The organism is Chryseolinea serpens, from assembly GCF_900129725.1.
GTDB classification, from domain to species: domain Bacteria; phylum Bacteroidota; class Bacteroidia; order Cytophagales; family Cyclobacteriaceae; genus Chryseolinea; species Chryseolinea serpens.
The window spans coordinates 458,898-516,568 of record NZ_FQWQ01000005.1; the positions used below are offsets into that span (position 1 = coordinate 458,898).

Annotated in this window: 50 protein-coding genes and 1 tRNA gene (1 of these 51 only partly in view); 36 read left to right on the top strand and 15 right to left on the bottom strand. The window is 49.3% G+C overall.

Going from position 1 to position 57,671, the window contains the following annotated elements:
• The first annotated feature begins 77 nt into the window (after window positions 1-77).
• From BUB30_RS29980 to BUB30_RS30035, 12 genes are all read left to right on the top strand, one after another.
• Complete coding sequence (locus BUB30_RS29980; RefSeq protein ID WP_073141998.1) at window positions 78-887, top strand: SDR family NAD(P)-dependent oxidoreductase; 810 nt, start codon at window positions 78-80, stop codon at window positions 885-887.
• Between the two features lie 205 nt (window positions 888-1,092).
• Complete coding sequence (locus tag BUB30_RS29985; RefSeq protein ID WP_221408819.1) at window positions 1,093-3,705, top strand: ABC transporter permease; 2,613 nt, start codon at window positions 1,093-1,095, stop codon at window positions 3,703-3,705.
• A 332-nt stretch (window positions 3,706-4,037) separates the two neighbouring features.
• A complete protein-coding gene (locus BUB30_RS29990; RefSeq protein ID WP_073142000.1) occupies window positions 4,038-6,584 on the top strand; it encodes a tetratricopeptide repeat protein in 2,547 nt (848 codons plus the stop codon).
• Window positions 6,585-6,943: 359 nt separating this feature from the next.
• The gene (locus tag BUB30_RS29995; protein WP_073142002.1) at window positions 6,944-8,566 is read left to right on the top strand and encodes an aminotransferase class V-fold PLP-dependent enzyme; all 1,623 of its coding nucleotides are present in this window, start codon (window positions 6,944-6,946) and stop codon (window positions 8,564-8,566) included.
• 30 nt (window positions 8,567-8,596) lie between these two features.
• Window positions 8,597-9,859, top strand: a complete 1,263-nt coding sequence (locus BUB30_RS30000) for an amidohydrolase/deacetylase family metallohydrolase (RefSeq protein ID WP_073142004.1) — start codon at window positions 8,597-8,599, stop codon at window positions 9,857-9,859.
• Window positions 9,860-9,872: 13 nt separating this feature from the next.
• Window positions 9,873-11,105, top strand: coding sequence for an amidohydrolase/deacetylase family metallohydrolase (locus BUB30_RS30005; protein ID WP_245804201.1), 1,233 nt, complete (start codon window positions 9,873-9,875; stop codon window positions 11,103-11,105).
• A gap of 53 nt (window positions 11,106-11,158) precedes the next feature.
• Window positions 11,159-12,286 carry a lactonase family protein gene (locus BUB30_RS30010; protein ID WP_073142008.1) on the top strand — a complete coding sequence of 376 codons (1,128 nt, stop codon included), beginning with the start codon at window positions 11,159-11,161 and terminating at the stop codon, window positions 12,284-12,286.
• Window positions 12,287-12,805: 519 nt separating this feature from the next.
• Entirely contained in the window at window positions 12,806-13,249 is a 444-nt protein-coding gene (locus BUB30_RS30015; protein WP_073142010.1) for a DinB family protein, read from the top strand.
• A gap of 83 nt (window positions 13,250-13,332) precedes the next feature.
• Complete coding sequence (locus tag BUB30_RS30020) at window positions 13,333-13,668, top strand: PadR family transcriptional regulator (protein WP_073142012.1); 336 nt, start codon at window positions 13,333-13,335, stop codon at window positions 13,666-13,668.
• Window positions 13,665-16,313, top strand: a complete 2,649-nt coding sequence (locus BUB30_RS30025) for an ABC transporter permease (RefSeq protein ID WP_084138473.1) — start codon at window positions 13,665-13,667, stop codon at window positions 16,311-16,313. Before BUB30_RS30020 ends, BUB30_RS30025 begins: the two co-directional genes overlap by 4 nt.
• A 144-nt stretch (window positions 16,314-16,457) precedes the next feature.
• Window positions 16,458-18,842, top strand: coding sequence for an ABC transporter permease (locus BUB30_RS30030; protein ID WP_073142014.1), 2,385 nt, complete (start codon window positions 16,458-16,460; stop codon window positions 18,840-18,842).
• Between the two features lie 234 nt (window positions 18,843-19,076).
• Window positions 19,077-21,848, top strand: a complete 2,772-nt coding sequence (locus BUB30_RS30035; protein WP_073142016.1) for a TonB-dependent receptor — start codon at window positions 19,077-19,079, stop codon at window positions 21,846-21,848.
• A 110-nt stretch (window positions 21,849-21,958) separates the two neighbouring features.
• Here BUB30_RS30035 and BUB30_RS30040 read toward each other — a convergent pair whose 3' ends face one another.
• On the bottom strand, window positions 21,959-22,465 hold the full coding sequence (locus tag BUB30_RS30040) for a DUF2911 domain-containing protein (RefSeq protein WP_073142018.1): 507 nt from the start codon (window positions 22,463-22,465) through the stop codon (window positions 21,959-21,961).
• Window positions 22,466-22,585: 120 nt separating this feature from the next.
• Here BUB30_RS30040 and BUB30_RS30045 point away from each other — a divergent pair, with 120 nt between their 5' ends.
• The 7 genes from BUB30_RS30045 to BUB30_RS34965 all read left to right on the top strand — a co-directional run bounded on the left by BUB30_RS30045 (window position 22,586) and on the right by BUB30_RS34965 (window position 27,713).
• Window positions 22,586-23,833: a hypothetical protein gene (locus BUB30_RS30045; protein WP_073142019.1), complete on the top strand. Its 1,248-nt coding sequence runs from the start codon at window positions 22,586-22,588 to the stop codon at window positions 23,831-23,833.
• A 186-nt stretch (window positions 23,834-24,019) separates the two neighbouring features.
• Window positions 24,020-24,586, top strand: a complete 567-nt coding sequence (locus BUB30_RS30050) for a dihydrofolate reductase family protein (RefSeq protein WP_073142021.1) — start codon at window positions 24,020-24,022, stop codon at window positions 24,584-24,586.
• Window positions 24,587-24,625: 39 nt separating this feature from the next.
• A complete protein-coding gene (locus BUB30_RS30055) occupies window positions 24,626-25,090 on the top strand; it encodes a YybH family protein (RefSeq protein ID WP_084138474.1) in 465 nt (154 codons plus the stop codon).
• A 108-nt stretch (window positions 25,091-25,198) separates the two neighbouring features.
• Entirely contained in the window at window positions 25,199-25,582 is a 384-nt protein-coding gene (locus tag BUB30_RS30060; protein ID WP_084138475.1) for a YciI family protein, read from the top strand.
• A 31-nt stretch (window positions 25,583-25,613) separates the two neighbouring features.
• On the top strand, window positions 25,614-25,955 hold the full coding sequence (locus BUB30_RS30065; RefSeq protein WP_073142023.1) for a YciI family protein: 342 nt from the start codon (window positions 25,614-25,616) through the stop codon (window positions 25,953-25,955).
• A 58-nt stretch (window positions 25,956-26,013) separates the two neighbouring features.
• Window positions 26,014-27,279: an RNA polymerase sigma factor gene (locus tag BUB30_RS30070; protein ID WP_073142024.1), complete on the top strand. Its 1,266-nt coding sequence runs from the start codon at window positions 26,014-26,016 to the stop codon at window positions 27,277-27,279.
• 23 nt (window positions 27,280-27,302) lie between these two features.
• On the top strand, window positions 27,303-27,713 hold the full coding sequence (locus BUB30_RS34965; RefSeq protein ID WP_143165146.1) for a hypothetical protein: 411 nt from the start codon (window positions 27,303-27,305) through the stop codon (window positions 27,711-27,713).
• Between the two features lie 252 nt (window positions 27,714-27,965).
• Here BUB30_RS34965 and BUB30_RS30080 read toward each other — a convergent pair whose 3' ends face one another.
• The 4 genes from BUB30_RS30080 to BUB30_RS30095 form a co-directional block, all read right to left on the bottom strand.
• Window positions 27,966-28,802 carry an SDR family oxidoreductase gene (locus BUB30_RS30080; protein WP_073142027.1) on the bottom strand — a complete coding sequence of 279 codons (837 nt, stop codon included), beginning with the start codon at window positions 28,800-28,802 and terminating at the stop codon, window positions 27,966-27,968.
• A 120-nt stretch (window positions 28,803-28,922) separates the two neighbouring features.
• A complete protein-coding gene (locus BUB30_RS30085) occupies window positions 28,923-29,261 on the bottom strand; it encodes a hypothetical protein (protein ID WP_073142029.1) in 339 nt (112 codons plus the stop codon).
• Between the two features lie 21 nt (window positions 29,262-29,282).
• Window positions 29,283-30,188: a helix-turn-helix domain-containing protein gene (locus tag BUB30_RS30090; RefSeq protein ID WP_317044236.1), complete on the bottom strand. Its 906-nt coding sequence runs from the start codon at window positions 30,186-30,188 to the stop codon at window positions 29,283-29,285.
• Between the two features lie 23 nt (window positions 30,189-30,211).
• The gene (locus BUB30_RS30095) at window positions 30,212-30,466 is read right to left on the bottom strand and encodes an Atu4866 domain-containing protein (RefSeq protein ID WP_221408820.1); all 255 of its coding nucleotides are present in this window, start codon (window positions 30,464-30,466) and stop codon (window positions 30,212-30,214) included.
• Window positions 30,467-30,703: 237 nt separating this feature from the next.
• On the opposite strand from BUB30_RS30095, the gene BUB30_RS30100 reads away from it, so the two are divergent.
• Window positions 30,704-31,216: a hypothetical protein gene (locus tag BUB30_RS30100; protein WP_073142031.1), complete on the top strand. Its 513-nt coding sequence runs from the start codon at window positions 30,704-30,706 to the stop codon at window positions 31,214-31,216.
• 68 nt (window positions 31,217-31,284) lie between these two features.
• Here the strand turns inward: BUB30_RS30100 and BUB30_RS30105 are convergent, their stop codons facing one another.
• The gene (locus tag BUB30_RS30105; RefSeq protein ID WP_073142033.1) at window positions 31,285-32,067 is read right to left on the bottom strand and encodes a glycerophosphodiester phosphodiesterase; all 783 of its coding nucleotides are present in this window, start codon (window positions 32,065-32,067) and stop codon (window positions 31,285-31,287) included.
• A gap of 217 nt (window positions 32,068-32,284) precedes the next feature.
• On the opposite strand from BUB30_RS30105, the gene BUB30_RS30110 reads away from it, so the two are divergent.
• Complete coding sequence (locus BUB30_RS30110; protein ID WP_073142035.1) at window positions 32,285-33,304, top strand: sensor histidine kinase; 1,020 nt, start codon at window positions 32,285-32,287, stop codon at window positions 33,302-33,304.
• Window positions 33,305-33,334: 30 nt separating this feature from the next.
• A complete protein-coding gene (locus tag BUB30_RS30115; protein WP_073142036.1) occupies window positions 33,335-34,057 on the top strand; it encodes a LytR/AlgR family response regulator transcription factor in 723 nt (240 codons plus the stop codon).
• A gap of 54 nt (window positions 34,058-34,111) precedes the next feature.
• Here the strand turns inward: BUB30_RS30115 and BUB30_RS30120 are convergent, their stop codons facing one another.
• Complete coding sequence (locus BUB30_RS30120) at window positions 34,112-34,585, bottom strand: hypothetical protein (RefSeq protein WP_073142038.1); 474 nt, start codon at window positions 34,583-34,585, stop codon at window positions 34,112-34,114.
• 273 nt (window positions 34,586-34,858) lie between these two features.
• Between BUB30_RS30120 and BUB30_RS30125 the strand changes: the two genes are divergently transcribed.
• The 4 genes from BUB30_RS30125 (at window position 34,859) to BUB30_RS30140 (ending at window position 36,801) form a co-directional block, all read left to right on the top strand.
• Window positions 34,859-35,545, top strand: coding sequence for an SIMPL domain-containing protein (locus BUB30_RS30125; RefSeq protein WP_073142040.1), 687 nt, complete (start codon window positions 34,859-34,861; stop codon window positions 35,543-35,545).
• A 96-nt stretch (window positions 35,546-35,641) separates the two neighbouring features.
• A tRNA-Pro gene (locus BUB30_RS30130) sits at window positions 35,642-35,715 on the top strand.
• 144 nt (window positions 35,716-35,859) lie between these two features.
• Window positions 35,860-36,096, top strand: a complete 237-nt coding sequence (locus BUB30_RS36040; protein ID WP_073142042.1) for a GIY-YIG nuclease family protein — start codon at window positions 35,860-35,862, stop codon at window positions 36,094-36,096.
• Window positions 36,097-36,417: 321 nt separating this feature from the next.
• Entirely contained in the window at window positions 36,418-36,801 is a 384-nt protein-coding gene (locus tag BUB30_RS30140; protein ID WP_073142044.1) for a nuclear transport factor 2 family protein, read from the top strand.
• A gap of 250 nt (window positions 36,802-37,051) precedes the next feature.
• Here the strand turns inward: BUB30_RS30140 and BUB30_RS30145 are convergent, their stop codons facing one another.
• Window positions 37,052-39,469: an ABC transporter permease gene (locus BUB30_RS30145; protein WP_073142045.1), complete on the bottom strand. Its 2,418-nt coding sequence runs from the start codon at window positions 39,467-39,469 to the stop codon at window positions 37,052-37,054.
• Window positions 39,470-39,908: 439 nt separating this feature from the next.
• Here BUB30_RS30145 and BUB30_RS30150 point away from each other — a divergent pair, with 439 nt between their 5' ends.
• Genes BUB30_RS30150 through BUB30_RS30180 form a run of 7 tightly spaced genes read left to right on the top strand, consistent with a single transcriptional unit; the run spans window position 39,909 to window position 45,759 of the window.
• Entirely contained in the window at window positions 39,909-40,379 is a 471-nt protein-coding gene (locus BUB30_RS30150; RefSeq protein WP_073142047.1) for a hypothetical protein, read from the top strand.
• A 25-nt stretch (window positions 40,380-40,404) separates the two neighbouring features.
• Entirely contained in the window at window positions 40,405-41,202 is a 798-nt protein-coding gene (locus BUB30_RS30155) for a COG1470 family protein (RefSeq protein ID WP_073142048.1), read from the top strand.
• Entirely contained in the window at window positions 41,192-41,845 is a 654-nt protein-coding gene (locus tag BUB30_RS30160; RefSeq protein WP_143165147.1) for a hypothetical protein, read from the top strand. Before BUB30_RS30155 ends, BUB30_RS30160 begins: the two co-directional genes overlap by 11 nt.
• Window positions 41,846-41,857: 12 nt before the next feature.
• Window positions 41,858-42,517 (top strand): COG1470 family protein, encoded by a 660-nt coding sequence (locus tag BUB30_RS30165; protein ID WP_073142052.1) that lies wholly within the window; start codon window positions 41,858-41,860, stop codon window positions 42,515-42,517.
• Window positions 42,480-43,202 carry a COG1470 family protein gene (locus BUB30_RS30170; protein ID WP_073142053.1) on the top strand — a complete coding sequence of 241 codons (723 nt, stop codon included), beginning with the start codon at window positions 42,480-42,482 and terminating at the stop codon, window positions 43,200-43,202. The genes BUB30_RS30165 and BUB30_RS30170 overlap by 38 nt, the downstream gene beginning before the upstream one ends.
• A gap of 51 nt (window positions 43,203-43,253) precedes the next feature.
• Window positions 43,254-44,282, top strand: a complete 1,029-nt coding sequence (locus BUB30_RS30175) for a polyprenyl synthetase family protein (protein ID WP_073142055.1) — start codon at window positions 43,254-43,256, stop codon at window positions 44,280-44,282.
• A gap of 4 nt (window positions 44,283-44,286) precedes the next feature.
• Window positions 44,287-45,759 (top strand): geranylgeranyl reductase family protein, encoded by a 1,473-nt coding sequence (locus BUB30_RS30180; RefSeq protein ID WP_073142057.1) that lies wholly within the window; start codon window positions 44,287-44,289, stop codon window positions 45,757-45,759.
• A 44-nt stretch (window positions 45,760-45,803) separates the two neighbouring features.
• On the opposite strand, the gene BUB30_RS30185 is transcribed toward BUB30_RS30180, so the two are convergent.
• Together BUB30_RS30185 and BUB30_RS30195 are read right to left on the bottom strand one after the other, a co-directional pair.
• On the bottom strand, window positions 45,804-48,161 hold the full coding sequence (locus BUB30_RS30185) for an ABC transporter permease (protein ID WP_073142058.1): 2,358 nt from the start codon (window positions 48,159-48,161) through the stop codon (window positions 45,804-45,806).
• A 1,114-nt stretch (window positions 48,162-49,275) separates the two neighbouring features.
• Window positions 49,276-52,911, bottom strand: coding sequence for a hypothetical protein (locus BUB30_RS30195; protein ID WP_073142062.1), 3,636 nt, complete (start codon window positions 52,909-52,911; stop codon window positions 49,276-49,278).
• A 426-nt stretch (window positions 52,912-53,337) separates the two neighbouring features.
• Here BUB30_RS30195 and BUB30_RS30200 point away from each other — a divergent pair, with 426 nt between their 5' ends.
• From BUB30_RS30200 to BUB30_RS30210, 3 genes are read left to right on the top strand one after another with little or no spacing between them, the layout of a single operon-like run.
• Complete coding sequence (locus BUB30_RS30200) at window positions 53,338-53,766, top strand: MarR family winged helix-turn-helix transcriptional regulator (RefSeq protein ID WP_073142064.1); 429 nt, start codon at window positions 53,338-53,340, stop codon at window positions 53,764-53,766.
• A 7-nt stretch (window positions 53,767-53,773) separates the two neighbouring features.
• Complete coding sequence (locus tag BUB30_RS30205) at window positions 53,774-54,283, top strand: GNAT family N-acetyltransferase (protein WP_073142065.1); 510 nt, start codon at window positions 53,774-53,776, stop codon at window positions 54,281-54,283.
• 50 nt (window positions 54,284-54,333) lie between these two features.
• Complete coding sequence (locus tag BUB30_RS30210) at window positions 54,334-54,645, top strand: hypothetical protein (protein WP_143165148.1); 312 nt, start codon at window positions 54,334-54,336, stop codon at window positions 54,643-54,645.
• Between the two features lie 15 nt (window positions 54,646-54,660).
• On the opposite strand, the gene BUB30_RS30215 is transcribed toward BUB30_RS30210, so the two are convergent.
• From BUB30_RS30215 to BUB30_RS30235, 5 genes are all read right to left on the bottom strand, one after another.
• Complete coding sequence (locus BUB30_RS30215) at window positions 54,661-55,032, bottom strand: hypothetical protein (protein ID WP_073142068.1); 372 nt, start codon at window positions 55,030-55,032, stop codon at window positions 54,661-54,663.
• 24 nt (window positions 55,033-55,056) lie between these two features.
• The gene (locus tag BUB30_RS30220) at window positions 55,057-55,419 is read right to left on the bottom strand and encodes a hypothetical protein (protein ID WP_073142070.1); all 363 of its coding nucleotides are present in this window, start codon (window positions 55,417-55,419) and stop codon (window positions 55,057-55,059) included.
• 92 nt (window positions 55,420-55,511) lie between these two features.
• The gene (locus BUB30_RS30225) at window positions 55,512-56,417 is read right to left on the bottom strand and encodes a helix-turn-helix domain-containing protein (RefSeq protein ID WP_073142072.1); all 906 of its coding nucleotides are present in this window, start codon (window positions 56,415-56,417) and stop codon (window positions 55,512-55,514) included.
• Between the two features lie 59 nt (window positions 56,418-56,476).
• Complete coding sequence (locus BUB30_RS30230) at window positions 56,477-57,079, bottom strand: short chain dehydrogenase (protein ID WP_073142073.1); 603 nt, start codon at window positions 57,077-57,079, stop codon at window positions 56,477-56,479.
• A 27-nt stretch (window positions 57,080-57,106) separates the two neighbouring features.
• A protein-coding gene (locus tag BUB30_RS30235) for an SDR family NAD(P)-dependent oxidoreductase (RefSeq protein WP_073142075.1) crosses the window boundary here: on the bottom strand, window positions 57,107-57,671 show its 3' portion. The gene runs 206 nt beyond the window's last position; 565 of the gene's 771 nt are visible here — the last part of the coding sequence; its start codon lies beyond the right edge, outside the window; the stop codon is at window positions 57,107-57,109.

Sequence of the window (57,671 nt, forward strand, 5' to 3'; positions counted from 1 at the left end):
GTCGCTGTCAACCCCGTCAGCGAAATCATTTAAATGCTACGTTTGCAAGCAAACATCACCCGAAACCATAACTCCACATGCTCCAAAATAAAAATGCCATTCTCTACGGCGCTGGCGGTTCACTCGGCGGCGCTGTTGCCAAAGCCCTCGCCGCTTCCGGTGCCAAAGTCTTCTTAACCGGTCGTTCCATCACCTCCGTCCAAAAACTTGCCGACGAAATTCGCGCGTCCGGCGGCAGCGCAGACGTTGCTCAAGTGGACGCGCAGGATGAAAAAGCAATCAACAACCACATCCATTACGTTGTCCAGCAAGCCGGCACACTAGACATATCCTTCAACGCCACCGGCGACAAGGTGGTCCAAAACATCCCGCTGGTATCCATGACGGCCGGCGATTTCATGGACCCGATAAAGTTCATGCTGCAAACTCAATTCCTGACGACCACTGCTGCAGCCAAGGTGATGATCAAGCAAGGGTCGGGAGTGATCTTAACCCTCACGGCTACCCCCGGTGGCATCGGCTATCCCTATACCGGTGGTTTCGCCCCCGCCTGTTGCGGCGTGGAAGCGCTCGCCAGCAACCTGGCCGGAGAGATCGGCGCTTATGGCGTGCGCGTGGTAAACATGCGGTCCGGCGGTTCGCCCGATTCGCGCATCTTCAAAGAAGCCATCGACAAATATCCCGAGATGAAAACCGTCCTCGGCAACATGGAAGCAGACACGATGCTAAAAAAACTCCCGCTCATGGCCGACATCGCGAATCTTGCCGTGTTCTTGTCGTCATCCATGGCTGGCAAAATAACGGGCGTCACCGTGGACGTCACCAGTGGCACCACCGCCGGACTAAATTACCGGGCGCCCGGGGCATTCAAGAACCTGATCCAATGATGCGCGCCGCATCCAAAGGCTGCGTGGAAATTTCAAAAAGGCTGACGCCGGGTTTGTTCACGAGCGCTCAACTTTGTTCAAAACCGAGCAGCGGAATTCAGAAACCAGCCTAAATCAAGGAGCAATGCCTCGGGGTCAAGTATGGCATGATTGTTATTCCTACATTTAGGAAATAAGCTTTCGCTGTGAAGAAATAATCCAAGGCATGACGACTCCCCCGCGGCAAACACCTCCTAAACTCGCGCTCCGTTTTTTCCGGTGGTACTGCCATCCCCGGTTGCTCAGTCGTATTGAGGGAGATCTGATAGAAGTGTATCACGACGACCTGAAGAAATCCGGTAAGCGAAAAGCCGACTTCAAATTTATCGTGGATGTGTTCCTGCTTTTTCGGCCGGGCATCATCAAACCCGCAGAAGGTTATAGAAATATAAATCAATACGCCATGTATAAGAGTTACTTCAAAATCGGCTGGAGAAACCTGGTCCGCGACAAAGGTTATTCCCTCATCAATATCGGGGGACTTGCCCTGGGTGTGGCCGTAGCCATGTTGATCGGTTTGTGGGTAAACGATGAGTTGTCGCATAACAAACACCACGAACATTATAAGAGCATCGCCGCGGTGCTTCAGAATAATACGATCGACGGTAAAGTCGAAACGTATTCCAATCAGTCGTATCAGCTGGGTGCTGAACTGCGCAACAGCTATGGAAATTACTTCAAGCGCGTAGTGATGTCTTATCCAAGCAGCTCCATCTTATCGAGCGGGGAGAAAAAATTTACCGTAAAGGGTAGTTTTATGGAAGCGGAAGCTCCTGAATTGCTGTCGTTGCAAATGGTGCACGGAACGCGTACGGGCTTGCAAGACGTCACCTCCATTTTGCTTTCGGCTTCCGTGGCGCGCACGTTTTTTGGTGCTGAAGATCCCATTGGAGAAGTATTGCAACTGGACAATAGCGTTGATCTGAAAGTCACGGGTGTTTACCAGGACATGCCCGGTAATTCTGATCTTAAGGATGAACTATTTTTTATTGCGCCGCTCGACATCGAAGTGAAGCGTGGCAACCGGTTTTTAGGATGGGGCAACAACTGGCTGCAGGTGTTCGTGCAGGTGGCGGAAAATGTTGACATGGCGCAGGCCGCCACGGGCATCAAAGATGCCAAGATCAAAAACGTAACCGAATACGACAAACGGTTCAAGCCTGAATTGTTCCTTCACCCCATGGACAAATGGCACTTGTATTCGAATTTTGAAAATGGGGTGAACACAGGCGGACGCATTGAATTTGTCAGACTGTTTGGTGCCATCGGGGCTTTTGTATTGTTGCTGGCGTGTATCAACTTTATGAACCTGAGCACGGCGCGTTCACAAAAACGCGGCAAGGAAGTGGGTGTTCGAAAGGTGGTCGGGTCTGCACGCGGGCAACTCATTCGCCAGTTCTTCACCGAATCGTTCCTGGTGGTGGCCCTGGCGTTTGCGTTCTCTGTTTTGCTGGTTCAACTTTGCCTGCCCTGGTTCAATGAGATCGCTAGTAAGAACATCCACGTCGACTGGGCAAACCCCAGGCTCTGGATGGTGGTGGTTTCCTTTGTCTTTCTGACTGCGTTCGTTGCAGGCAGTTACCCGGCTTTTTATTTGTCGGCGTTCAATCCCATTAAAGTGCTGAAGGGCGCCGTGAAGCTTGGACGGTATGCTTCGCTTCCGCGCAAAACATTGGTGGTGGTTCAATTCACCGTTTCCGTCACGCTGATCATTGGAACGATCGTCGTCCATCAACAGATCGAGTATGCGAAAAACCGGCCGGTGGGGTATGACCTGAGTGGATTGATCACGCTTCCCATAAAAACGCAGGAGGTCAAGAAAAACTATAGTGTGCTGAGAAATGATTTGCTCGCGAGTGGTCTGATCTCGGAAGTGTCGACCTCCGAGACGACGGTGACGAACCTGTGGTGGTCGGACTGGGGCTTTCAATGGAAAGGCAAAGACCCCAACTTGCAGGACATGCTCTATAGGGGAGCCGTTGATTATGAATTTGGCAAAACCGTTGGCTGGAAAATAAAGGAAGGCCGCGATTTCTCCAGGGCATTTCCCTCCGATTCCTCCGCGATGATCCTGAATGAAACAGCGGTAGAATATATGGGCTTTAAAAATCCCCTTGGTGAAACGATCAAAGCTTACGGAAGAGAATATACGGTGATTGGCGTCGTTGAGGATATGTTGACGCAGTCGCTCTATCGGCCGAGCAAACAAACCATTTTTATCCTCGATCCTTTTGATCGCGCGAGTTTTATTAACGTAAAGATCAACCCACAATCCAGTGCGAGTGAAGCGTTGGATGCCGTTAGTAAGATCTTTGTAAAGAATAATCCGAACACGCCTTTCGAATACCGTTTTGCCGATGACGAGTTTGCCGACAAATTTTCGTTTGAGGCGCGCGTTGGAAAGCTGGTGGGGATTTTTGCGGTACTGGCCATCTTCATCAGTTGCCTGGGTTTATTTGGTCTGGCTTCTTTCGTGGCGGAACAACGCACAAAGGAGATCGGTATCCGTAAAGTGATGGGCGCGTCCGTATCGGGACTTTGGCAGATGTTGTCAAAAGACTTTGTTGTTCTGGTCATAATCTCCTGCCTGATCGCTATCCCTGTGGGTTATTATTTAATGAACGACTGGCTGAAGGGCTATGACTATCGAACCGAAATTTCGGGATGGGTATTTTTAGCAACAAGCTTCGGTGCGTTGGTGGTGACGCTTTTGACCGTGAGCTTCCAGGCGCTTCGGGCCGCATGGATGAACCCCGTGAAGAGCCTTCGCTCGGAATGAGGCTGCGTTAAAGACCGCTTGGGAAAAAATAAGCGCCCCAGGGAGCAAGAACAGCCAACACTTGATTTAAAAAAGATGAACGAAGTGTTGACAAAGGCGCGTTTAAGTTGCAATTTCATTCTGATTGATCCAGGAGGCCAGAACTTCATGTATTCCCGTTGAATTGGACTGGAAGTTCGGGATCCCGGGGAAATAGGATTGAAAAAGGTGTTCGACAGCCTATCCGTTGTTGAGCTTTCCCCCCACCTCAATATGTGCAGGCGTTGTAAGATTTCGGAGCCCGGACGGTCGCTGCACGTCAATTCTAAATACGAAGCTAAACAGGCAAGACCATGATAAAACGAATGGCGTTCCTTTTGTTTTTCTACTGGGGGTGTGTCCATTCCCTTGCGGCACAGACCGCAAAAAATCATTATAATGAAGGTGACGAGCAATTTGAAAGGAAGGATTATAAAGGGGCTATTCTGTGTTTCGATAGAGCCATACAACTTGATCCGGAGTTTATGGGCGCCTATTTATACCGTGGAGATGCAAGGGCCGCCCTGCAGGACCACCGTGGAGCGATTCAAGATTATACCCAGGCAATCGAGATTATACCGAATTATGCCGCGTATTTCAATCGGGCACATGAGAAGCTTGCTCTCAAAGACTATCCCGGGGTGCTTGCAGACATCGAGCAGGCTATTCGTTTTGCCAAGAAACAAGAAGACGCTTACAATCTGCGCGGGGTTGTAAAGTTAAGGCTTGACGATATGGAGGGCGCCATCGAAGATTTTACGAAGGTTATCGGGATCAATCCGAAATATGCATTGGCCTATAGCAATAGGGGAAATGCAAAAATCGGAATCAAAGACGAACCGGGCGCCATTCAAGACTTCAATAAGGCCATCGAACTCGATCCAAAGAGTGCAGACGCCTATGATGGTTTGGGATTGGTGAAGATCAAGCGCGGTAATTGCGCAGGAGCGCTCGATGACTTCGGCAAAGCCATTGAAATCGACTCAACGGATGCCATTGCCTATAAGAACCGGGGCTATGCAATGATCAAACTCAAGGACTATGTTGGCGCCCTTCAAGACTACAACAAAGTCGTTGCGATTAGCCCGGACGCCCCCGATGCTTATCAGGCTCGCGGATATGTAAAGTACCTGTTGAAAGATTATACCGGAGCGCTGAAGGATCTCACGACGGCCATTCATCTCAATCTGCAGAAATCGGAAGTTTATTTTCTGAGGGGAATAGCAAAGGCTAACCTGAAAGACCATGCCGGAGCCATCGATGACTTCGATAATGCCATAAGGCTTGATAAAGGGAACGCAGAGGCCTATAACAATCGAGGATGTGCTAAAACTGAAGTTAGAGACTTTGAGGGAGCCCTTCGGGATCTCAATACAGCCATTAAACTTGACCCCAAACTTGCCAGTGCTTATGGTAATCGCGGGGTAATGAAATTCCGACTTAAAGATTACAGTGGAGCTTTACAAGACCAAAGTAAGGCCATTGAACTTGACCCGGAAGATGAAGGGCATCACTTCCATCGGGGAAAAGTGAAGTATGAACTGAACGACTGGCCCGGCGCGCTGCAAGATCTCAATAGGGCAATAGCACTCAGGCCAGACCATTCAGACGCTTTGAGCGCCCGCGGTGCAACGCTGTCCAGGCTTAAGGACTATGCTGGGGCTTTGCAGAACTTTGATGAAGCAATCGAAATTGATCCGAAGAATGCCGAGGCATATTCCAATCGAGGTGTGACAAAATTCGAGCTCAAAGACTTTGCGGGGGCTACCCGGGATCTCAACAAAGCCATTGCGCTCGATGCGAATGATGTGAATGGCTATAACAATTGGGGGATCGTGAAGACTGACCTTAAAGACTATTCCGGTGCGATCCAGGATTTTGACAAAGTCATCGCCCTGGATACGAACCGTGTGGATGGCTATACCAATCGGGGGAGGGCGAAGACTTACCTTAAAGACTATTCCGGGGCTATACGGGATTTTAACAAGGCCATTGAGCTCGATCCCTTGCATGTCGATGCGTATCGCAACCGTGCGTATGCAAAGGAACAATGCGACGACGATCTGGGAGCGCTACGCGACTACGATACCGCTTTGGAATTAAAACCTGATGATGAAGACGCGTATAGCCGTCGGGGTTCTCTAAAATACAGATTGGCAGACTATGTTGGATCGCTTCAGGACTACACGAAGGCTGTAGAACTCAGTCCAAAAAACGCGAATGCCTATGGCGACCGGGGATACACGAAAGTAAAATTGGAAGACTATGCAGGGGCCCTTCAAGACTACGCCATGGCCTTGGAACTCGATCCATCGTGTGTGGCGGCCTACAGCGGACGGGGATTTGTAAAATTGGAAAAGAATGACATCGATGGGGCGATACTGGATTTTCATAAGGCGCTGGATCTCAATCGAACGTCCGACCAAACGTATAATGACCTGGCCTATGCAAAGCTAAAGCTCAAGGACTATACTGGAGCCCTTCAGGATTGCAACAAGGCCATCGAACTAAACCCCAAGAATGCAGATGCCTATAGTAATCGCGCCGATGCAAAATGTGAGCTGGGAGACTACACGGGAGCCCTTCGCGATTGTTCCACGTCGTTGGAACTCAATGCCAAAAACGAATGCGCTTACCATGTTTTGGGTAAAATAAGATCAAAGCGCAAGCAATATAAAGAGGCCATTAAGGCTTTCGACAAAGCCATCGAGCTGAATCCAAAATTTGCAGAAGCTTATAAAAATCGAGGATTGGAAAAAATTTTAAAGGGCGATCGAACTCAGGGCTGCTCAGACTTGAGCAAGGCCATGGAGTTAAACGATTCCACTGCTTATGTTTTGATAAAGCAATATTGCAAGTGAATAGGTAACGGCTAAATGTTGCCATTTGGTTGATGTTGATTGCCTGAATATCCTCCTCGAATCAATCATGGCACAGCGTGATGATCTAAAACGATTGAACAGGTATCAAGAGGGAAATCAATGTTTATGGTCACTCGCTGAATGATCCCAAAACCAATCCGGCCAACCCCTTAATCTCCCAACAAAAAAAGCACATCGTGCACACACCTGTGTGTTTCTCGCGCACACACTTCAGGCCACTTTTACTTTTGTTAACGTCATCAAGTTTATCGCGCACATCCTATAATGAACCTTGCTCAACAAAAGAATTACCATTACTTTACCCGTAGATCAATAAAGCCCTAACCATTCTAACGCGCATGAAACGAAGAGACTTAGTTAAAAAATTAACTGCCCTGCCTTTTGCCGGAGGTTTTTTACCACTCGCCGCATCGGGAAATCCGGCAGACAATGTCCAGCCCGCATCCGGCCCATTGGTACCCGGTCCATCGATCTACGAATCGATCGGTGTGGAACCCATCATCAATTGCAGGGGAACGTTCACCATCATCGGTGGTTCGGTGGAGCGGCCCGAGGTCGTCGCCGCCATGAAGGCAGCATCGGGGCACTTCGTTCAATATGATGAACTGGCCTATGGCGTAGGACGCCGGCTGGCGGAAGTTACCGGTGCAGAATGGGGAATGGTGTCGTCGGGATGTGCTGCAGGAATGAAACACATCACCGCCGCTTGTGTTACGGGTGGCAACCCGGAGAAACTCATTCGCATTCCCGATCTGAAAGGCTTTGAGAAGGATGAAGTGATCATCCCTGAGTATTCCAGGAACGTATACGACCACGCCCTCCGAAACATCGGCGTCAAGATCGTTACCGTGAAGACCGCCGAAGAACTGGAACGTGCTATCAACCCGCGAACCGCACTCATCTATATCATGACCGGCGAGGAGTCCGAGCCGGGTCAGCCCCTGTCGCTGGAAGTGATCGCCTCGAAAGCGAAGCCTAAAAACATTCCCGTGATGGCGGACGCGGCGGCAGAAATTCTGACCATCCCCAATGTCCATTTGAAACAAGGAGCAACCGTCGTGGTCTATAGCGGAGGCAAAGCCATTTGTGGTCCCCAATGTGCCGGCCTGGTCCTCGGCAGCAAGGACTTGCTCATGTCGGCATGGCAGGCCAGCTCACCCCACCACGGCCCGGGCCGCGACAACAAAGTGGGCAAGGAAGAAATGTTGGGCATGCTCGCCGCAGTGGAAGCGTGGGTGACGCGCGATCACCAGGCAGAATGGAAAACCTGGCTCACCTATACGGACTATATTGCCAAACAGGTTTCAAAAATCGAAGGCATCAAAACATCCGTGGAAGAACCCACCGGCCTTTCTAACCGGTCGCCCGTATTGAATATTTCATGGGATCCCGACAAGCTCAACATCACGGGCGAAGAAGTGGCCGAGATCTTTGCCAGGAACAAACCGAGAATTGCCATTGGAGGCAGAAGTGAAAAAGACAAGACGTCCATCAACATCACCACTGGCCAAATGCAACCCGGCAACGACAAAGTGGTAGCCGAACGCATCGTGAACCTGCTCTCGCAAAAGCGGCCACCGCGGGTCACCACGATGGCGGCGCCCAGCGCGAAGATCAACGGGCACTGGGATGTTACGGTGGAATTTTATTCCAGCAAGAGCACGCACAAACTCTACATCGAGCAAGACGGCAACTGGATCCAGGGCACGCACACGTCCGACTTCTCCGTTCAGGAAGTGATGGGTATGGTGGAAGGCGACCAGGTGAAACTTCGCAGCAATCTCCGGATGCCCGGCGATGGCATCACCTACATGTTCTCCGGAACCATTGCGGGCGATGCATTTTCAGGGTCCATCTATCTCGGCGAATATCAAACCGCAAAATTCACCGCCAAACGCTCCACCTACAAGGTAGAACGCAGACGCGTTGTGATCCCCGGCGGCCCGCCGTTGGCCACTTAGGCCAGTGGTCTTGACTTGACATAATCGAAAATGAAAACGCTTTATCGAAAGAGCATCCTCTGTGGCATTCCCACCAGTCTGCTCGTGTTGCTAAGCCTGGTGTTGCCTGCGCAGGAGATTGACCTGCTGGTGAAAGGCGGCCACGTCATCGATCCAAAAAACAAGATCGACGCGGTCATGGATGTCGCCATCACCAACGGCAAGATCGCGCAGGTGGCGGCAGACATCCCGGCCAGGAGCGCCAAAAAGGTGATCAATGCCACGGGCCTGTTGGTAACGCCGGGCTTGATCGACATGCACGTGCACGTCTACAACGGCAACGACGACGCCTACATCGCTAACGGACCTACGAGTGTCGCTCCCGACGGCTTCACGTTCCGGGCGGGTGTCACCACCGTTGTGGACGCCGGCTCGTCGGGGTGGAAAAATTTTCGACAGTTCAAAGCACAGACCATCGACAAGGCACAAACCCGCGTGCTGGCCTTTCTGAATATCGTGGGCACCGGAATGGTGGGCCGCCTGGAAGAGCAGGATGTCAACGACATGAACCCCGTCATGACGGCGAACATGATCCGCCAACTTTTTCCGCAGTTGATCGTGGGAATAAAGTCAGCGCACTATTGGGGCGATTTCACACAAGTAGATAAAGCCGTTGAGGCGGGCAAGCTGGCCAGCGTGCCGGTGATGGTAGACTTTGGTGAGCATGAGCCTCCCAATTCCATCGAAGCCCTTTTCATGAAACATTTAAGACCCGGCGATATTTTCACGCACACCTATTCTTATGGACCCGACAAGCGCGAAACCGTGGTGGATGAACAGGGCAAAGTGAAACCCTTCGTCTTCGAAGCACAAAAGCGGGGGATCCTGTTTGATGTCGGTCATGGTGGCGGCGCGTTCTCCTGGCGACAGGCTGTGCCGGCGATGCAACAAGGTTTTAAACCCGACATCATCAGCACGGACCTGCACACGCAAAGCATGAACGGGGGGATGAAAGACCTGGCCAATGTGCTGTCAAAATTTATCAGCATGGGCATGACTGTCCCGGACGCCATCTACAGGGCCACGTGGTCGCCGGCCAATGTGATTAACCGGAAAGACCTGGGGCATCTCTCGGTCGGAAGCGATGCGGATGTCGCGATCTTTACGTTGAGAAAAGGAGATTTCGGCTTCCTGGATGTGCGGGGCACAAAATTAAAAGGGACACAAAAACTGGAAGCCGAGTTGACCATTCGCGCCGGAAAGATCGTGTGGGACCTCAACGGACTCAGCGCACCGCTGTGGGATGCTAAATAGACAAAATACCAAATTGAAGACCGCGTTCACATTTGCAAAGCTCCTGTTCTTCCTTCTCTGTGCAACCGTAGCACGGGGTCAGGCGATCGATCTTTTGTTAAGAAATGGTCATGTGTTCGATCCAAAGAATAATATCGATGCCGTGATGGACGTCGCCATCGTGGATGGAAAAATTTCCCGGGTGGCCACCAACATTCCAGCGGCAAATGCCAAGCAGGTGATCGACGTGACCGGCTTTTATGTTTGCCCGGGTTTGATCGACATTCACGAACACGTTTTTGTTGGCAGCAACCCGGAAACGTTTGCCGACGGAAGCCTGAGCATCTCACCCGATGATTTCGCACTCAAATCGGGCGTGACCACGGTAGTGGATGCCGGCACATCGGGATGGCGCAATTTTTCGGTGTTCAAGGATCACGTCATCGACAGATCTAAAACCCGGATCCTGGCTTTTCTGAATATTGCCGGGACCGGGATGAGTGGGAAGCCAACACAAGAAGATCTCAACGACATGGATCCCGATAAGACCGTGGAGACGATCCAGAAATTTCCAGACATCATTGTCGGTGTGAAGATCGGTCACTACGAAGGGAAAGAGTGGTCGCCATTTGATCGCGCCCTCACCGCAAGCGAAAATGCAAATGTTCCACTCTTAGTGGAATGCCACTTGCCTCAATATTCCCTGGAAGACCAGCTCACGCACATGCGACCGGGCGACATCATCACGCATTCCTATGAGAAAGTGTCCGAACGAATGTCGGTGGTGGATGACCAAGGCAAGGTGAGGCCCTTTGTAATGGAAGCGCAAAAGCGCGGCATTTTATTTGACCTGGGCCACGGCGGTGCAGGGTTCTGGTTTAGCGAAGCAGTGCCGGCGTTGCAACAAGGCCTCGCGCCGAATTCTTTTGGCACAGACTTTCATCGCTTCAGCATGAACGCGGGAATGAAAGATCTGCTGAACGTCATGTCCAAATACATGGCCATGGGAATGACAAAAGAAGACGCCCTGCGACGTGCCACCTGGGCACCGGCCAAAGCGATCAAACGCGAAGACCTGGGTAACTTGAGCGTGGGCGCCGTTGCCGATGTAGCGGTGTTGAGCCTGCGTGAAGGTAACTTTGGATTTACGGATGCGGGAGGAAATAAAATCGAAGGCCATCAGAAGTTTGAGGCGGAATTGACCGTGCGCGCCGGAAAGATCGTGTGGGACCTCAATGGAATCTCCGCGAAGAAATTTGTAAAGTAGCCGGCGTCGGTCAGCGCATATAAATGAATAGAAACCTATTGAATACTTAAAATATGAAAACTACGATCAGCCTGCTGTTAATGATGTGCTTCTTCCTCACGGGAAATGCGCAAACCCCAAAAACGTTCAATCTTGTTGTTGGAACCTACACCAATCCCGGCAAAAGCAAGGGCATGTATGTCTATAGCTTCAACAGCGGGACCGGTGAACTAACGTATAGGACGGAATCTGAACCGATAAAAAACCCGACGTACCTCACGGTGTCGACCGACCGCAAGCACATTTATGCCGTGAGCGAAGTGGGCGATGGCAAGGAAAGCGTGAATGCCTATTCGTTTGATCCCGCCAGCGGAAAGATCACCTTCATCAACAGCGCCAGCACCGGTGGCGGCGGCCCATGTTATGTGGCTGTCGACAGCAAAAATAAAATGGCCTTTGTGGGTAACTATGGCGGCGGCAGCCTCGCGGCTGTAGCCATCAATGCAGATGGTTCATTGGGCGACAAACCCCAATTTATAAAGCACTCGGGCAGCAGCGTAAAGAGCAACCAGGAGAAACCGCACGTCCACGCCACGGTGTTGTCTAACGACGATCGTTTTCTTTTCGTACCCGACCTGGGCACGGACAAAGTGAATGTCTACCAGGTAACGGCCAATAAAGAACAACCCCTGAAAGCCGCCGCGCAGCCTTTCGCAAGCGTTGCCCCTGGAAGCGGACCGCGTCATTTTATTTTTAATGCCAGTGGGAAACAGGCCTATCTCATCCAGGAGATGACCGGCGTGGTCACCGTGTTTGATTATTCCAATGGAGAACTGAAGAGCAAGGCATCGGTTTCGTTGCCAGTATCCGGAGCGCAAGGAAAAATAGATGCTGCCGACATCCACATCTCACCCGATGGAAAATTCCTGTATGGATCACTGCGCGGCGATCAGAATGAGATCGTGGTCTGCTCCATCGATAAATCCGGCGGGCTTGCTGTTATCGGTCGTCAATCCACCTTGGGCAAGACACCACGCAACTTTGCGATCGATCCTACCGGCAATTTTCTGCTGGTCGGAAATCAGAACAGCGACAACATCATCGTTTTCAAACGCGATCAAAAAACAGGATTGCTCAGCCCCACAAACATCAAGATCTCGATCGGTGCACCGGTCTGTCTGAAATTTGTTGCCGCCAATTAGAATCAAATCGGATCGCGAGTCGCTAACGAAACAGAACGGCGATTGAACATGAAGATCGCAAGAACAGAGAAGAGACTGTCTAAAAAGGGCAGTCTCTTTCTTTTGTAGTCCAGGCATTAGTTATTGTCTGTGCACGCGTTTACAGTGATCAGGTCGAATTTAAGACATGGTTAGAGTGACGTTCCGGATTTACAAGCATTGTTCCTGCATCGTCTTGTGTGTGGTCAGGGCTAAAGCCCGGGACGAGGAGTTACTTTTAACCCTGGCCTAAAGGCCAAGTCTATGCACATATCTTTCGAAAAAAAAGAGCACAAATGAATAACCCCGGACTTCAGCCCGGGGTACACAGCCATATTTAATCACGGGCTTTAGCCCTGACTGCTCCTATTTCGAACCACGAAAATTCTTATCACAAGTTCGCGATAGTTGTTTTTAGAATTGCGAACTTAAGATTGGGCTATTCCATTCCGCGCCACCGCGGTACCAGGTTCTTGATTTTACAAATTAAACGACATCGCTATGTTAAGCAGCATATTGGCAAGCTTTTATGAAAGAGACATTCGCAAGCTGATCGAAGAGATCAACTTATTTAAGAACGAAGAAAACCTGTGGAAGACCCATGGGTCTCTGAAGAACTCCAGCGGCAATCTTGCTTTACATATTATTGGAGGAACGAATTATCTTTTCGGGACCGTACTCGCCCAAACCGGCTATGTCCGCGACCGCGACCAGGAATTCATTAGAAAGGGCGTGCCCCGAAAAGATCTGGTGACGCAACTGGAAGAACTCATCCCGATCATCAACAAAACCGTGAAAGACCTCACCCCAGACCAACTGGAGGCCGACTACCCGCTGGTTTTCGACGGCGCCAAACGTTCCAAGAGCTACCTGTTCGTGCAGTTGCTGACCCATTTAAATTACCACCTCGGACAAGTGAATTATCTCCGCCGGGTGCTCGAATAAGCATCCCCCAAAAAAAATTCTTTCCTTTTCGTGCAACCTTTTCCCTTTTCCGAGTACTCTATAGGCAAAGGCGAAACAAATCAATGAAAGGAACCTACCTGGGCGAATTTGAGGAACTCGTGTTGCTTGCCGTCGGCATCCTGTTCGACGACGCCTATGGGCTTTCGGTCGTGGATCAGCTTGAAAAGCAGACCCGGCGGCCGATCATGATCAGCTCCGTACACAAGGCGCTGGTCCGGCTCGAAGACAAGGGCTTTCTGAAATCGAAAATGGGCGGCGCCACCCAAACGCGCGGTGGGCGCGACAAACGCCTCTATACGTTGACCCACGCCGGGGTCGGCGCCCTGCGTCAGTCGCGTGAACTGCGCAACGACATGTGGAGACAGGTTCCTGGGATCGTGTTAGACGGATCGGTATGAACAAACCGCAGCCACCTTTATGGGCCACGCGGTTGTTCCGCTCCTTCTGCAACGATCACTTGTCGGATGCCGTGCTGGGTGACCTCGTGGAGCTGTACGAGCGTCGCGTAAGTGAACTCGGCAAGACAAAAGCCGATGTGCTTTTTGTATGGAACGTCATTCAGTTTGTTCAACCTTTTGCGTTGCGAAAAAAGAAATCATCACCCCAAAATCATTACGCTATGTTCAGGAACTACTTCAAGATCGCCTTCCGCTCCATGTCGCGGCAGAAAATGTACACGGGCATCAAGATCGGCGGCTTCGCCATCGGTTTGGCCACGTGTATGATCATTGCGCTGTTCATTCGCCACGAGCTTAGTTATGATAAATACTATGCCAACGGCCCGCGCACCTACAGACTTTACAACCACTATGAAGGACCCGACGGCGGAAAGTGGACATCATTTCCCGCGCCGCTGGTGGGCATCTTGCGAAATGAATTTCCGGAAATCGAAAAAGCCGGCCGGCTAATACCTTACAAATGGTTTAACGCAGGCAGCAACCTGATGCGCCCTGAAGACCAGACCGAAAACACTTACGAGGAAGGATTTGCCTATGCAGATCCCGAACTTCTCGATATTTTGGAAATACCCATGCTCTACGGCAATCGCGACCACGCGCTGGACAAACCGAACACCATTGTGTTTTCGCGAAAGATGGCCGACAAGTATTTCCCCGGCCAGGATCCCGTGGGCAAGACCATCATCTTCAACGATGACACGAAACGTCCCTATATGATTGGTGGCGTCATGGAAAATTTTCCTCCCACTTCTCACCTGCAATACGAATTCCTGATCACGCTAACCGGCGAGGAATTTTGGAAAGATGAACAAGGAAGCTGGTGCTGCTGGAATTACAATCCCTATATCCGGCTCCGTGCCGACGCCGATCCTGTGGCATTCGAACAAAAACTTCAGTCGATCATAAAGAATCACTACGGTCCATTCCTCAAAGAAGGAGGAAGCGCGAGTCTCGAGGATGTGCTGAAGCACCACAAGATCAGGACCCAGGCGATTGGCGACATTTACCTGGACTCCGATGGCATCAACGACATCATCCCACATGGCGATAAGCAGTACATCCTCTTGTTTGGTGGCATCGCCGGTTTCATTCTCCTGCTGGCTTGCGTCAACTTCATCAACCTGTCTACAGCGAAGTCGGCCAACCGGGCGAAGGAAGTTGGCTTGCGAAAAGTAGTGGGTTCTGTCCGTGGAAATCTGGTGCGCCAGTTTCTTACCGAGTCCGTACTATACAGTCTTATTTCATTCATCCTGGCGGTTGCCATAGTTTGGGTAACATTGCCTTATTTCAGCACATTTGCCGGCAAGACCCTCGCGATGCCCTGGGGCGCATGGTGGATGTTCCCCATCTTGATAGGTGCGGCCTTGGGCATTGGAATTGTGGCTGGCCTCTATCCCTCGTTCTATCTGTCGGCGTTCAAGCCGATCGATGTATTGAAAGGTGCCGTGGCCCGCGGCAGCAGGAACTCCACGCTGCGAAGTGCTATGGTAGTTTTTCAATTCACAACCTCGATCGTCCTCATCATCGGCACGTTTGTGATCTATCGCCAGATGAATTTCATCTTGCATACCAAGATCGGGTTCGACAAAGACCAGGTGATCATGATCCAGGGCGCCAACACCCTGGGCGATCATCGCGAGACCTTCAAGGAAGAGTTGCTCCGCCAATCTGCGGTAGCGAGTGTCACCAGTTCAAACTACCTGCCCGTCAGCGAAACCAATCGCGACCAGAATGGCTTCTTCAAAGAAGGCCGGTCGAAGCAAGACCGGAGCATCGGCGCACAACGCTGGTATGTCGACACAGACTATATCAAAACCCTGGGCATGAAGATCGTTGAAGGCAGAGATTTCATTCCGCGCCTGGCTTCTGACTCATCGTCGATCATCGTCAACCAGGCCATGGTCAAGGCGATGGGATTAAAGGAACCTGTCGTGGGGCAGAGGATCGAGAACTGGAGAGTGTACACGATCATTGGGGTCGTAGAAGACTTTCATTTTGAAACGATGAAGGAGAAGATCGCTCCGCTCACCCTCGTGGTGGGCAACGGCGGTTCCATCGTTGCTGTGAAAGTCAAGCCTGGCGACATGCGGCAGACGATCGCGAACATTCAATTGATCTGGAACAAGATCATGCCCAACCAGCCTTTCCGCTATACCTTTATAGACGAAAGCTATGCGAGAATGTATCAAGACGTTGAACGGACAGGCAACCTGTTTGCCGGCTTTTCAATGTTGGCCATCCTGGTGGCCTGCCTGGGACTTTTCGCACTGTCGTCGTTCATGGCCGAGCAGCGAAAGAAAGAGGTGAGCATCCGTCTGGTGCTGGGCGCCACCATCGGCAACATCTTTCGCTTGCTCACAAGGAGCTTTGTGATCATGGTACTCGTGTCGTTCGTGATTGCCTCGCCCCTGGGGTGGTACATGATGACGCGCTGGCTGGAAGGCTACAGCTACAAGACCGAGATCACCTGGGACGTATTCGTGGTTGCCGGATCGGCGGCCGTGGTCATCGCCTTGCTCACGGTAAGTTATCAGGCCGTGAAAGTTGCCCTGGGCAATCCGGCGGCGAACTTGAGATCGGAATAATCAATGCGCTTGCGGGGTGCCACAGTAGGAACAAGGATCGAATCCAGGGTTATCTGAAAAAAAAGTCGACAATTTTCTGCAACTATTTTCAGTTTTCGAGTACCCGTTTAGAAGAAGTCTTTCTTACACGCTAAACCACGTCCTATGCTCAAGAACTACTTTCGTGTTGCGCTCCGAAATCTTTTGAAGTATAAAGGATACGCTTTCATCAATATCGCCGGTCTGGCCACCGGCATGGGCGTCACCATCCTGATCGGTCTCTGGGTCCATGACGAGTTGACCTTCGACCAAACGCATGATCATTACGACAGGATCGTCCAGGTCATGGAGCGCGTGACAAATAACGGCGAAACTGAATCATGGCCGTCGTTTCCCGCGGTGATGGCTGAAGAGATCCGCAGCCGGTTTGGAAGCGACTTCAAGCATGTGTTGCAATCCTCCTGGACGAGCAACCACATCCTGACGGCAGGGGATAAGAAATTCAGCAAGCGCGGTAATTTTTTTGAACCGGGTATCCTGGATATGCTTTCGGTGAAGATGCTGAAAGGGACACAGCATGCCTTAAAGGATCCGCACTCCATTGTGCTTTCAGCATCCCTTGCCAGGGAGTATTTTGGGGATTCGGATCCTATCAATCAACTGATGCGCATCGATAATAAAGAAGATGTTCGCGTGACCGGTGTGTTTCAGGATTTTCCTGCGAATTCCTCATTCAAGGAAATAAAATATATTCTGCCCTGGGCGCTATATCTTATCGCCAATCCATGGGCTGAAAAAATGGACGATCCCTGGGGCAACAATTTCACGCAAGTGTTTGCGGAACTGGCTCCCCAGGCCGACTTGAATGCCGTGTCTCACAAGATTCACAATGTCAAATTCGACCGGGTTTCCGCCCGTGAGCGCCAGTCCAACCCACAAGTATTTCTTCACCCGATGAGCCGGTGGCATTTGTATTCGGAATTTAAGAACGGCGTCACTACAGGAGGGGGCATTCAGTTCGTTTGGCTTTTCGGAATCATCGGCGCGTTTGTGCTCACGCTGGCCTGTATCAATTTTATGAACCTGAGCACGGCCCGGTCGGAGAAAAGAGCAAAGGAAGTGGGCATCCGGAAATCGGTAGGCTCGCACCGCGGTCAACTCATCAGCCAGTTTTTTTGTGAATCGATTCTCATCACCTTGCTGTCGTTCGTCGTGTCGTTGTTGCTGGTCTATGGCGCGTTGCCGGCGTTCAACAGCGTGGCCGGCAAGGAGCTTTCGTTACCCTTAGTAAGCCCGGTCTTTTGGATCGCGGGACTTGGTTTTAGCCTGATCACCGGATTCATCGCCGGCAGCTACCCGGCTTTGTACTTGTCGTCCTTCCAACCCGTGAAAGTATTGAAGGGGACTTTCCGCGCGGGACGATTTGCATCGCTGCCGCGGAAGATCCTGGTCGTGCTGCAGTTCTCGGTTTCGGTGGTGCTCATCATCGGAACGGTGATTGTTTTCCGGCAGATCGAATTTGCCCGCAGTCGCCCGATCGGATATGATCGCGATGGGCTCATCAACATTTTCACGACGGTCCCCGACTTGCACATTCATTTCGATGCCGTGCGCAACGAGCTGAAATCCGCTGGCGCCATCGAGGAGATGACCGAGGCGGGAAGTCCCACCACGGCGGTATGGATTTCGAACGGAGGTTTTGATTGGAAGGGAAAGAACCCGGAGCAGACCGTAAATTTTCCCAACAACTACGTGACCTACGAATTTGGAAAAACCGTAGGGTGGACGTTCAAAGAAGGCCGCGATTTTTCGCGCGAGCACGCCACCGATTCGCTGGCGTTTGTGATCAACGAGGCAGCTGCAAAGTTCCTGGGTTTTAAAAACCCGGTCGGTGAGACGCTGATCTGGAATGAAAGACCGTATACGATCATCGGGGTCATCACCGACATGTTGGTGGAGTCACCGTATGAACCGCCGCGGCCGTCGTTGTTTCATATCTCCAAAGAAGAGGGAGGGGTGTTTATCATGAAGCTTAACCGCAGCAAGAACGCAAAAGAAGCGCTGTCCAAAGTGGAGGAGGTCTACCGCAAGTATAGCCCCGAGACGCCGTTCGAATACCGGTTTGTCAACGAAGATTACGCGCGGAAATTTGGCAGCGAGGAGCGGGTTGGAAAACTCGCCAGCTTCTTTGCATCCCTGGCCGTGCTGATCAGCTGCCTCGGCATTTTTGCGCTGGCATCGTTTGTGGCGGAACAGCGCACGAAGGAGATCGGTGTCCGAAAAGTATTGGGAGCGACCGTTTTTCGTTTGTGGGCCCTGCTCTCAATCGATTTCGTTGTATTGGTGATGATCTCCTTTGTGATCGCATCGCCCGTGGCGTATTACTTTATGCAAGGCTGGCTCAGCAAATATCAGTTTCATACACCGATCGCGTGGTGGATCTTCGCCTGCGCAGGTGCGGGCTTGCTGTTGATAACGATGTTGACAGTGAGCTATCAATCCATCAAGGCCGCCAGGGCCAACCCGGTAAATAGTCTGAGATCAGAGTAAGTCTATCGATCTGATTTAAATTGTATAGTTAAATGAATGTGCCAACATCGAACAGGCTCGTCGGGAAATTCTATACCGTTTGCAAAACATTATAGTGTCGATCTTGTTTCGTGATCCGTTCGGTTGATGTCAAATCAAATGAACTTCGTCGCGTTGCGGTTTGTGTTAAGGTGTTAGTTTCTTAAATTCACCTAACGTTAAAATTCGAATAACCTAAACCTAAACCCAAAGCAAATGAGACATTTGTTACCCCCCCTTATTGTCCTTATGTGCCTGCTTGAGTATCCGGCGTTTTCACAAACGCGACTTATCACCGGCACGATTACCGATCAATCCACAGCCGCGCCCCTCGCGGGAGTTAGCATTGTTGCAAAAAACAGCAGCGCCGGAACGACCTCCGGTGAAGACGGAAAATTTTCATTGCAAGCACCGTCTTCCACAACCATCCTCGTGTTTTCGTTCATCGGTTTTGAAACGCAGGAGATCAACATCACGGATTTGTCCACCGTCGATGTTAAACTGGCGCCTACCACCAGTCAACTCGAGGAGATCGTTGTATCGGTGGGACGCGGTTCGCAACGAACGATCACCGACACGCCCTTGCCGGTGGACAACCTGACGGCGAAAGACCTGACGTCGACGGGGCAATTTACGTTCGACAAGGCGCTTCAATATAGAGTGCCGTCGTTCAATTCGGTGAACACCCCCGTAAACGACGCCACCACGTTGCTGGACCCTTACGAAATACGCAACCTGGGTCCGAGCCGCACGCTGGTGCTCATCAATGGCAAGCGTAAAAATCTGAGCTCACTCCTGTATGTGCAATTCGCCCCAGGTCGCGGCGAAACGGGAGCCGATCTTTCGGGCATCCCCACCGACGCCATCAAACGCGTTGAGATCCTTCGCGACGGTGCATCGGCGCAATATGGTTCCGATGCCATTGCGGGCGTCATGAACGTCATCCTGAAAGACAAATTCGAATATGCCACACTCAACGTCAATGGGGGTGTCACGCATAAAGGCGATGGTGGTTCTTATGGGATGTCGTTTAACAGCGGCAAGAATTTTTCGCGCAACGGATTTATCAACTACACCATTGCGTTTAACCAGGCCAACAACGCGGTCCGTTCGGGCATCATCGATGTGCCGACCGAAATTGCAACCTTTGGCGATCCGACCGTACCCATGTCGGACCCAACGAACGCCGCCATTGTGAATTATCTTAAGGTGTACCCCACCGGCAACAACATCAACGGTACGGGCACCACTTCGGCAGCGAAATTTTTGTACAACCTCGGCATTCCGCTGGGTGAAACCGGCATACTCTACAGCAACGCCGCTTTTGTGTCGAAAAAAGTGATCAGTAACGCCAACTTCCGCGTGCCCTATTGGAAGAAAGACTATGGCCTGCTTCATATACCCGACCCCAACGGTGTGGACTACACGAACAGCACCGACCCGGCAGAGATTGCCCTGTACAAAGGTTACACCGGCTACATGCCAACGTTCGAAGGAGACCTCACCGACTACAACGCCACCCTGGGAATAAAAGACAGCAACAACGGATGGACGTACGATATGAGTTTCACGACCGGCGGGAACAGTCAATTGTACACCGTGAACAATACCGTCAATCACACCCTGAAGGAAGCAAGTCCCACATCGTTTAAACCCGGTGGCTATCATTTCAGTCACATCGTAGGGAACATCGACGTGAGCAAAACCTTCGCCGACAAATTCACGGTAGCGCTGGGCGCCGAAGCCCGGCGTGAAACCTACAAGATCATCGCAGGCGATAAAGCTTCTTATGAAGGCGAGGGCGCCAATTCGTTTCCCGGCATCCGCGAAGAAAACGCGACCACCAACAGTCGTTTCAACATGGGCGGCTATGTCGACCTGAGCTGGGACATCACGGACAAATGGCTCGTGGAAGGCGCAGCCCGTGCCGAACGGTACAGCGACTTCGGCAATGCCTTCGTGTGGAAGGCGACCACTCGCTATAAATTCCTGGAAGACAAATTGATTTTGCGCGGCTCTGCCTCCACCGGTTTCAGGGCACCGACCTTGCACCAGATCTATGCACAATCCACGCAAGCATCATCGGCCAACGGCACGATCGTGTTGTCGGGGTTGTTCAACAACCGCAGCAAGGAAGCGTTTGCCCTGGGCATACCGTTGCTGAAGCCTGAAAAGTCAAACAACTATACTGCCGGCATCGGCCTCAATCCATTGCCGAACCTGAGCATCACCGTGGATTATTACAGCATTACGATCTCCGACCGGATCGTGTACAGCTCGTCCATTACTTCCGACGATCCCAACAGCACACTCGGTCAAATCCTGGAGAAGGGCGGATTGTCGAGCGTTCAATTTTTTATCAATGGCATCAAGACGCGGACAAACGGGTTGGACTTTGTGGCGAACTACAAAAACATCAGCCTGGGAGCGGGCAGGCTTGGCGTGAACCTTGCCGGGAACGTGAACTTGACCAATAAAATTATTGGAGAACCCAACAATCCCCCAGCCATCAGCGAAGCCGGGTCAACGATCCTGAGCACGCAAATACGTTCGTTGCTTACCGAAGGACGCCCGCGCTATAAAGTTATTCTCGGCGGCGACTACAATGTGTCGAAATGGAGCTTTGCACTGAACAACACCTTGTTCGGCCCCACGAAATTTCAAGACCTCGACAACGGCGGCGCCATCATGGAGCACATCAAACAGGAGTTTTCGCCGGCGGTGGTGACCGACCTGAACATCGGTTACAACATTACACAGTCGCTGAATTTTTCGTTTACGGTAAACAACATCTTTAACGTACTGCCGAGCTGGAAGCTTGTGGCAAAGGACAGCGAAGGACAACAAGTGCTGAACGATGCAGAACAGAAAAACCTGCTGGAAGGATTTCTCTGCTTTAGCGGACGCTACCGGATCCTGGGTTACAATGGTTCACAATTCAGCCAACTGGGCACCACGTTTATGGCGCAGCTGACCTTTAAGCTATAGCCTGTAGAATAAATTAAATAGAAACACGCCGCGGTGATCGTAATGATCTGCCGCGGCGTGTTTTTGTTTGACAATCCCTCGTGGTGGATCGCCTTGATTGGACAGAAGAATTATTTCACAGCAAAAGCAATCACCGAATTTTCCCACGCCAGCGACACCTCACCTTTGGGTGAAACCATATAGGTTAGCTTTTCAGCAAAAGCTTTTGACTTTTTTACCGGCACGCTGATTCGCAGAACATCTTCGTCCTGTTTATAGCTGAAGGCACCCCACTTGATGGTCTTGTTAAAAATAACCGTCGCTTCGTTTTCGGTGGGAATAATAAAGAATGCATACTTGCCGGCCGACAGCTTTTTACCTTCCACCGTGGCATCGGCAGAAAGTGTGAAAGCGGTGGTTTCGTTAGCGCCGGCGCGCCATACCTGGCCATAGGGCACCAATTCTCCCCAAATTTTTCGACCTTTAACAGAAGGCTGTCCGTAATCGATCGTGATGGTTTTTCCGTTTACGGTAGCGGATGCTTGTGCGGGGGGACTCGGGCGAGCAGCTTTGTCATCTTGGGCAAGCAAAGCGAAGGGGACCAACAGGATGCAAAATAGCAATGCGTTTTTTTTCATAATGGTTTAATGTTTCGTTGAAATGGTTAAAGCGTTTGATGGCCAGATACGCATGCAGGGTGTTCAAGTTCTGTTCAAGTCTGTTCAAGCGTGTTCAATAATTTAGTACTCTGATAATCAATGGATAACGAAAAGCAGCATCTCGACAAGTGCAGGCAACAAATTGAAGAAAAAGTTGGCTGGGGCCCCGGTGCGGAATGGCAAAACCAGGACTTCGAGGCGCTGAGTGCGCGGATCTATAAAGAAACGAAGGTCTCGCTGAGCGTCAGCACGCTTAAAAGATTATGGGGAAAGATCCGCTATGAGGGCACACCCAACATGGGCACGCTGAATGCGTTGGCCCAGTTTGTCGGTTACGAAAACTGGCGGGCGTTTACCGTGAATGGCTTTGGCCCGCCGTCAAACGGTGCGACAACGAAAAACGGGGTGGCCACAAAAGAGAAGACGACGTCCACCCGTTCGAATATCCCGAAGGCCGCCGGAATAATTATTGCCGTGGGCATCGCGGCCAGCATGTTTTGGTGGATCTCAAGCCGGCCCAAGACGTTGAAGTATGACCACATTGTTTTCAGCAGCCAGCCCGTGACCAACACCGTGCCCAACACGGTGATCTTTAACTACAACGCCAAAGATTCCAACGCCGATTCGGTTTTCATCCAACAAAGTTGGGATCCCCAGCGCAGGTTTAGGGTGGATAAGAACCTGACCGAATATACCAGCACTTATTATTTGCCAGGCTACTACAGCGCCAAACTTGTTTTGAATGCCACCGTCGTGGCAGCGCACGACGTCTTCATCGAATCCAACGGCTGGCTGGCCACCATCGACCGGGAGCCCATTCCCCTATACATGAGTGAAGACAAAATTTTGCACGACGGTATTTTGCAGGTGAACGATGATTTTTTTACCCAGCAGAAAATCGATCTCGAAAAGGAAGGGCTGTGGACAAGTTTCTTTCGCGTGATGAAAAATGAGGTTGTTTCAGACACGGCCTTTCAAATGGATGTGACGTTAAAGAACACGTTTGGAAAGGGCGCCTTGGTGTGTCAGAAAACCCAGATCGTGTTGATGGGAAACACGGGGGCCATTCTCATTCCGCTCAGCATAAAAGGCTGTGTGGGTGAATTATTTTTACAGACGGATGAATCGCACGACGGCAAGACCAACGACCTGTCGGCCTTCGGCGTTGACTTTTTAGATTGGGTGACGGTGCAATGCCGTGTGAAAGACAAAAAAATCTCCATCCGGGTAAACGATGTCCCGGCCTTTGAAGGTGACTATAAAAATGGGATCGGGCATGTGGTAGGCACCCGGATTATGTTTGCTGGCACCGGTGCGGTGAAGGATTTTGCTATGAAGAAAATTTGAGACACTTGCATCAAAAGCGCAAGCAATACTTACAGCGTATAGGCCATAACAAGTATCGCACGCAAAGCCGCGTTCGACCAAATCTCACGAGATCAATTTCAAAAAAGTTAAAAAATATTTCCTGAGGCCTGTCGAATCCTGAAAACCCGATCGTCATTGGTTTGTAAACAATAAAATTTCAAACCAATGGGAAAAATTATCAGTTTTATCAACACGACTCCGGATGGGTTTGCGGATAGTCAATATGTGACTCCGGACGCTGAATACTTTGAATTTGTTCATGATATCCTGACCGAGGTGCAAACCGTCGCCTATGGACGCAACACGTTTGAGTTGTTCCAGCAGCTCTGGCCGGTAAGACTCGAAAGTGATGCCACGCCCTATTGGCAGATGAAAATGGCGCATGCCCTCACCGACATCCCCAAACAGGTGTATTCATCGGCACTAAGCACCACCACCTGGAAGAATTCGACGATCGTCAGGGACCTCGATGTTAAAGCGATCCGTCGATTCAAACAGGCGGATCAAAAAGGTTTGCTGACTTTTGGTAGCCTGGCATTGGTAGCGGCCCTCACCCAAAACCAGTTAGTGGACGACTATTATTTCTGCATCCAATCGCTCATCGGCGGCGGCGGCAGCACCCGCCTGTTCAGCAAGACCGCATTGAATGCGCCCCAGCCTTTGAAATTAAAATCGACGAAGGTCCTGCAGTCGGGCGTGGTCATTGTGCATTATCAACGCGCCGATCAATAAGCGCCAGCAATTTCAATTTAACACCTAATCATATCTGCTATGAAAAAAATAGTTTTTCAAATCGTCCTGATGTCCTTTATAGTTTTTAATGGCCAGGCGCAACAACCAAAAAATTCCAATTTAGAAGAAGCAAAAAAGGCGATCGCCGCGAGCAACGCGATTTATTTCCAGGCCTTTGCCAAAGGCGACTCGTCACTGTTCATCGACCGCTATGCAAAGGACTGCTGGATCATGCGGCCCAATACCCCGGCGCTTTGTGGGGTCGACGCAGCCCTTGAGTTTTTTAAGATCGGTTATCAAAAGTTTGGCGTCCGGGATGGCAAGTTTATCACGATCGATGTATTTGGGGATGGAGTGGAATATGTCACGGAAGTAGGCTTCTTTCAATTATTGGATGCCGGCAACAAGGTGGTCGACAATGGCAAATCCCTGGTACTGTGGAAGAAGAACCCCGACGGCTGGAAAATGTTCCGGCATTCGTTTAGCAGCGACCGGCGCAAATAGAGGGCGCCAAAAAAATATTTTTAAAAGTTTGTCGAATGCGGAAGATCCGATCGTCATGTATTTGTAGCACCGGAAAATTTCGGGACCCATGAGGAATTAACGGCGGGCATGTCCGCAACAACCTATAAAACAATTAATAGCAAACGCATTATGGAAAAATTTATGCTCTTTTTCAGAGGTAGCGATGTCTACCAACCCGGCCAGTCGCCCGAGACTTTGCAGAACCTTAAAGAAAAAATGATCCATTGGTTGACCGACCTTTCTGAGCAAGGGACGCACGTAGCCAGCGAACCATTGGAAACTACCGGCAAACAGGTTTTTGGTTCGGGGAAAACGGTGATGGATGGCCCTTTTGGAAAATCGAGAGAGATTGTTGGGGGTTGTACGATCGTGCAGGCCAAAGATCTGGATGCGGCCATTGAAATTGCAAAAGGCTGTCCTATTTTAGAATCGAATGCAAACATTGAAGTGCGCCCTATCCAGGGCATGTAGACTTAGTTTTTAACCATTAAATTTTAATACAATGAAAGATTTCCTTTTAGTATTTAGGACCGACTACAACACGATGCCGAAAGCTTCACCCGAAGAAATGCAAGCTTCCACGAAACGTTGGATGGACTGGATCGGGGGCATTGCCGCGCAAAACAAATTGGTCGACCGTGGAAACCGGTTGGTCCCGGCGGGCCAGGTTCTGAAACCCGACAATGTCATTGCCGATGGACCGTACACGGAAATAAAAGAATCCATCGTAGGCTACAGTCTTGTCAAAGCGGATTCCATTCAGGAAGCAACGGAGCTGGCAAAAGGATGCCCGATTTTAAGAATCGGTGGAAATGTAGAGATCAGAGAGATCAGCGTGCTCTGATCATCATTTGGAAAATCATAAATGCCTTTGTACTTTTTACGAAGGCATTTATTTTTTTATGGATCAGGCAGAACTCATACCGCATCTGTTTCGGACCGAATACAGAAAGATCGTTTCTGTTCTCTGCCGGTTATTTGGTATTGAGCATATCGAGATCGCCGAAGACATTGTGAGCGACACATTCCTCATCGCTTCCGAATTGTGGGGCTTAAAGGGATTGCCCGAGAACCCAACGGCGTGGCTCTACACGGTTGCAAAAAATAAGACCAAAGACTATTTGAAACGCAACACACTTTTTGCGGAGAACATTTCGAAGGGAATAAAATACAGCACCGCGACTTCGGAAGAACTGGAACTCGATCTGTCGGTCAAAAATATCAACGACAGCCAGTTGGCCATGATCTTTGTCGTTTGTCATCCCTGCAATCCAGCCGAAGCGCAAATCGGGCTGGCATTGAATCTTCTTTGCGGGTTTGGGGTGGACGAAATTGCCAGCGCCTTTCTGACAAACAAAAAAGTTATCTACAAGCGATTGCAACGCGCTAAAGAAAAACTCAGGACAGAGAAAATTGAAATAGAGCAACCTACTTTAGCCGACATCGACGACCGGTTGTCTGTCGTTTTAATGACGTTGTATTTACTTTTTAACGAAGGCTATTACTCCTCTAACCACGACGTCACCTTGCGGAAGGACCTTTGTTTTGAGGCGATGAGGCTCACGTACCTGCTGGTGGAGAATGAACAAACGAACAAATCCCCCGCCAATGCCTTGCTTTCCTTAATGTGTTTCCAATCGTCAAGATTTGATTCACGGCACGATCAGAACGGAGAAATTGTTTTATATCAAGACCAGGACACAGACCTGTGGAATCGCGAGCTCATTGCCAAGGGGGAATATTTTTTGAATCGCGCTTCGGAAGGCACGAAGATCTCCAAATATCACCTGGAGGCCGCCATTGCCTGCTGGCACACGGTAAAGACGGATACAACTGAAAAATGGGAAAATGTCCTGCAACTCTATAATCAACTCCTGCTGATTGAGTATTCGCCGATCGCAGCATTGAACAGGACCTATGCGCTGGCCAAAGTGAACGGGAAAAGGGAAGCCATAATCGAGGCCGAAAAGATCAACCTGGCCGACAATCATTTATATCATTCCCTTCTGGGAGAACTTTATACCGATGTGGACAACGAAAAGGCAATATCCCATTTCCAAAATGCGTTTACCCTAGCAAAGTCAACCGCCGACAAGACGATTATTGCTAACAGGATACTGAAATGCACACAAAAAACAGGAGCTGACATGGGAAAACCGTTGGAATAATTGAAATAGAACTTCACTAAATAATGAAAACAATCCAATTATTACTACATGCCTTTCTGTTAAGCATCTACTCCTACGCTCAAACAGCAGACTCAGCAGTGGTCATCAATTCCAGGTCCCACGTCTTTGGAACTCCATCGACTACGACGTCGTTGAACGCCTCACATTCATCCGGTTGGTGGCAAATCGTCGGCAGGGAAAATGTTTCTTTCAAAACCAGCAAGATTCAATTGTCTTCCATCGAAAATATGATCCTGGATTTAGAATCAGAAGAATGTGGCGCGTTGAGAAACCGGGACACCCTGACGCTAATTAAAATTTGGGCGAGGGACTTCACGCGAGATGGAAAGCAAAATAAAGTTGTCGAAAGTAAGGATGGCCTTCCAAACTACTTGTCTGCACAGAATGGCAGAGTCCATTACCGAAATAGATAGCAATACCGTTTACACATCAGGGTATGAGGTGTTCCGCGAAATCAAAGGAACTGAAAAAATTGAAGCGGAACGTACAAGAAAATATTTTCATATCTGGACCAGGAGGCATGGACTATGGAAATTAACGACAAAGAGATTTGACTGATGTAGACACCTCCCTCAATTCCCCTTCGCGCCCCAATCATCATCTTGTAAAAAGCAAAAGCCACCCGCACAACATCAATCGCGCGAGTGGCCTGTGCATTTTGGTTTTTAAAAATTAGTAGCAGTCGCCGTTGCCCGGACGGCGTCCATATCCTTGTGAACAGCGCTCATCTTTTGTTCAGCGAACTGGTAGGCATCGGGCCCGAGGAACAGGTGAAGCAACGAATCCTTGCTTTCCGCTACTTGAATAAGCACAGCGCTTGCCTTATCGGGATCGCCCGGCTGGTTGCCGTTGTAGTTGTTTTGATGAAGCGACTGCATCTCCCGCACCGATTTATAGTCTTCAATCGGGTGGCTGGGAACACTGAGAGATGATGCCTCGAGAAAATTCGTGCGGAAATAGCCGGGTGATACGACGGTGACACGTATGCCAAAGGCCTTCACTTCTTCCGCCAGCGATTCCGAGAAACCATGCATGGCGAACTTGGTAGCACAATAGATCCCAAAGCCGGGAAACCCGCCCGTGAACCCGCCAACAGAGGCGATGTTAAAAATGTGACCGGACGATTGTTGGCGGAGATGGGGCAACGCCTGACGGATCACATTCAAAGCGCCAAACACGTTGACATCAAAGTTGGCGCGCGTTTCTGCGTCACTCAATTCCTCCAATGCACCCGCCAGACCGTAGCCAGCGTTGTTCACCACCACGTCGATGGAGCCGAAGTGTTTTATGGTGGCATCAATGGCAGTTGCCACACTTTTTTCGTCCAGGAGATTGACCGAAAGAGGTAGGAAATTTGCAGACGCTACGCCTACTGCATTTTGCAGATCACCGAGTGTTCTTGAAGTAGCGGCCACCGGGTAGCCTCCTGCGAGCAACGTTTTAACCAGGGAGAGGCCTAAACCTTTTGATGCACCCGTAACAAACCATGTTTTCTTTTTCATACTTGAAATTATTTGTGATTGATTTTGATGCATCAAAGGTAGATGCCATCCAGGGTTGGGTACTTGCCGCCTTCAAACCAATACTTGTATAATTCAAGCAACGAATTTGTGACCTTCTTTTTAGGCTGATGAACGCGCCAGCAGACCACTATGATGGATCTTTGTGATCAGGTGGATGAGCTCGACAAGATACGTCTTCTGAAGATGCTCGGAGAAAATATAACCGGAGTTTTGCTCGCGATGGAGCTTCTTCAAAACGTTGAGTATGGCTTTGTCTTGTTTCTCGGTGAGCAGGTAAATGGTGTCCTCCGTTTCCTTGAATACGTCTAAAGAAAGCATGTGGAGAAGAACGCTTTCGGGAAGAAAGTCACGGGAAAACGAATAGGCCACCCGTGGTCCATATTTGCCGGGAATGTGATCTATGGCATAGCGATCTTTTTTTCTGCGGAGTGTAAGCATGGATGTTTGACAGTTTCCGTGTTACATCCGGTATGCAGAGGGCGTTACCTGCGCATGCTTCTTGAAGAAATGGTTGAAATGAGCGGGGTCCTCAAAACCCAGGCAATAGCTGATCTCCGAGATATTCCATTGGGTGTGTTTGAGCAGCACCTTGGCTTCACTGGCCAGCCGGTTGGAAATGTGGTCGCTGGTGGTTTTGCCCGTGGTGAGCCGTATGGCGCGATTCAGGTGATTGACGTGAACGGCCAGGTGCTCTGCAAAATCCCTGGCCGAGCGAAGGGTGAAGCGCTGTGTGGGCGACTCGATTGGGAACTGTCTTTCGAGGAGTTCACTAAAAACGGCCGTGATCCGCGCGTTGGCATTCGTATGTTGGTATAGCGTTTCGGTCGGCTGGATCTTCAACGCATAATGGATGACCTCCATCACATAATTGTGGAGCAGGTCATACTTATAGACATAATCCGAATTGATCTCTTCCAGCATTTTCTCAAACACATGGCTCACATATTTGTCCTGTGTTTTATTCAAGAGATAACTCGGCTTGCTGCCAGGCTGAAACATGGGCAACTCCCCAAGACCACCGCGGAGGCGTTCGATAAAAAAGCCGTCCTTGAAAATGGCAAAGTAACCCGTGGGGTCACCCGAAAGTTGCTCGAACGTATAGGGCACCTGAGGATTAAAAAAGATCAGCGATGTACCCGACACCTCCAGGCTTTTCTCGGCATAGTGATAGGCGTGTTTGCCACGGATCAGTGCGACCTTATAAAAATCACGCCGGCTATACTGTACAGGCTCCTTGTTGGGACCCAGGCAATCTTCCATCCGGAATACATTGAAATGCCCGATGTCCTTGCGCAGGTTTTCCGGCATCCAGTTGAATTTTTGTCTATAGAAATCTTCGAGTGTTTCAGTTTTTTCAATCGCCATGGAAGTAGGGTTTTAAATCTCCATCAGGACTTTGACTTTTCGCGATAAAATATGTACCCGCCATGATGCAAGGTGTCGATGTCACTGAAGGTGCCGTCGGCGGTGAAGCCGGTATCATCCCAATAGTAAATATAGTCACCGGTGATCTCATAGCGTCCCGTATACGCGCTTTTCTTGGGGCCACGGGCTTCGTCGTATCTTCCGGCGGGCAAAAGTTCCTGGCGGATGTAGCCATCGCCGGTCACCCACATGCCCAGGTATTTGGATGGACGTTCCATAAAGTTTTTCGCGTTGTTTGTGGAACAAAAGTAGGATCTAAGGGTTTCTGCAGCCTTGTTTTCATCAATCCAATGCTTGTATAATTCAAACAATGACCTGTTCCTGTCCGGCTGTTTTAAATTGTTTTCAGACCCAAAATCGCAACCATGCGCCAAAATTTGGTGGTTCCGGTGTCTGGATCCGTCGTGCGATTTCTCGCTATTTGTCGGATTTGCACTGGCGATTGGATATGAACTATGCATCAACTCAAAAAAGTTTCGGATTGCCGGATTTTTGACCTTAATATTTTTTTGATTTTGATATATTGTATGACCGCCAATCGCATCCCGACAGCGCATCCCATGGATCTACTATTAGTAATTTTTGCTGCTGGACTAGGTTATACGGCCTATTCAATCGTTGAAAAAAGAGTATTGAACGGCGTTGCCATCGGGAGGAAGGTTCTTTTAACCTATGCCGACCAAAACAATGAAATGAAAAGCGAATTGCAATGGACGGGGATCGTTCAACGGAAATTGAGAATTGGCAACAAGTCAGATAATTTCGTCATCAATTTAAACGAACCGATCATTCACCATAATTCCGTTTTTAGCGAGGTGGTGGTCCGCGAGCGACGGTTGGGAAACTACATTGGGTCAAACAAACCGACAGCAGTGCAGTTGCTTTTGCCAAAGCAGGGCATGAGGAAAGACAAATACAAATGGGATGCGTTTGACCACGTTGGTGGGTTGACACTTTATTTGCAATGAACGTTTGGCTGGTTTGGGATAGATGTAGGGCAGATCAACCCCGGCTGGATTGCCTGTGACGCGAATGCTCACTTTCGAAAGTAACGCGAAAATTCAGAGTCGATCTGAAAGTACCTGACTCCCCACGATTTCAACGTCTCAACATCCGCAGCAACAGCTTCATCCGGATTTTTCACATCGCGATAATGAAAGCGATTTACGGCGGCCACCACCATAATCCCTTCCCGCGCTGCCCACGCCACGTCTTCGGCGGTCATGCTATCGGTGCCGCCGAAAAGATAATAGTGACCCGGCTTGAAACCTGCCTTTTTCTTGTTGTCTTCAAGCTGTTGCCGCGTGCAGCTGAGCTTGATCTTGCCGGTGAAGTAGGGCGTTGACTCGTCGGTGCCGATCATTAAAGCCTGCTCCAACAAGTTGTATTTTTTGAGAAGGCGTATTACCTGGCTAAACATAACGGTGTCGTTGCCAGCAATCTTATTATCGATCATCACCTGCATCTTGCCGCGGCATGTGCGAAGGGCTTCTTCGAGCGTGATCACGCCGCTGCCCGTTTGATGATGTTTCAGCTTGCGGATCTCCTCCCAGGTCATCGCCGTCGCCGGTTTGTCCACGCCGAAATGATCTTTGAACGACCGGTCATGCTGGAGGATGAACACGCCATCCTTGGTCAGCCGCAGGTCGATCTCGGTCATCCAATACCCTTGCTTAACGGCGGCCTCCAGGGCAGGCAAGCTGTTCTCTGCATGCACACTGTCGACGACGCCACCGCGGTGTGCGATCAGCCGGTACGTTTGGTTGTAGGCCTCGAAACTAAAAAGTATGCAGGCGATCAGGAGGAAGGTCTGTTTCATAACGCAAAGGAATACATTCAAAATTGCCGTGCAACACATTTGATATGGCCTCTATATTAATTTTATTTTATACGTTTTTCATAGAACCTTAACGGCATGAGCTGCGGCCACCGGTCAAGACGATAGACCTAAATGTCGCCGCTGCGATGCTTTGACTGCCTGGAAAAATACAAGGTCTGCGCCGGGTTTAGTCTGGCTAAATTCCTAATTTAAGTACATGAATCGCTTCTGGAAGTATAAGCTTGACCATGGAATTTTTTGGGTGATCACCATTGGGTTTCATATGTACACCCGGGACTATTTGATCACGAAGGCAGGCTTTGACCAATTTCTATTCGAGGTTGTGATCCGCAACGGACTACTGGCAGTATTGATTTATTTCAATTGGCTCGTGCTCGTTCCGAAATATGCCCAGCAAAAAAAGATCGCCGTCTATTGTTTTCTACTGTGCCTGGCGATGGCCGGATACGTTCTATTGAAAAATATACATGATGTCTATTTGTATGGTTATGTCCTGGGCGATCCAGGTAAGCGGTCTATTTTATATAACACGTACTACAACTTTTCGATTGCCCTGTTCTACCTGGTTTTTCATGTGGCCCTGCAATTGAGTAAAGAATGGTATTTTCAGCGAGAGCTCATCCGGAAAATGGAAGTGGAGAAATTGACCTCGGAATTGGAATACCTGAAGGCTCAGATCAATCCCCATTTTGTCTTCAATTCGATCAACACCATCTATTTTCAAATCGACAAACAAAATACATCCGCCCGTGAAACGCTGTCGGCGTTTTCAGACATGCTGCGCTATCAATTGTATGAGTGCAACGGAAAGGAAATACCCATCGAGAAGGAGATCCTCTATTTAAAGAACTATGTCGACTTGCAGCGGATGCGAAAAAATGAAAACTATGCGATTTCCTTTTTTGTTGGGGAAGAGGTGAAAGGCTTTACCCTGTCACCCTTGTTGTTCATTCCTTTTTTGGAAAATGCATTTAAACATGTGTCCCATGGACCCGGTAAAAACGAGATCCGGATCCGGATCGATAGGCAGGATCGTCACATCAAACTTTCCGTATTTAACACGAAAGAAAATAAAATGGCGGAGGAGCAACACACAGGGATTGGATTAAAAAATGTGCGGCGGCGATTGGACCTGCTGTACAAGGATCGCCATAACCTGGTGATCGACAACCGTGGGGAGAGTTATGAGGTCACCCTTTCGCTGCGGATTGACTAATGGATGGAGATATAAAAATTCAAATAACAAATGACAAAGCTGAACTGTCTCATTGTCGACGATGAACCCGTTGCCCGCAAAGGTCTAGAAGAGCATATGCAGGCGATCGATTTTTTGCATTGTGTTGCGTCGTGTGAGGATGCACTGAAAGCTGCGTCCTATGTGAATGAGCAAAAAATCGATCTGATGTATTTGGATATTCATATGCCGAAAGTGACGGGGATAGATTTTTTGAAGATGTTAAAAAATCCCCCGATTACTATTCTCACAACGGCGTATCCCGACTACGCCGTGGAAGGGTATTCACTGGATGTCATGGATTACCTGGTCAAGCCCATTACTTTTGAACGATTCCTGAAGGCTTCTCAAAAAGCCATGGAATATTTTCAGTTGAAGTTGCGTGCCGGGCAGAATGGCGCGCCAGAAGTCGATTACTATTTTGTTCGCTGCGACCGTAAGTTTGAAAAAGTTTTTTTTAGAGACATAGCCTATGTGGAAGGAATGCAAAACTATGTCATTCTTCACATCGGCGACAGAAAGTTAATTACGTATATCACCCTGACCAGCCTGGAGGATCAAATGCCAAAGGATCAATTTTTAAGAGTTCACAAATCCTTTTTGATCTCCTTACCCCACGTGAAGGCTATTGAGGGCGACGAGATCATCCTGGAGAACGCGCGGATCCCCATTGGCCGGACCTTGCGTGAACAAGTGGTTCAACGCATTATCGGCACTTACCTTTTCAAGCGATAGGCTTAGCAAAAAAAACATCAGCCCCTTGGCGTGGGGCTGATGAGTGGTGCTGCACTATCTTGATGCTGTGGACGGGGCACCGCTAAGAACCAAGTAGACGATTTGCTGCCCTTCCGGGAAATCATTCGATGAATAATACAACTTCAGGGTGTTGCTCTTCGTTGTTTTCAGCGCCAGAATATCTTTTACCGGGCAAGGCATGGATTCCTGAAAACCGCTTGACGATCCTTCGAATTTCCATTCCTTCAACACTTTGTCGTCGCTGTCCTTTATCGTGATTTTTCTGCCCGTCACAGTCCTTCCACACTCACTGTATTTCACGATCAGCTGACCGTGATTTTCAGCGCGATCCAAATCCAACTTCGCGGCAACCGCCTTTTGATTGATATACTGATCAATCATCAACTTGTTGTCCAGATAGACTTGTACACTGTGTGCCCCCGACATGGCCGAAAAGCCAGACAGGACAGAGCATAGGGCGACGCCAAACAGGGCGGCTACCCAGGAAAAGAGAATGTTCTTTTTCATGGTGTTTAAGATTTTTGTTGCGACTTTCTTAAAGGAACGAACAAAACCCGGTCCCTGTGCCGGAAGTCTGACCATCTGCACCGATTACTTGACGAATTGCGCTTCTGGACAAAGCCATTTGAAATTATAGCGGGACTTACAAGAAATACGTCTGCGTGAGAAATACTTTTTTCAGCTGTCATTCAACGTCTTATCGTCTCACACCTTTAATTTTTTCCAACGCTTACCACTTTAGGCAAGGCTTTTGTGTCTAATCACAAAAATTATATAACTATGCGATCGACAATTTTTGCAATTCTTTTTTTTACCGCCGTTACCACCTTTGCCCAAGACGTTTTTAAAGGTGAACATTTCATCGAAGTGCCGGGCTCTGCCCAAATGGAAATTGAACCCAACGAGATCTTTCTTTTTATAAGGCTCCGCGAATTTGAGGAAAACCGGAACAAGGTTTCGCTGGAAAAACTCGACCAGGATTTTATGCAGGCCCTGAAGGCCGCCGGTGTCGACCGCAAGAATCTCACCCTGGCTGATGCCGGTTCCCAACTGGGCAAATTTGGCCGCAAGGACAAGGATGCGTTCCGCGAGAAATCATACGAACTGAAACTGACCAGCGCCGCCGAGCTCGAAAAGTTTCTGGAGAAGCTGGAGCCCGTCAAAGTAGAGCAACTCGACCTGACCCGCGTGAGCCACACCGACCTGGAAAAATTCAAGCTCGACTTAAAGATCAAAGCCCTCCAGGCCGCCCAGGCCAAGGCCCAATCCCTGCTCAAATCCATCGGCGCCGAAGCCGGCAAACCCCTCATGGTCCGCGATTGGGACAACGACCCGATCCAGCCGATGCCCGTGTATTCCAACGTGATGTACAAGTCGGCGGGAGACGTGGCCGCAACGGACGATGCCATTGCCTTCCGGAAAATAAAACTGAAGGCCCAACTGATGGCCCAGTTCGAAATAAAATAGAAACCGGTCCAAAATGGCTAAAAATGCAGGATTCTTCCTGCATTTTTTGTTTTCCCCTCGCGCGAATGTTCGAAGAATGATTAATTTTACGACCCTCGGGGCGTAGCGCAGCCCGGTAGCGCGCCACGTTCGGGACGTGGAGGTCGTAGGTTCGAATCCTGTCGCCCCGACTTCGCCCGCCGAAGCATGTTTCATGCGTAGGCGGGCTTTGTTTTTTATAGGCAGTTATGCAGTGCTTGTCATGTGCAGTGGCGGGCTACGTCGGGCGCGGCCCGACTACTTTCGTTAGGTTCAATTTTAAACCGTTAACTGACATGTGGATTGTATACATTCTAAAGTGCACCGATGGGAAATTCTACACGGGATGCACTTCTGATTTGGAAGACCGGATGAAAAGACACCATGGGGGTGAAGTTCTTGCAACTCGAAATCGGCTGCCTGTAACACTTGTCACTTATATCGTGTTTTCTGAAAAACAGAAGGCGTATGATTTCGAAAAGTATCTTAAAACCGGATCGGGGCGTGCTGTGATGAATAGGCGGTTGGTGTAGCGCCAATTTTATGTGATCGTCCATCGGTGCACCTTGTTGAATAAAAATTTTAATCGTTAGCGATAGATGGTTTGCCCAAATGCTTCGATGCCCAGACGAAAATTATACACAGGATGTATGTCGGTTCTTGACGAGCGATTGAAAAAGCATAGTTCCGGTTATGTTCCTGTAACCAAACTGAGGTTACCCCGTTAGTCTCGTTACCTGTGTCGATTTTCGGTAGTGGAGAAAGCTCGCTTTTCCAATGTCATGTTCAAGTAAGCGGACCGTGATCAAGCTTATCGATGCTAGGTAAGACACTTAAATGGATATCAAAAAATCATGGAAACTGTAGCAAGCAAAGTGGGAGTAGAAGAGGAAAAGCACTTGATTCAGGTTACGCTTAACGATTATCTTCAGGGGCGTCCGGTAAAAGACATTGAAAGACTCCGGGGTGCCTTTCACCCTGATGCATACATCAGGACAATTATAGAGGGAAAGTTGGTTCAGTGGACATTGCCGCAATACCTGGACCTGGTTGCCCAAGCAACCTTGCAGGAATGCCAACCTGAACTCCTTTCATTCACATGGGACGGAGACACCGGGTCAGCCCACGTGCAATTGACTTTCGCCACGTTTCGGTTCATTGATCGGTTTAACCTGATAAAGTTAGATGGAAAATGGCTGATCATGGATAAGGTCTCCTATCGGCAGGAACCAATTTGAGAGGAATAGAATCGGTAGTCTGCCCCGTCGCATCAGGAATTTTGCCGTGTAAGTTGCGCCACAAACATCAGCCATATTGTGCAAGGCCCGACCACATTACAAGTTACTTGTAGGGAGCGGGCCTCGCCCGCCGAAGCTGCCTCAGCGAAGGCGGGCTTTTTCGTGTTTGGGTTTTCTTCTTCGTAGGGAAGTGTGCATTGGGCTTCGTCGGGCAACGCCCGGCCACCAGCCCAACCCAGCTCATGAAATCCTATTCGCTTCGCAAGCTCTTCACCGGGTTTGCCGTGGCTGCCCTTACGCCGTGAAAGCTTACGGTGAGTAACGTGATCAATAAGACTGCCGCACCGGCAATCATAAATATCCACCCGTTGAGCGCTGTGTGATAATGGAAAGTCAACAGCCATTGATTCAGATAGTGGTAGGTTATCGGCATCGCCATCAGCAATGCGATCAATACCAGGACGACAAATTCTTTCGTTAACAACATCCAGATATTCAACAGCGACGCGCCGATAACTTTTCTGACACCGATCTCTTTCGTCTTTTGTTCCGCGATGAACGACGACAAGCCAAACAACCCAAGGCAAGAGATAAATATGGCGAGCACCGCGAATACCGACGCCAGGTTGCCGATCCGCTGCTCGGCTTTGAATTTATTTCCATATTCTTCATCTACGAAACTGTATTCGAAAGTCGATGAAGTCACCAGCTTCTTATGAATGGCTTCCACGGCAGACAAGGATTCAGCGGTGCCTTTGCCGGGATCGAGCCTCACGATCATTTGCCCAAGATTGTTGTTGGTTAAATTTTTGTCCAGCCAATAAAAAACTGGGCTAGCGGCTTCATAAGGACTTTCTATGATCAGGTCTTCCACCACTCCGATAATTTCCCGCCCTGCGTCACCGTTCGAGATCACTTCACCAACGGGATTTTCGAGTCCGAGATAATCTGCCGCGGCTTTATTGATGATCACGCCGCTTACGTCTGTCGAATGATCGCGCGAGAAATCTCTTCCTTTCAATATTTTCCATTGAACCGTTTTTCCGTACTCCTCATCAATCCAGGTTACCGTGAAACTCGGATCGGTGTCGGGATCTTTTCCCCGCCAGTTAAATCCGCTCCAGTTGTCCCAAATAGCAGTCAATGGACTACTCGAAAACGCAACGTCGGTCGCAGCGCCACTCGAAAGCAGTTGATCGCTCATGACGAGTTTATTCTTGTCGAATTCCATGTCGTGAATAGGGATGCGGATCAAATTTTGTCTATCATAACCGACCGGGCGTTGCCGCGCGAATTGAATTTGTTGATACACGACGACCGTTCCGATGATGAGTATCACCGAAACACCAACCTGGATCACCACAAGGACCTTGCGTGGCAGCGAAGCGAATTTGCCAACCCGAAATGTTCCCTTCAAAACTTTGACGGGTTGGAACGACGAAAGATAAAAAGCAGGATACAGTCCTGCGAGGAATGCCGTGATGATGATGAAGACAAGACTCGACATCCAGAAATAGATATTGGTAAAGGGCAGCGCGATCTTTTTGTCTGCCAACTGGTTAAAAGCGGGAAATGCTAAAGAAACGATCAGCAGTGCAACGGCGAATGCCAGCGCGACAATCAGGAACGATTCGCTCAGGAATTGATTGACGAGCTGTGATCTCATGGAGCCGATCGCTTTACGCACACCCACTTCGCGTGCACGCTTTTCGCTACGTGCCGTACTCAAATTCATGAAGTTGATGCAGGCGAGCAGCAACACGAAGGCTCCAACAATTCCAAACAACCACACGAAGGTGATGCGTCCGGTGGCGGGATAGCCGTCTTTGAATTCTGAATACAGGTACCAGTTCTTCATGGGATTCAACCACACACGCGTCTCATATTTTTTAGAATATTCCGCTATTCCTTCCGGAGTATCTTTAATATAGAGATCGGCGATTGCAGCACTGGCTTGTTCAATCGAGACGTTGTCGACCGTTTGGACGATAATGCGACAGGCATTATTTCCCCAATTGGTTTCATTAGCTTTTAAAGTGGGAACGCTGTTCTTCAGCCCTTCAAAATTTCCGAAGAACTGAATGTCGGCAAACATTGCGTTAGCAGCAATGTCTTCATAGACGCCCGTGACCGTTGCGTCCCGCGATGCACTTATCCTGACCACCTGGCCGACCGGATCCTTGTCACCGAAAATTGACTCAGCGGTTGACCTTGAGACAATGATCGCATTCGGGTCGTTCATGCTTTCAACATTTCCGCGGATCATTTGCAGAGAAAGCAAGTCAATCACTGATTTATCGATGTATTCTCCCTTCTTGAAAAAGTTGCGGTCTCCAACACGCAAGGGGTAGTCCGTTTCCCACCACATGATCGCGACGTGTTTGAAAAGATGGCCGTATTTCTCCGTTAACATCTTTGCCACAGGCTGAGGCGTGCCGAACCAACTAACGGCTTTTTTCGGGTCGGAAGGGTCGATGACGTGACGATTGAACGACGCGATATGATCGTGGTTGCTGTAGCTGCGGTTGTAGCTCACCTCGTCGTACACCCATAATCCGATCATGATGGCCACCGCCATGCCGACGGCGAGACCACCGATGTTGATCAGGCTATACATTTTGTGCCTGCGTAAATTTCTGAGGGCGACTTTAAAGTGATTGCGGATCATGGCCGTTGCCGTTTGGTACGGATATGCTACCGGATAACTTTGAAATGGTTACACTATCTTTCTTTATTATTATACATAGCTGCTTATGGAATTGCCGACAATCCCAGGTCTTAAACGGTTCCCCTTGTCTGCGTACCTCCTTCCGGGAACCCTAAATCACTAAAACCCGAAAATGAAGACTACCTGATTTCGGCCACAAGACAGACCTTCCGCTTTTGTGGGCATCATTCCAGACAACGGAAATGCCAAGTTTGAATAGTTGATTTGGAACTTGAAAATGACCCGGTCATTTTCTATCTTCAGGCTATAGACCATGGAGCCCATCTTTTGAAGATCAAGTCCTCTTCAAAAGGTGGTTTGTTATCTCTGCTCCGCACTCCGCCTTCCTTATTCTCTAGTTTTGACCTAATTTAAATTACGCTCTTAAAAACCCTCTTCCATGAGCATACCAAAAATTCCCCAAAATTATGATCACCACTTATTCCCTGAAAAGCCGTTTGACATCGATATAAGTGGTGGAATGGACGCCAATCACTCCGGCAAAATAGAGACGGCGCTTTCCGGGAGTGTCGAAAACAAATTGAGCGGAAGCCTCACCACGACCAATACGCTCAAACTCACCGGCGACGCCAACGACCCTGTGCGTACCGATAGCAAGTTAGAGATCATGAACCTCCCTCGATTTACGTTGCAGGACATTAAAGACATGATGAAAAACCGCGTACGCATCCCCAACTATCAAACGGTGGGATTTAAGCTTATGGGCTTCGAACTTTTTAGCATTTGCATGAGTGGCGAAAGCCAGATCATCACGGAGCCCTATGTGCCCAACGCAGCAGAGCGATGTGAAGAAGATCCCTGTTGTGCCCCGGACACGCGCCCGTTTCCCGAACGCAAGCCCCATCAGTAGCTCGTCTACATAAACAAATTAAATTATGCAAGCCAAAATCTCTGATGCACTACTGGAAAACATTTCTGTTGTCCAAGACGAAATCATCTTAAATGGCGCGCCGCGCAGCTTGCGGGGAAAAATAACGCTTCACAATAAAAACGAGTCTATTGCCCGTGTTCGCTCGATTAACTTAATGGCCCCTGACCATGCCGACCTCGAATCCGGTTTGGGTGCGGCATTGCGTATTAATTCAAAGTTGCTTCCGGGTGAAACACGTGTCGAACATGTCTCCGTGTCGCTTACACCCGACACGCCGCCGGGAACGTATGATACCTATGTTTCAATCGGTGGAAAAAACACCAAGGTGAAAATAGTTGTACAGCCTACCATTGCCATAGAAGCAGAACCAAAGACCTTCACGTTTCAAGGTACCGCGCCGGACACAATCCACACGGCGACCATCACGTTGACCAACATCGGTAATCTTCCCTTTCAAATTCCGCAGATCACGCACGTGGCGCCGCTGGATATGGACATGTTGTGCAGGGCACTGGGCGTGGGCTTCAGAAAAAATAAGGACGACGGGTTCACGCAGACCATGGACCATATTACGCAAAACATCAAAAACAACTTACCGGCCTGGGCGAACGCCAGCGTAGCGGAGGCTGGTCAAATACTTTCGCCCGGCCAGAGCATGTTGGTGCACTTAAATGTTACGATGCCGCCGGAGTCCAATGCCGGCAATGACTACGAGCTGCTCATCCGGTTGTGGGACATCGATCTCTCCCTTGTAATCAAGTCACATGTGGAACCCAAAAAACCAAAACGAAATGGACAATAAAATAAACCTGCAGTCAAATATACTAAGCGGTGAAGCCATGAAAAACCTGCAAACGCTTACCGACATGTCGATGGAGTTCTATGGCAACCTGCTGAACAATGTGGTGGGCAACAACACGCAATTTGGTAAAAACCTGGCTCAGCTAAGCAAGGCCGTTCTTGATCCGTATCGGAATTTATATTCCTGTTCAGACAACTGCCCTCCTAAGGAGGAATGTCCTCCACACTGCCTGGCAACCCTTCACAGAAGGGCCATGGTGGGTGAACGCATTGTCATCCCCTTTAACGTACGCAATGGCTGTGGTGAAACAAAGACGTACCGTGTCGGCATGCGTGACCTGATGGACCGTGATGGCAAGATGGCAACGGCTCAACCCTTGCTCAACAAACCTTCGGTTACACTTTCTCCTTATACATCAGAGCGCATACTGCTCACGTTGGATCTTGCAAATTTTGCTGCCGGCACCTATGCGGCAGAGATCGTGCTGAGAGAAAACGAGTTTAACCAGAACATATGCCTTACGGTAGAAGTAGCCGATAGCGACGGCATCGTTGTGAATCCGCAGGAAGAGAAAAAATACAAACTAAAGTGGCAAAGCTGGAAATCGCACTATTACTGTGAACCCGGCCGGTCGAAAACCTAATCTTCCAGCACCATGGCTTCCAACGACGACAAAAATCCTCTCGAAGAGCTGTTCAGGCAGACACTGACGTTAAATAAAAAATATCTGTCGCAAAGCATAAGTGTACTGAGCCAGATCAGCAACCCGGAAAACATTCGGAAAAATGCGTTTAACCTTGACCCCCGTGTTTATGGTCGTGCGCTGAATTCGTTTGCCCGGATGAATCTGGAGTATTACAACAAGATGATGGAACTGGGGCTGTCGACGGCCAGCGAAATATTGCATGCCAAGGACGACCCTACACCTCCTGTTACCACACCATCTTTCGTACTCCAAGGAAATGGCAAACCTGGCGAAACGGTGACGCTCACCTTTGTGTTAGAAAATACCAAGACAGAAAGCGTGACCTGCGGATTCATCAACTCTCCCTTTGTGGCCGAACAGGCCGGGGGTGGTGAAGCAAACATTTCCGCCACATTCGTCCCGCAGTCGTTCGTTCAAAAGCCGGGTGAATCTCATACCGTGACTATCCATCTCCAAATTCAGGAAGACACCGTGCCGGGTGCTTATGTGAGCGATGTGCGTGTTGTTGGATTTGATGTTGCCTATTTCAGCGTGATCCTTACTGTCGAACCCTCAGCCCCAAAATCACCCCATGCCCAACCCCAAAAGCGGTCCTCAAAAAAATCATAATACAAAAAAGGACAAAAAACCCGACGACTTTTCATGGCCGGGCACCGACCGGGTTGTGGGTAAAGCCCAGCACATCATCGGCGCGGCGGTAAACATTTTGGAAGAAGAAATAGCAGCAGGGATCCTGGCTGCCAAAAACATTGAAAAGAAACTGATCGATGTAAATAAGGTCAGGAGCGATCCCAACGAGTTGATGGGCCGCATACGACGCGACTCGCACGAACTGCTCGATCTCTTTTTGGATGCCTTCACATCGATGACACAACAGATGAACGCCGTGGTAGACGCCGTTAAAAAAGAGAACGGTCAATCCGCCACGCCAGAGAAGCCTGATGAACCAAAAACAAAACCGGCGGCCGACGTGCTTGTACTCAAACCCGAGCAGCCTGTAAAGCCCGGGAAAATGGTTTCGATGACCCTCAGCTTGCAGGACGATGGAACGGAGAAGCCCGCAACAATAGTGTTCCGCAAAACGGATCTGATCGGACCAGGCCATGAGAAGATCGGGCTGCGCGCCATTACCATTACGCCGGGCACCTTGTTGCTGAAAGCGAACGAGCAAAAAGATGTTAGCATTACCGTAAAAGTTCCCCGCAAGGCTAAGGCGGGAAGATACAATGCGTTCCTGTCGGATATAAACAATCGTGAGCTTTGTATACTGGTGGCCATTGAGGTCATCGAATAGGCATCACGGTTATCGGCACGGAGCAAGCGACTGCGTTTAACTTATTGGCTTATGAATGATACCTTGATGAAGAATAAGCTTGCTGAATACGGCGCTGAAACGTTGAAGGGTATCTACGCTTTTATTCCAAAAAAAGAACCTCAACGTTACCTCTACGAGCTCATATCGGATTACCCCACGCGAGGTGGAAAAGGATTTCGCCCTGGACTGTGTATCGCCAGTTGCAAAGCATTTGGTGGTTCTTTTGAAGACGCGAAATATTCGGCGGTGGCGTTGGAGATGCTTCATAACGCCTTCCTGATCCATGATGATGTGGAAGATGAAAGCCATTATCGTCGAAATAGACCTACCCTGCACGAAAGCAACAACCGGGCAATCGCTATCAATGTAGGGGATGCCATGAATGCACTCAGCCTTCAGCCCCTTTGGTACAACCGGCGGCTGCTGGGGGAAAAGCTGGCACAACAGATTTTTATGGAAGTGCAGCAAATGGTTATGGATACAACCGAAGGACAAGCACTGGAACTTGGCTGGCGCAAAGACAACCGGTGTGACCTTACCGAAACCCATTATCTGCAAATGATCTTAAAAAAAACCTGCTGGTACACCTGCATCCGACCCCTGCGAATCGGTGCCCTGATCGGCAGCAAAGGAACGGTAGATCCTGATCGCTTCAACAAGTTGGGTTATTTTATGGGTGCGGCTTTTCAGATCCAGGATGACATACTCAACCTGGTAGGGGAGGAAAGCGCCTACGGGAAGGAAATTGGGGGCGACATCATGGAAGGGAAGCGCACGCTCATGCTCATTGACCTGATCGCAAAATGTGCCCCGACAGAGCGCAAACGTATTCAAAAATTCCTGGCGCTTCCTATACGGGAACGCACGGAAGCGAATGCTCGTGAGATTCTGAACTGGATGCATCGCTATGAAGCCATCACCTGCGCTAAGGAAACCAGTCAATACCTGGCCGGCGCAGCCCTGAAAGAATTCTACACGCATTTTTCATCTTTGGAAGACACGGAAGACAAAGCCTTTCTCGAAAGTCTCATTCTCTACATGATCAATCGCCGCTATTAACATCATGATTCGGGCAACACAAAAAATACACCATGATTGCGACGTACTCATCGTAGGTGGGGGACCGGCGGGGAGTAGCCTGGCTTATCATTTAGCCACGGCAGGCATCCGGACCATCGTGTTGGAAGCGAAGCAATTTCCACGCGACAAAATATGCGGGGACGGCGTCAGCCCGATTGCGCTGCGCGAACTTCAAACCATAGGCATCACCGAAACCGATGGTTTTATGCAGGCAAACGAGATTGACCAGGTGGGAATGTTTATGAACGGTGTGCAAGCCCATGTTGCGCTGGAAAAACCTGAAGGCCTGCCTTATCACGCACGGATCATTCCGCGGATCACCTTGGATGCCATGATCTATGAAAGCGCCAAGAAAGCAAACGCCGTATATTACGAAAACTGCCGGGTGACCGATTATACGGTGCTTGCCAACAAGGTAGTGATAACGTATGTAAAGGATAACAAAGAAGGACAACTCACTGCTCAACTTGTTGTGGGAGCGGACGGTAGCAGATCAATAATAGGACGAAGGTTGCGCGGAAATTCTCCAGATCCCACCTATCAGCTATTGGGATTGCGCGCCTACTATGAAGGTGTAAACGGTCCACGAAATCGCGTGGACATTTATTTTAGCGAGGAAAACTTCCCTGGAATTTATTGGCTGTTTCCGAAGGGCGAACGAGGTGCTAACGTCGGGATGGCCATGGTATTTCAAACATTTCCACAGCAGGCCTCCGCCGTTCGGCAATGTTTTGCCAATCACATTGCCAACAATCCTTTTTTAAATGAGCGGCTCGGGTCAGCCAAAGCCACCGAAAAAATGCAAGGCTGGCCCATTACCTTTTATGACGCACGGAATCCCCTTATTGGTGACCGCGTGCTGCTTGCGGGCGAAGCCGCCGGACTGATCAATCCGCTTAGTGGCGACGGCATACAGTATGCTCTGCTCAGCGCGCGCTGGGCCGCGGAGACGATTGTCGATTGTCTTTCACAAAATGACTATTCTCTTGCCGCACTAAAAAGCTATCGGCTTAAACTGGAGAAGGAACTGGCATACGATTTTTCAATGTCCAATTTGCTGGTGCAGTTTGGTCGCAATAAAACACTCACTCCATTGTGGATGTCGTTGATGAAACGGGTCATTACCATCGCAAAAGATGACCCGTCTTTTGCGACCACCATTGCCGGCATCTTCGAAGGCACCTATCCTTCCTACAAAGTGCTCTCGCCCAACATCCTGTTGAAGATTCTCCAGCAGACCGGTCTTGATGCGCAGGCGTATTTGCTTAAAAACCTGGAACATCCTGATCAATTCGCAAAAGACGGCGCCCTGCTTGCCGACGGTGCGCGCTCAGGCATCCAGGAATTTATCAAAGACCCAAAAGTATATTTTCAATGGCTACTGGGGATCGCCGGTAAGGGCATCGGGGTCGCCGCTCACACTGCAAAAGCACAAGCAAAACAGGGGACCCACTAGACATCGTTCGCCCATCGCACCAGAGTGAAACCAATGCGTTCCAACTACTCATTACGTAAGGAGTCTACCGGATTTGATATCGCCGCTTTAGCAGATTGGTATCCTACAGAAAGCAACACAATAAGCAACATCACAATTGATGTTAAAATGTATATGTCCAGATTGATCTCTGCGTGAAAGGCATATTTTGACAGGTATTCACGAATAAGATACCAAGAGACAGGAAAGCCAATGCATAAACCGGCTAAAACAAGATTTGCAAAATCGCTACAGAGCAAAACAACAAGGTTTCCAACGGAGGCACCCATCACTTTTCGGATGCCTAACTCTTTAGTTCTCCTCTCCGCCGTAAAAGAAGCTAAGCCAAATAAGCCTAAGCATGAAATAAGAACGGCAACCACGGTAAAACTCAAAAATAATTTTCCAATAACGGTTTCTGCCTGGTATTCTTTTTTAAAGACGTCATCCAGAAAAATATACTCAAATGGATGATCAGGATTGTGCTTCTTGAATATTGTTTCAATCTGTTCAATATTTTCAACGAAGGGTAATTTGCCACTTAACTTCATGAAATAGTGAGAGCCGACATTTTCAGAATACATGAATATCAGGGGTTCAATACCAAATTTCAAGTTATCATTGTGGAAGTCGTCCGTAATGCCGATTATTTTCCCTTTTCCATTCCACATTTCAAGTTCACTCCCTACGGCATTTTCAAAGGACAATCCCATAACTTCCGCAGCCTTCCTGTTAATGATATAGTTGGAGGCATCTTGACCGTCAATAAAGTTTCTGCCACTTTGGATTTTAATATTTATCGTCGGAATGAACTCTGCGTCACATCGGAATATTTTGAAGAGGATGGACGAGTTGTCGGGCTTGCTGGCCCAAACCGGGTCTGTAGTGGTAATGGGGATGGTAAATATGTTATTCCCTCCAAAGGCAATACTTTTAACAGCGCCGGATTGATACAAGTCATTTTTAATAGCCGGGTATGATTTAACAATACCTTCATTTTGGTCGACCACTATAATGTTGTCTTTATCAAACCCAAGATTTTTTTCACTGATAAAAACGATTTGTTTGTACACGGCTATGCTCCCAACAACCAGTATGATAGAGGCCGTGAATTGAACGATGACCAGTGATTTGCGAAGCGTATTTCCAGTGAGCCCGAGTTGGGTATTTCCCTTCAGGACTTTAACAGGATTGAATCTGGATAGGACAAAAGCAGGATAACTTCCTGCAAGCAATCCGCAAATCAAAGTAATAGCCAAAATCCCTGCCATGTGCACGGGGTTGCTCACGTCTAACCGGATAGATTTGGTTGTAACCTCATTAAAGAAGGGGAGGAGCAGCTGAACGATCACCATGGCAAACAACACCGCAATGAAAGACAGAAGAATCGATTCAGAAACAAATTGAACAACAAGACTGTTCTTCTGAGCGCCGATTGCTTTCCGGATCCCTACTTCGCGACTTCGACTGGCGGCTCTGGCGGTTGAAAGATTCGTGAAATTAATACAGGCCATGGCAAGGATCAGTACGGCCACTGCACCGAAAAGGTAAATCTGTTGTATCCTGCCTCCTGCGTTCTTTCCGTTTTCAAATTCATTGTACAGCCTTGACTTTACATAAGGAAATAGAAATGGCGTGGTGGTGCAATCGGGGCAGTTATTCTTGATCAGAGAAACAAACTTCTGATTTGCCATGTCAACAAAGGATGATGATTTCAGCAATACCGTTGTTTGGGTGCCACCACTTTTCCAATGTTGTGTCCAGGGATTTTCTTTTGTGAAAAGCTCGATGGGGGCAACAAAGTCAAATTGAAGGGTTGAATATTGTGGAATGTCTGCAAAAACACTGGTAACAATAAGGTCATGAGAGCCAGCCAGGTTTATCGATTTCCCAATGGCATCCCCGTTTTTGAATAATTTTTTTGCGAGTCTTTCGGAAACAGCGATGGATTTAATGTCTGTCAGCGGTTTGGTCGCATTGCCGCTGACAACAGGAAAGCTGAAGATCTGGAAGAGTGTCGGGTCAGCATAAACACCAAACGCATTGTACGCGGTGGTTTCAAACTTTACCAGCAGTTCTGTTTCCATGCTGTACTGGGCTGCTAATTCTACTTCAGGAATTTCTTGTACGATTACATCCTTCAGTTTAGCCGGGGTGGCGGGATACGTTTCAATCTTTCCATCGGGATACGCGTTGTTGACCATTACTTTAAAAATGCGGTCAGCATCTGAAGGGAAGCGGTCGAAAGACAATTCATCTATTATCCAGAGTAGAATAAAAATGCTGGTGACAAGTCCGACCGTGAGGCCAAGAACATTTATGAACGTGTAGCTCTTATGGCGGAGTAGATTGCGGAACGAGGTTTTTAGGTAATTCTTAAGCATATAACAAATCTAAATTGTTCCGAAGGTTTAGCGAAGACGGTAAGATAACAATCATGCCAGTATCAATCTCCTAAACCAGGTCAAATTTCGAATTGTATTTTGATTGTTCCGTTCAATACCGAACATAAGTAGGTCAGATTAGGACATCTAAGATAGATTCTCGGCAGGCCTTGCAGGGCAGATGTCGAATCACATACCGTCTCAGATCACCTGTCCGCTCAGCCAGAATATTCGACACTATAGCAAACTTTCCAACCCCCCAAATTTTCAATGTTCATCTCTCCGTCATGGCTAGCATACTTACCGATCCATTGGTCGGGTTTGCCCGTAAAAATCCTTTTGTAAGTGCAAAGCCTGTCATCGGGATCAAAAGTATCCAACTCCAATCCTCCCACTTGCACCGCGAGCGTGTTCTCGACGAATGCATCGAATATGACCTGGTTGATTTCAACTTCATTGTCGCCGGGTTTGTCACCCAATTTGAAATGACCCTTTCCGGGGAACGTGTGTTTTTGTGAGAGACCACCGTTGTCGGGTGTAAATACTTTTGAATAGAATCGGAACTCGCCTTTGCCTTTATAGAAGGGCTCCCGGTCGTCGAGGATCTGAATATTTTGGAGCGTTATTTTTATGCGTTGTCCCTTCTGATGTGTGGTGGGATCATTCCATTGTAAGGGCTCATCGGATGGTCGTTCTTCATTGGCAAGCGCCACCAGGCCTTTCGCCCTGGCCCTCGTGAATTCAACTTGTTTCTGTAAGACGGGGAACCAGCGGTTGTCTTTGGGTATGAGACTCAGCCGGCGATGAAAGAGTTCGAGCCAATTTCTTTCCTGGTGCGCAATTTCAAAAGCCTTTTCCACCTGGATATTCAATTGAAACCCGCCCAGGGTCCTGGCTTCATCGGTGCGCATCTGCAATACATCTACTTTAAAGCGCTGGCCCTTTTTTATTCCCTTGGGCAACTGCACGGTGATCAAACCCGCGATATTGTCGCCATAAAATGGAGGCACGGGCAGGTACGTTATTTCATCAACCAAAAGCCGGAGTGTGTTTTCATTGACGATCAGAACCGTTCCTGGGGCATGTCGGAGATTGCGGTAGTTGAAAATTTCAGTCACCGGCACACCGGGGATATATACATCGACGATCGAATTTTTTGGAAGGTTGTTCCAGAAAAAAACCAGTTCGTCAAGACCTGTTCCGGCTTTCCACTGGACGGCATCGAATTGCCATTTTTCCCTGGCTTCCAGCGCCTCGTGAAGCGCGTGCATCTTTTTCTCCAGGAGTTCCGGGAACTGCGCAATCCACCCCGTTTCCAGGTGGTGCATATGGTCCTGGCCCATCCCTCCCTCGGCCGGTGATGCGGGCATGACCTGTACCTTGCAGCAATTTGCTTCCGGGTTGAGGTGTTTGTTTTCGACGTGTCCAATTCATGATCATGTGTACCGTGATCCATGTCGTCGTCAATTTCATGCTCACACTTTCTCTTCCGGGCAAGATCGATGTTGAACAAATGCTGTACCGTTCTCGTGATCTCATCACCGGGATTCGCTGTCTGCACAATCAGCAGGTTTCTTTGTGACAAATTATCAGAAGTGCCCGGCGTTGCACCGTTTACGGTAGGATCACCGGTGTAAACAACCTCTACGATCATGCACTGGTGATTACCCAACAGCAGGTTTCGGATGGAGAACAGCGTTCCGCCAAAGCCACCGTCGCCAGTATACGTATTGGGAAAACGGTTGGTGCTTTGGTTGATGTCCAGGTATGCACCGAAGAAACTAACATCGTCGCCTCCTCCGAAGGGGCCGAAATTGAAAAGATTGGCCGGATCGGACTGGGTATTCATATCCGTCGACACGGAGACTCTTGGTTCAGCAAAAAATGGAATGGATGCCAATTCGTTGGTGCTGGTGCGTCCCAGCAATCCGATGCCGCTGGCGGCTGTACGATACGCTAGTGTATTATCAAATTCTACATTGGCGGTTCCCCACCGGAAAAGCCTGAACGTAGCCCGGACGCCGGTTGCGCCCGTAACGCTTTGGCACTGCATTTTTGCAAGGGCAAAATTGTAGTAGGTGATCCCATTCACGGTAGTGGAGTATTCCAGTGCAGACGCCGCCTCATCCTGCGTAAGCGCATCAAAAGTTTCTCCTCCCGCAGTTCCGTGGCCGGTGCGAAGGTTGGCGATCACCTGCTGGATAAAGGCATTTGGATCGGTCCATCCCGCAGCCACTCCAAACTTCGTCTGTCCCTGCTGTATTTTGAATACCCTGGTATCGACGCTTAACCATGACGTTGGGCCGTCCAGCATATAAGGGTTGGCATTTATCTGCAAGCGAACTCTCTTTGAATCGTCCACCACGCGGTTCCCGCAACGATCGGTGGCAGTGACCACGAGTTTCAGATCTTTTAAATCACCGGCGACCATTCCTGCAAATAAGGTGGTGGCCGCAGGAAAAATCACCTGGCACGTATACGTGATGCGTTGAGGGATGGCCGGATGCAAACCGGGACTTTCGGAGTTGATTGAGGTAATGCTAACCTGGATGTCTGTGGCGGGAACAGGAGTGCCCATCAAGTCCTGAAATTCGATCAACGGTTGATGGGCAACGTCCGTGTAAATGCCCGCACCGTACACGGGAGGGGCAATGAGATTTTTTAGTTGAGGTTCTACTTCCGCCGGCCAAACAATCGTGGCGGCCCTGCTGGTGCGGTCCTGGAGAATAACATAAAAGGAATCGTCAAAAACACTTTGACCACCACTGGCCACCGCATCGACCTGGTCTTTGCTAAAAGAACTGCGATTCAGATATGTGGTAATTTCAGGAGCTTGTTTTTCCTGGATGAGAGGTAATTCAATCACTTTTTCAAAATCAAATCCATCAATGCGGGTATACGCCGATCCGGCAGGAAGATTCGGAACAAAAGCTTCAAGAAGAGTGATCGATGTATTCGAATTTATGGTGGCAATGGCTCTTACTTGTCCGTTGGCCCGCAGCAGATCGCCTTGATTAAACTGGTTAAAAGAAGTGCCTGTTCCGGTGACCGTGATACCGCTGCTGGATAGAGTACCCGCAGCAGATGCAATACTGCCGTTTGCCTGTTGATCGCAGGAAAGATGGGCCGTTATCCGAATCACGCTGTTTTTAAAACCCGTCGCCGTTGGCGAAAACAAGAGGTTGTCCTGAATGAAGGGACCTTCGCCCGAAATATCCAGCGTGCCGGCAGAACCGTCAAACACAAACTGTTCTATGCGATCGACATTCTGTTGCGCGGTGGTGATTGTAAGGTTGCGCGTAATAGAGATGACCGGTGTGTTACTCACATTCTCCCGGATCACATCACACGTGATCTTCAAATTCAAAGAACGGCCGAAGGGATCCGTCCTGACATTTACTTTCAGGTTAAGCGTTCCTTGTCCATTGGCGAGATTTATTCCTGAAATAGCATTGGACGGTTCGACCGTGTCTGTATTTGTATTCAGATCACGAAGAATCGTAAGCACTTGCGGGCTAGGAAAAGTAGCATTCGTAGATAATACAAAATCAAGGGCATTGAAATCAGGCCTGCGTTTGCTCCACAGATCATCGATGAAACCGTGCCATGCAAAAAATCGGGGAACGTGATTGTTGGTAACGGCATCGATCAGGTCGCCGTTCAGGATATGTCCTTCCGCATGGTAACCTGTGTCCATCCACTCTGTGATACCATCGTCTAATAGAACATTGATTTGAGTGAATTGATTATTATCCAGCGCAAATAACTGCCCCATCAATCCGAGGTTTGGGAATTCATGGAGATCGCCATTCCAGAGGGTGTTATGAACGGGGCTGAAATTAACCGGCGGATTCGTTGACGACGCAGCCCAGTCTACCAGTGGGTTCCCCGAGGTATCGGCTTCCACACCAGCGGGTGGAAGACCGCCACCCCCGGTGTCGTGTGCACAGCAGTTGTGCGATTGAACGGCCTCTTGATTTGTCCGCGCCAGCCAGCGGTCGAAGAGTTCCAAATGATCTCTATGGAATGCAAAAAATTCTGCCCCCACCTGGGTGCGACTGATTTCTTTTTTTCCAATGTGTTGCCCAACGCTTGTTTTAAAATAAGGTGTAGGCGTCGTCCAACCGCTTCCAATCGGCCCGCTGGGATGCCAGACGTGGTGGACCATGTAAAAAATATCCGTAAAATCTTTTTCAGAAAGTACAATGCCATCTTTGTCATACACGGCGGAAACAGGAAGCACAGGTTCTCCAAGCAATCTTTTTCTCAGGTCGCTGACCCATTTCATGAAAGCCCAATACCGGTGACTATATGGCGTCTTTACTTCATCCTGGTTCATCTCCGTACCACCAAAGTAGTGCCTTGTTTCTTTATAATAATTTCGCACGGCGTTTCCCAGATCGTCTAATGTCCACCCGGCAGGAAATGCACCTCCACTCAACGTAACAGGCAATATGGGCCCCTCCGGCAAACCCATGCCCGGATACATATCCAGTCCATTCCACGGACGGACCGGCGGCAGGAAATATTTACTGCGCCATTCTTCATAGCTGGCAAGCATGTAGTCAAGGTGATGCGACAGGAACTGCTGCCCGGTGACCGTGGTCGTTCCCAGGTTTGGTATAAATTGAAGCGTCCATCGCAAATGGTTTAGTCCACTCGATGGAAGGTGAGCTGATGCACCCAATTCAGCGCTGCCCATGTCGCCATAAATAAGCTCGTTGACGAAGGGGATTGAATTTGCTGCCATGATCTTTAGTTTTTAGAATGATAAATACTGGAGGATGTTTTGTCTATTGAGGCAAAGGGCCTGCAAATCAACGCATACGGTTCAGGGTGAAATTTGGGATTGACGTCGGTTTCTTTACCTGTCTTAAAATTGGATCAACGCGTTCTTCAGTCTTATGAATTTCAACAACAGGATGAAGACGTCTACTACCCACGCGGTGAGCCGCTCAGATCTCTCAACGGGCCAAAGCGCAACCGGAAACGGTCGCATAAAATATGAATCTCAAACTCCAGGTGGACGGATCAGGGGAGCGAGTAGTGACAAACGAATGTAGCGAACCTGATCAAGGCATTCAATACCAGAGAATTGGGACATGTCCGCCGCAAAAGGAAATATTTCAAATTATTTTAGTTGACTTAGTCAACTAAAATAATCTATCTTCGTTTCATGAATAACAAGCCCATCGAAGAATTTCGCTCCTTCAACCGTTTTTATACGGCGGTGATCGGGCTGCTCGACAACCATATCCTGAACAGTAATTATACACTGGTGGAGGCCCGGATCATGTATGAACTCTATCACGGCAAGAACCAAACGGCCAGTGATCTCATTCACACACTATCCATCGATAAAGGATACCTCAGCAGGGTGCTGCGGCAATTTGAAAAAAGGAAGTTTATAAATCGACAGCGCTCTGCTGAAGATACGCGCGTCATTTTTCTGAATCTCACCGCCGAGGGGAAGAAGGAATTTCAACAGCTGGACAAAGCCTCCAACGACCAGGTGAAGTCGATCCTAAAGGAGCTTTCGGAAAAAGATCTTGCGCTGCTATTGGGCAGCATGGCTGAAATTAAAAGAATATTAACATCAAAATAAATCCGCTATGAGAGGGAAAATTACCCTGGACGAAGTGTCGATCCGCACAACCCTTCGGCCCGGCGATCTGGGCTATATCATCCACCGGCATGGTAAACTCTATGGCGACGAATACGGATATGGCGTGTCGTTTGAGTCCTATGTAGCCGGGGGACTGCATGAATTTTATAAAGGTTATGATCCGTCCAGGGACCGAGTGTGGATTGCGGAACACGATCAACGCATCGTCGGGTTTCTTCTGCTCATGCATCGCGACAATAAGGTGGCACAGCTTCGTTACTTTTATCTGGAAGCCGATTACCGGGGCATTGGCCTTGGCAAGAAGATGATGTCGCTGTATATGGATTTCCTGCGGGCATGCCGCTACACGGCTTCTTACTTATGGACGACGCATGAACTATCTGCCGCGGCGTCCCTTTACAAGCGGGAAGGATTTAAATTGACGGAAGAAAAAGAGTCCACAGCTTTCGGCAAGGTTCTTAAAGAACAGCGCTACGATCTTGTGACAGCGGATTGAATATAATTAGGGTCGATAAAACGAAGGCGTCCTATCATAACATAACGATCATGGTGGAAAGACACTGGAAGGGAATTGCGATCCGGGAAATGGCTGGCGATTATATTCAGCATCTCCAGAACGAGACGCTTCCCGGATTAAAAGCGATTCCCGGATTTAAGGGCTTCTCGATCCTTAGCCAGGAGACAAAAGAAGGCATAGCGTTTTTGATCATCACGCGATGGGAGAAACTGGAATCTATTCAGCAGTTTGCCGGAATGCATTACGAGGAGGCGGTCGTTCCCGACGTCGTCAAGGCCATGATGATCCGGTATGACCTTCGGGCGGAGCACTATGTCGTGCAATGGGAGGAGACGTTTTAGTCTACCAACGGAGAATCAAAATAACTTCTTGATCTTAAACGTGAGCATGAAGATAAAAAACACCAGGATCGCGAGAAAATGAATCCCTGAAATAACAACGTGTGCAACCCAGAGCCATCCTACGGGCGCCTCGATCAATGCATAAACCGAGCAACCCGCTACCAAAGCCTCAAAGACCACCACCAACATCTCACGAAATTCCATAATATGCTGTTGGATCCGGATTTGTTTTTGCGTCCAGTACAACAGCAGGGATACACTTACCGCTAAATTCAGATAAACGATGATGCCAAAGCTGGAAGAAGCCAATCCCACGATCAGGACGATGGCATGAATCAAAACGACCATGGCCACCGCTGCGCAGACCTGCTTGTCGGTAGTACTCATGCGTCGATCGGTGCCAGGTTCAGACTAGACTTCAAAGGGAAGAGCATATTCTTTGCTCACCGGCTGGGAGCTGCGCGACTTCACTTCCACGCGTGCCTTGAGCGGGGAGCCAAGGACAAGATAGTTTTTGACGTACTGATCTTCGTGTACCATCCAACTGTAGTCCTCCAGCAACATTTCCCGAAGACCAGCCTTGGTGGCTTTGTACGCCAGCCGCTCCACAAGCAAGGGTTCGTAGTTTACCGTGTAGCCCATGTAGCATACCTGGATTCCGGGTTTGGATTCGTTACCCATCTCGGTGCAGGCAATGACGTTGATGGTGATCGCCGAACCGTCTTCCAGGTCTTTCACTTTCCACTCCTCGATTGTTGTTTTTTCGTTGGCCATGTTTTAGGGATAAAAGTTTGCAGAGCGTGTGATTGGAACCAGCTTCCCCTGCCTGAACGCAGGAAGGGGATTATAGTTGTCGCTCATTAAAATTAGTTCAAATGCCTGAACTCCTTTGGGGACTTCCCCGATTTTGATTTGAAGATCTTTGTAAAATGGGAGGGATGCTCAAACCCAAGTTCATAGGCAATCTCACTGATCGATTTGTCCGAACTCCACAACAGCGATTTGGCTCTCTCTACCAACTGCAGATGGATGTGCTCCTGTGTTGTTTTTCCGGTATATCTTTTCAGTAGATCCGATAAATAACTTGGCGACAGATTCAATTCGGAGGCAAAGTATTTTACATCCGGTAAGCCTACTTCCATGAGGGAGTCCTGGGCGAAGTAGTTCAGCAGCGAGCGCTCGAATTGTTGTACGATGTCGTTGCTCACTTTTGCGCGGGTAATGAATTGCCGGTCGTAGAACCGGTCGCAATAGTTGAGTAGGAGTTCGATGTTATTTAAGATGAGTCCCTGCGAATGTTTGTCGATATTTTGAGAGTATTCCTTTTTTATTTTTTCTGCACAATCCCTCAGCGTCGCCCGTTCTTCGTCGGATACGTGCAACGCCTCGTTCACGTCGTAGTGAAAGAACGAGTATTGATGGATCTTTCTTCCCAGGTCTGTGCGGTGTAACAAATCGGCGTGGAAGAACAAACCCCACCCCTCGTTATACGAAACGTGACGCGCTGTGGAAATGGCCTGACCGGGGGCGGTAAACACCATGGTGCCCTCGTCGAAGTCGTAATAGGATTTCCCATATTTCATGGAGCCTTTCAGTTGCTTGAGGTACACCGAATAAAATCCGATCCGGTACGCCGTTTCCTCTTCGCGAAAGTTTTCCCGGCTGATTTCTTTCAGGTCGATGAACGACACCAGCGGGTGCCTGGGACTGGCGCAACCGTAGAGTTTGTGCAGGTCCGAGATGGTGGCTATATCGACAAAGGTATTGGGCATGATCGTCAAGGATAAATATACAGAAATATAAGATTCAACCCGGGATGCAATTTCGAAGATTACACACGGAGGATGCGACCGTTGATGATCCCCAGCAAAGCCCGCTCATAGGCCTTCGCTACTTTCCAGGCATCTACCGGGATGAACCCTGGAAAATAAGGGTGATACGACGGGGACTCCGTGAGCACGGTGGGGCTGATGCAATTGATGCGTATGCCGCGCGGCAGCTCGTGCGACGCGGCTTTCACAAAGCCTTCCACACCTCCGTTCACCACCGTGCCGAGGGTGCCTCCCGCGATCGGCTCGTCCGTCAACACACCCGACACCAAGGCGAACGAGCCCTTGTCGGAAATGTAGGGAAGCGCAGCACGCACAATATTGATCTGTCCCATCAATTTATGACCGAGTGCAAAAGCAAAGTTCTCATCGGTCAATTGTTCGAAGGGCCCGGCCACCACATCGCCGGCGGCATTGGCCACGGCATCGAAGGTGCCGATGGATTTGAACAAAGCATCCAGGCTTTCTTTCTGCTGAATGTCTGCCCGGTAGCCGCCCGAGGAGCGCGAGACGCGAACAACTTCGTGACCGCCTTCCTCCAACGCCTTCGCCACCGCTTTTCCGATCGTGCCGCTCGCACCGATAACCACTATTTTCCGTTTCATAATTTTTCTTTTGGGAAGTTTTGAACATCACAAATACATGCCGCCGGAAACTTCGATGCGTTGCCCGTTCACCCACTTGGCATCTTCTGAACATAAAAAGGCAACTACACCGCCAATGTCATCGGCCTGACCGATGCGGGGAAGGGCTGTGATGGATTTTATGTACTCCTGAACCTGTGGTGTCTCTCTCAATCGTCCGCCGTTAAAGTCGGTGGCAATCGCACCGGGTGCTACGATGTTGGCCCGGATGAAACGGGAGCCCAGTTCTTTGGCCATGTACTTGGTCAGTGTTTCCACGGCCGACTTCATGCTGGCGTAAGCTCCGCTTCCTGGGTAACTGAAACGCGTCAGCCCGCTGGATATGTTGACGATGGCGCCGCCATCATTGAGGTAGGGGAGGGCTTTTTGGGTTAAGAAGAACACGCCCTTGAGATGAACATTCATGAGCTCATCAAATTGTTCTTCTGTGGTAGCGGCCAGCGACGGCACCGAGATGCCATGCCCGGCGTTGTTGATCAAAAAATCAAAACGCTCCGTACCAAATGTTTTTTTCAAAGTGGCTTGCAACGCTGCAAAAAAAGTGTCGAAGCCG

What these genes read in the sequence shown, in the direction of transcription:
- BUB30_RS29980 (WP_073141998.1), top strand. Translation starts at nt 78, where the DNA reads ATGCTCCAAAATAAAAATGCCATTCTCTACGGCGCTGGCGGTTCACTC.
- BUB30_RS29985 (WP_221408819.1), top strand. Translation starts at nt 1,093, where the DNA reads ATGACGACTCCCCCGCGGCAAACACCTCCTAAACTCGCGCTCCGTTTT.
- BUB30_RS29990 (WP_073142000.1), top strand. Translation starts at nt 4,038, where the DNA reads ATGATAAAACGAATGGCGTTCCTTTTGTTTTTCTACTGGGGGTGTGTC.
- BUB30_RS29995 (WP_073142002.1), top strand. Translation starts at nt 6,944, where the DNA reads ATGAAACGAAGAGACTTAGTTAAAAAATTAACTGCCCTGCCTTTTGCC.
- BUB30_RS30000 (WP_073142004.1), top strand. Translation starts at nt 8,597, where the DNA reads ATGAAAACGCTTTATCGAAAGAGCATCCTCTGTGGCATTCCCACCAGT.
- BUB30_RS30010 (WP_073142008.1), top strand. Translation starts at nt 11,159, where the DNA reads ATGAAAACTACGATCAGCCTGCTGTTAATGATGTGCTTCTTCCTCACG.
- BUB30_RS30015 (WP_073142010.1), top strand. Translation starts at nt 12,806, where the DNA reads ATGTTAAGCAGCATATTGGCAAGCTTTTATGAAAGAGACATTCGCAAG.
- BUB30_RS30020 (WP_073142012.1), top strand. Translation starts at nt 13,333, where the DNA reads ATGAAAGGAACCTACCTGGGCGAATTTGAGGAACTCGTGTTGCTTGCC.
- BUB30_RS30025 (WP_084138473.1), top strand. Translation starts at nt 13,665, where the DNA reads ATGAACAAACCGCAGCCACCTTTATGGGCCACGCGGTTGTTCCGCTCC.
- BUB30_RS30030 (WP_073142014.1), top strand. Translation starts at nt 16,458, where the DNA reads ATGCTCAAGAACTACTTTCGTGTTGCGCTCCGAAATCTTTTGAAGTAT.
- BUB30_RS30035 (WP_073142016.1), top strand. Translation starts at nt 19,077, where the DNA reads ATGAGACATTTGTTACCCCCCCTTATTGTCCTTATGTGCCTGCTTGAG.
- BUB30_RS30040 (WP_073142018.1), bottom strand. Translation starts at nt 22,465, where the DNA reads ATGAAAAAAAACGCATTGCTATTTTGCATCCTGTTGGTCCCCTTCGCT.
- BUB30_RS30045 (WP_073142019.1), top strand. Translation starts at nt 22,586, where the DNA reads ATGGATAACGAAAAGCAGCATCTCGACAAGTGCAGGCAACAAATTGAA.
- BUB30_RS30050 (WP_073142021.1), top strand. Translation starts at nt 24,020, where the DNA reads ATGGGAAAAATTATCAGTTTTATCAACACGACTCCGGATGGGTTTGCG.
- BUB30_RS30055 (WP_084138474.1), top strand. Translation starts at nt 24,626, where the DNA reads ATGAAAAAAATAGTTTTTCAAATCGTCCTGATGTCCTTTATAGTTTTT.
- BUB30_RS30060 (WP_084138475.1), top strand. Translation starts at nt 25,199, where the DNA reads ATGTCCGCAACAACCTATAAAACAATTAATAGCAAACGCATTATGGAA.
- BUB30_RS30065 (WP_073142023.1), top strand. Translation starts at nt 25,614, where the DNA reads ATGAAAGATTTCCTTTTAGTATTTAGGACCGACTACAACACGATGCCG.
- BUB30_RS30070 (WP_073142024.1), top strand. Translation starts at nt 26,014, where the DNA reads ATGGATCAGGCAGAACTCATACCGCATCTGTTTCGGACCGAATACAGA.
- BUB30_RS34965 (WP_143165146.1), top strand. Translation starts at nt 27,303, where the DNA reads ATGAAAACAATCCAATTATTACTACATGCCTTTCTGTTAAGCATCTAC.
- BUB30_RS30080 (WP_073142027.1), bottom strand. Translation starts at nt 28,802, where the DNA reads ATGAAAAAGAAAACATGGTTTGTTACGGGTGCATCAAAAGGTTTAGGC.
- BUB30_RS30085 (WP_073142029.1), bottom strand. Translation starts at nt 29,261, where the DNA reads ATGCTTACACTCCGCAGAAAAAAAGATCGCTATGCCATAGATCACATT.
- BUB30_RS30090 (WP_317044236.1), bottom strand. Translation starts at nt 30,188, where the DNA reads ATGGCGATTGAAAAAACTGAAACACTCGAAGATTTCTATAGACAAAAA.
- BUB30_RS30095 (WP_221408820.1), bottom strand. Translation starts at nt 30,466, where the DNA reads ATGGAACGTCCATCCAAATACCTGGGCATGTGGGTGACCGGCGATGGC.
- BUB30_RS30100 (WP_073142031.1), top strand. Translation starts at nt 30,704, where the DNA reads ATGCATCAACTCAAAAAAGTTTCGGATTGCCGGATTTTTGACCTTAAT.
- BUB30_RS30105 (WP_073142033.1), bottom strand. Translation starts at nt 32,067, where the DNA reads ATGAAACAGACCTTCCTCCTGATCGCCTGCATACTTTTTAGTTTCGAG.
- BUB30_RS30110 (WP_073142035.1), top strand. Translation starts at nt 32,285, where the DNA reads ATGAATCGCTTCTGGAAGTATAAGCTTGACCATGGAATTTTTTGGGTG.
- BUB30_RS30115 (WP_073142036.1), top strand. Translation starts at nt 33,335, where the DNA reads ATGACAAAGCTGAACTGTCTCATTGTCGACGATGAACCCGTTGCCCGC.
- BUB30_RS30120 (WP_073142038.1), bottom strand. Translation starts at nt 34,585, where the DNA reads ATGAAAAAGAACATTCTCTTTTCCTGGGTAGCCGCCCTGTTTGGCGTC.
- BUB30_RS30125 (WP_073142040.1), top strand. Translation starts at nt 34,859, where the DNA reads ATGCGATCGACAATTTTTGCAATTCTTTTTTTTACCGCCGTTACCACC.
- BUB30_RS36040 (WP_073142042.1), top strand. Translation starts at nt 35,860, where the DNA reads ATGTGGATTGTATACATTCTAAAGTGCACCGATGGGAAATTCTACACG.
- BUB30_RS30140 (WP_073142044.1), top strand. Translation starts at nt 36,418, where the DNA reads ATGGAAACTGTAGCAAGCAAAGTGGGAGTAGAAGAGGAAAAGCACTTG.
- BUB30_RS30145 (WP_073142045.1), bottom strand. Translation starts at nt 39,469, where the DNA reads ATGATCCGCAATCACTTTAAAGTCGCCCTCAGAAATTTACGCAGGCAC.
- BUB30_RS30150 (WP_073142047.1), top strand. Translation starts at nt 39,909, where the DNA reads ATGAGCATACCAAAAATTCCCCAAAATTATGATCACCACTTATTCCCT.
- BUB30_RS30155 (WP_073142048.1), top strand. Translation starts at nt 40,405, where the DNA reads ATGCAAGCCAAAATCTCTGATGCACTACTGGAAAACATTTCTGTTGTC.
- BUB30_RS30160 (WP_143165147.1), top strand. Translation starts at nt 41,192, where the DNA reads ATGGACAATAAAATAAACCTGCAGTCAAATATACTAAGCGGTGAAGCC.
- BUB30_RS30165 (WP_073142052.1), top strand. Translation starts at nt 41,858, where the DNA reads ATGGCTTCCAACGACGACAAAAATCCTCTCGAAGAGCTGTTCAGGCAG.
- BUB30_RS30170 (WP_073142053.1), top strand. Translation starts at nt 42,480, where the DNA reads ATGCCCAACCCCAAAAGCGGTCCTCAAAAAAATCATAATACAAAAAAG.
- BUB30_RS30175 (WP_073142055.1), top strand. Translation starts at nt 43,254, where the DNA reads ATGAATGATACCTTGATGAAGAATAAGCTTGCTGAATACGGCGCTGAA.
- BUB30_RS30180 (WP_073142057.1), top strand. Translation starts at nt 44,287, where the DNA reads ATGATTCGGGCAACACAAAAAATACACCATGATTGCGACGTACTCATC.
- BUB30_RS30185 (WP_073142058.1), bottom strand. Translation starts at nt 48,161, where the DNA reads ATGCTTAAGAATTACCTAAAAACCTCGTTCCGCAATCTACTCCGCCAT.
- BUB30_RS30195 (WP_073142062.1), bottom strand. Translation starts at nt 52,911, where the DNA reads ATGGCAGCAAATTCAATCCCCTTCGTCAACGAGCTTATTTATGGCGAC.
- BUB30_RS30200 (WP_073142064.1), top strand. Translation starts at nt 53,338, where the DNA reads ATGAATAACAAGCCCATCGAAGAATTTCGCTCCTTCAACCGTTTTTAT.
- BUB30_RS30205 (WP_073142065.1), top strand. Translation starts at nt 53,774, where the DNA reads ATGAGAGGGAAAATTACCCTGGACGAAGTGTCGATCCGCACAACCCTT.
- BUB30_RS30210 (WP_143165148.1), top strand. Translation starts at nt 54,334, where the DNA reads ATGGTGGAAAGACACTGGAAGGGAATTGCGATCCGGGAAATGGCTGGC.
- BUB30_RS30215 (WP_073142068.1), bottom strand. Translation starts at nt 55,032, where the DNA reads ATGAGTACTACCGACAAGCAGGTCTGCGCAGCGGTGGCCATGGTCGTT.
- BUB30_RS30220 (WP_073142070.1), bottom strand. Translation starts at nt 55,419, where the DNA reads ATGGCCAACGAAAAAACAACAATCGAGGAGTGGAAAGTGAAAGACCTG.
- BUB30_RS30225 (WP_073142072.1), bottom strand. Translation starts at nt 56,417, where the DNA reads ATGCCCAATACCTTTGTCGATATAGCCACCATCTCGGACCTGCACAAA.
- BUB30_RS30230 (WP_073142073.1), bottom strand. Translation starts at nt 57,079, where the DNA reads ATGAAACGGAAAATAGTGGTTATCGGTGCGAGCGGCACGATCGGAAAA.